The 57,671-nt window shown below is 32.0% G+C and carries 59 protein-coding genes and 1 other RNA gene (2 of these 60 only partly in view); 23 read left to right on the top strand and 37 right to left on the bottom strand.

The features are described from left to right. The 3 genes in view from ACQYZ7_RS14335 to ACQYZ7_RS14325 are tightly spaced (at most 15 nt apart) and all read right to left on the bottom strand, a layout consistent with a single transcriptional unit that may run on beyond the window. Positions 1-270, bottom strand: partial view of a mannose-1-phosphate guanylyltransferase gene (locus tag ACQYZ7_RS14335; protein WP_430730405.1) — the 5' portion only. 792 nt of this gene lie to the left of the window's left edge; 270 of the gene's 1,062 nt are visible here — the first part of the coding sequence; its start codon is at positions 268-270; its stop codon lies off the left edge, out of view. Between the two features lie 8 nt (positions 271-278). Further along, a complete protein-coding gene (locus ACQYZ7_RS14330; RefSeq protein ID WP_430730404.1) occupies positions 279-878 on the bottom strand; it encodes a SprT-like domain-containing protein in 600 nt (199 codons plus the stop codon). Positions 879-893: 15 nt separating this feature from the next. Beyond that, on the bottom strand, positions 894-1,574 hold the full coding sequence (locus ACQYZ7_RS14325) for an SDR family NAD(P)-dependent oxidoreductase (RefSeq protein ID WP_430730403.1): 681 nt from the start codon (positions 1,572-1,574) through the stop codon (positions 894-896). Positions 1,575-1,648: 74 nt separating this feature from the next. Here ACQYZ7_RS14325 and ACQYZ7_RS14320 point away from each other — a divergent pair, with 74 nt between their 5' ends. Next, positions 1,649-2,932, top strand: coding sequence for an amidohydrolase family protein (locus ACQYZ7_RS14320; RefSeq protein WP_430730402.1), 1,284 nt, complete (start codon positions 1,649-1,651; stop codon positions 2,930-2,932). A gap of 342 nt (positions 2,933-3,274) precedes the next feature. Here ACQYZ7_RS14320 and ACQYZ7_RS14315 read toward each other — a convergent pair whose 3' ends face one another. Next, positions 3,275-4,771: a hypothetical protein gene (locus tag ACQYZ7_RS14315; RefSeq protein WP_430730401.1), complete on the bottom strand. Its 1,497-nt coding sequence runs from the start codon at positions 4,769-4,771 to the stop codon at positions 3,275-3,277. A gap of 16 nt (positions 4,772-4,787) precedes the next feature. Then, positions 4,788-5,828, bottom strand: a complete 1,041-nt coding sequence (locus tag ACQYZ7_RS14310; protein WP_430730400.1) for a glutaminyl-peptide cyclotransferase — start codon at positions 5,826-5,828, stop codon at positions 4,788-4,790. Positions 5,829-6,025: 197 nt separating this feature from the next. Between ACQYZ7_RS14310 and ACQYZ7_RS14305 the strand changes: the two genes are divergently transcribed. From ACQYZ7_RS14305 to ACQYZ7_RS14295, 3 genes are all read left to right on the top strand, one after another. Continuing rightward, positions 6,026-6,277: a type B 50S ribosomal protein L31 gene (locus ACQYZ7_RS14305; protein WP_115901257.1), complete on the top strand. Its 252-nt coding sequence runs from the start codon at positions 6,026-6,028 to the stop codon at positions 6,275-6,277. Between the two features lie 92 nt (positions 6,278-6,369). Then, complete coding sequence (locus tag ACQYZ7_RS14300; protein ID WP_430730399.1) at positions 6,370-7,902, top strand: FMN-binding glutamate synthase family protein; 1,533 nt, start codon at positions 6,370-6,372, stop codon at positions 7,900-7,902. An 18-nt stretch (positions 7,903-7,920) separates the two neighbouring features. Next, complete coding sequence (locus ACQYZ7_RS14295; RefSeq protein ID WP_430730398.1) at positions 7,921-9,018, top strand: methyltransferase; 1,098 nt, start codon at positions 7,921-7,923, stop codon at positions 9,016-9,018. Between the two features lie 42 nt (positions 9,019-9,060). On the opposite strand, the gene ACQYZ7_RS14290 is transcribed toward ACQYZ7_RS14295, so the two are convergent. The 6 genes from ACQYZ7_RS14290 to ACQYZ7_RS14265 all read right to left on the bottom strand — a co-directional run bounded on the left by ACQYZ7_RS14290 (position 9,061) and on the right by ACQYZ7_RS14265 (position 14,701). Continuing rightward, positions 9,061-9,684 (bottom strand): outer membrane beta-barrel protein, encoded by a 624-nt coding sequence (locus tag ACQYZ7_RS14290; protein ID WP_430730397.1) that lies wholly within the window; start codon positions 9,682-9,684, stop codon positions 9,061-9,063. A 54-nt stretch (positions 9,685-9,738) separates the two neighbouring features. Then, positions 9,739-10,908, bottom strand: coding sequence for a histidine decarboxylase (locus ACQYZ7_RS14285; protein ID WP_430730396.1), 1,170 nt, complete (start codon positions 10,906-10,908; stop codon positions 9,739-9,741). 238 nt (positions 10,909-11,146) lie between these two features. After that, the gene (locus tag ACQYZ7_RS14280; RefSeq protein WP_430730395.1) at positions 11,147-12,184 is read right to left on the bottom strand and encodes a M28 family metallopeptidase; all 1,038 of its coding nucleotides are present in this window, start codon (positions 12,182-12,184) and stop codon (positions 11,147-11,149) included. Between the two features lie 65 nt (positions 12,185-12,249). Next, positions 12,250-12,954, bottom strand: coding sequence for an ABC transporter ATP-binding protein (locus ACQYZ7_RS14275; RefSeq protein ID WP_430730475.1), 705 nt, complete (start codon positions 12,952-12,954; stop codon positions 12,250-12,252). 136 nt (positions 12,955-13,090) lie between these two features. Continuing rightward, positions 13,091-14,122: a FecCD family ABC transporter permease gene (locus tag ACQYZ7_RS14270; RefSeq protein WP_430730394.1), complete on the bottom strand. Its 1,032-nt coding sequence runs from the start codon at positions 14,120-14,122 to the stop codon at positions 13,091-13,093. Continuing rightward, on the bottom strand, positions 14,123-14,701 hold the full coding sequence (locus ACQYZ7_RS14265) for a non-canonical purine NTP diphosphatase (RefSeq protein WP_430730393.1): 579 nt from the start codon (positions 14,699-14,701) through the stop codon (positions 14,123-14,125). A gap of 177 nt (positions 14,702-14,878) precedes the next feature. Here ACQYZ7_RS14265 and ACQYZ7_RS14260 point away from each other — a divergent pair, with 177 nt between their 5' ends. After that, positions 14,879-15,664 carry a helix-turn-helix domain-containing protein gene (locus tag ACQYZ7_RS14260; protein ID WP_430730392.1) on the top strand — a complete coding sequence of 262 codons (786 nt, stop codon included), beginning with the start codon at positions 14,879-14,881 and terminating at the stop codon, positions 15,662-15,664. A gap of 87 nt (positions 15,665-15,751) precedes the next feature. On the opposite strand, the gene ACQYZ7_RS14255 is transcribed toward ACQYZ7_RS14260, so the two are convergent. The 5 genes from ACQYZ7_RS14255 to ACQYZ7_RS14235 all read right to left on the bottom strand — a co-directional run bounded on the left by ACQYZ7_RS14255 (position 15,752) and on the right by ACQYZ7_RS14235 (position 21,490). After that, complete coding sequence (locus ACQYZ7_RS14255) at positions 15,752-16,120, bottom strand: DUF2200 domain-containing protein (protein WP_430730391.1); 369 nt, start codon at positions 16,118-16,120, stop codon at positions 15,752-15,754. Positions 16,121-16,128: 8 nt separating this feature from the next. After that, entirely contained in the window at positions 16,129-16,455 is a 327-nt protein-coding gene (locus tag ACQYZ7_RS14250; RefSeq protein WP_430730390.1) for a DMT family transporter, read from the bottom strand. 125 nt (positions 16,456-16,580) lie between these two features. After that, a complete protein-coding gene (locus tag ACQYZ7_RS14245; RefSeq protein ID WP_430730389.1) occupies positions 16,581-17,165 on the bottom strand; it encodes an SMI1/KNR4 family protein in 585 nt (194 codons plus the stop codon). Positions 17,166-17,341: 176 nt separating this feature from the next. Then, positions 17,342-19,786: a carboxypeptidase-like regulatory domain-containing protein gene (locus ACQYZ7_RS14240; protein WP_430730388.1), complete on the bottom strand. Its 2,445-nt coding sequence runs from the start codon at positions 19,784-19,786 to the stop codon at positions 17,342-17,344. 6 nt (positions 19,787-19,792) lie between these two features. Then, positions 19,793-21,490, bottom strand: coding sequence for a M23 family metallopeptidase (locus ACQYZ7_RS14235; protein WP_430730387.1), 1,698 nt, complete (start codon positions 21,488-21,490; stop codon positions 19,793-19,795). A gap of 148 nt (positions 21,491-21,638) precedes the next feature. Between ACQYZ7_RS14235 and ACQYZ7_RS14230 the strand changes: the two genes are divergently transcribed. The 4 genes from ACQYZ7_RS14230 to rny all read left to right on the top strand — a co-directional run bounded on the left by ACQYZ7_RS14230 (position 21,639) and on the right by rny (position 24,013). Beyond that, positions 21,639-21,929, top strand: a complete 291-nt coding sequence (locus ACQYZ7_RS14230) for a hypothetical protein (RefSeq protein WP_303506352.1) — start codon at positions 21,639-21,641, stop codon at positions 21,927-21,929. A gap of 15 nt (positions 21,930-21,944) precedes the next feature. After that, positions 21,945-22,232, top strand: coding sequence for a cell division protein ZapA (locus tag ACQYZ7_RS14225; RefSeq protein ID WP_115901276.1), 288 nt, complete (start codon positions 21,945-21,947; stop codon positions 22,230-22,232). 58 nt (positions 22,233-22,290) lie between these two features. Then, positions 22,291-22,399: non-coding RNA, 6S RNA (ssrS, locus tag ACQYZ7_RS14220), on the top strand. 48 nt (positions 22,400-22,447) lie between these two features. Further along, the gene (gene rny / locus ACQYZ7_RS14215) at positions 22,448-24,013 is read left to right on the top strand and encodes a ribonuclease Y (protein WP_430730386.1); all 1,566 of its coding nucleotides are present in this window, start codon (positions 22,448-22,450) and stop codon (positions 24,011-24,013) included. A gap of 54 nt (positions 24,014-24,067) precedes the next feature. Here the strand turns inward: rny and ACQYZ7_RS14210 are convergent, their stop codons facing one another. Further along, positions 24,068-24,790: a hypothetical protein gene (locus ACQYZ7_RS14210; RefSeq protein WP_430730385.1), complete on the bottom strand. Its 723-nt coding sequence runs from the start codon at positions 24,788-24,790 to the stop codon at positions 24,068-24,070. 239 nt (positions 24,791-25,029) lie between these two features. Here ACQYZ7_RS14210 and ACQYZ7_RS14205 point away from each other — a divergent pair, with 239 nt between their 5' ends. Then, positions 25,030-25,524: a DinB family protein gene (locus tag ACQYZ7_RS14205; RefSeq protein ID WP_430730384.1), complete on the top strand. Its 495-nt coding sequence runs from the start codon at positions 25,030-25,032 to the stop codon at positions 25,522-25,524. Here ACQYZ7_RS14205 and ACQYZ7_RS14200 read toward each other — a convergent pair whose 3' ends face one another. The 12 genes from ACQYZ7_RS14200 to ACQYZ7_RS14145 all read right to left on the bottom strand — a co-directional run bounded on the left by ACQYZ7_RS14200 (position 25,525) and on the right by ACQYZ7_RS14145 (position 37,851). Continuing rightward, positions 25,525-26,670 carry a gliding motility-associated C-terminal domain-containing protein gene (locus ACQYZ7_RS14200; protein ID WP_430730383.1) on the bottom strand — a complete coding sequence of 382 codons (1,146 nt, stop codon included), beginning with the start codon at positions 26,668-26,670 and terminating at the stop codon, positions 25,525-25,527. It abuts the gene before it with no gap. 35 nt (positions 26,671-26,705) lie between these two features. Next, positions 26,706-27,653: a hypothetical protein gene (locus tag ACQYZ7_RS14195; RefSeq protein WP_430730382.1), complete on the bottom strand. Its 948-nt coding sequence runs from the start codon at positions 27,651-27,653 to the stop codon at positions 26,706-26,708. Positions 27,654-27,669: 16 nt separating this feature from the next. Next, positions 27,670-28,746 carry a hypothetical protein gene (locus tag ACQYZ7_RS14190; RefSeq protein WP_430730381.1) on the bottom strand — a complete coding sequence of 359 codons (1,077 nt, stop codon included), beginning with the start codon at positions 28,744-28,746 and terminating at the stop codon, positions 27,670-27,672. Positions 28,747-28,751: 5 nt separating this feature from the next. Continuing rightward, the gene (locus tag ACQYZ7_RS14185; RefSeq protein ID WP_430730380.1) at positions 28,752-29,471 is read right to left on the bottom strand and encodes a hypothetical protein; all 720 of its coding nucleotides are present in this window, start codon (positions 29,469-29,471) and stop codon (positions 28,752-28,754) included. Positions 29,472-29,519: 48 nt separating this feature from the next. Beyond that, the gene (locus tag ACQYZ7_RS14180; protein ID WP_430730379.1) at positions 29,520-30,476 is read right to left on the bottom strand and encodes a hypothetical protein; all 957 of its coding nucleotides are present in this window, start codon (positions 30,474-30,476) and stop codon (positions 29,520-29,522) included. 88 nt (positions 30,477-30,564) lie between these two features. Further along, positions 30,565-31,590, bottom strand: a complete 1,026-nt coding sequence (locus ACQYZ7_RS14175; RefSeq protein ID WP_430730378.1) for a D-alanine--D-alanine ligase — start codon at positions 31,588-31,590, stop codon at positions 30,565-30,567. Positions 31,591-31,620: 30 nt separating this feature from the next. Beyond that, entirely contained in the window at positions 31,621-31,860 is a 240-nt protein-coding gene (locus ACQYZ7_RS14170) for a DUF6095 family protein (protein WP_430730377.1), read from the bottom strand. Next, the gene (gene murQ / locus ACQYZ7_RS14165) at positions 31,853-32,668 is read right to left on the bottom strand and encodes an N-acetylmuramic acid 6-phosphate etherase (RefSeq protein WP_430730376.1); all 816 of its coding nucleotides are present in this window, start codon (positions 32,666-32,668) and stop codon (positions 31,853-31,855) included. The genes ACQYZ7_RS14170 and murQ overlap by 8 nt, the downstream gene beginning before the upstream one ends. A 205-nt stretch (positions 32,669-32,873) precedes the next feature. After that, positions 32,874-35,099, bottom strand: a complete 2,226-nt coding sequence (locus tag ACQYZ7_RS14160) for an NADP-dependent isocitrate dehydrogenase (RefSeq protein ID WP_430730375.1) — start codon at positions 35,097-35,099, stop codon at positions 32,874-32,876. Between the two features lie 717 nt (positions 35,100-35,816). Continuing rightward, positions 35,817-36,164 carry a 50S ribosomal protein L19 gene (gene rplS / locus ACQYZ7_RS14155; RefSeq protein WP_430730374.1) on the bottom strand — a complete coding sequence of 116 codons (348 nt, stop codon included), beginning with the start codon at positions 36,162-36,164 and terminating at the stop codon, positions 35,817-35,819. Between the two features lie 122 nt (positions 36,165-36,286). Next, positions 36,287-36,961 carry a tRNA (guanosine(37)-N1)-methyltransferase TrmD gene (gene trmD, locus ACQYZ7_RS14150; RefSeq protein ID WP_430730373.1) on the bottom strand — a complete coding sequence of 225 codons (675 nt, stop codon included), beginning with the start codon at positions 36,959-36,961 and terminating at the stop codon, positions 36,287-36,289. Positions 36,962-36,990: 29 nt separating this feature from the next. Then, a complete protein-coding gene (locus ACQYZ7_RS14145; protein WP_430730372.1) occupies positions 36,991-37,851 on the bottom strand; it encodes an RluA family pseudouridine synthase in 861 nt (286 codons plus the stop codon). A 275-nt stretch (positions 37,852-38,126) separates the two neighbouring features. Here ACQYZ7_RS14145 and ACQYZ7_RS14140 point away from each other — a divergent pair, with 275 nt between their 5' ends. Beyond that, positions 38,127-39,140 (top strand): glycosyl hydrolase family 17 protein, encoded by a 1,014-nt coding sequence (locus ACQYZ7_RS14140; protein WP_430730371.1) that lies wholly within the window; start codon positions 38,127-38,129, stop codon positions 39,138-39,140. Positions 39,141-39,204: 64 nt separating this feature from the next. Here the strand turns inward: ACQYZ7_RS14140 and ggt are convergent, their stop codons facing one another. The 3 genes from ggt to ACQYZ7_RS14125 all read right to left on the bottom strand — a co-directional run bounded on the left by ggt (position 39,205) and on the right by ACQYZ7_RS14125 (position 43,005). Then, positions 39,205-40,884 carry a gamma-glutamyltransferase gene (ggt, locus tag ACQYZ7_RS14135; protein ID WP_430730370.1) on the bottom strand — a complete coding sequence of 560 codons (1,680 nt, stop codon included), beginning with the start codon at positions 40,882-40,884 and terminating at the stop codon, positions 39,205-39,207. A gap of 5 nt (positions 40,885-40,889) precedes the next feature. Further along, a complete protein-coding gene (locus ACQYZ7_RS14130) occupies positions 40,890-41,477 on the bottom strand; it encodes an ACP phosphodiesterase (RefSeq protein WP_430730369.1) in 588 nt (195 codons plus the stop codon). Positions 41,478-41,541: 64 nt separating this feature from the next. After that, the gene (locus tag ACQYZ7_RS14125; protein ID WP_430730368.1) at positions 41,542-43,005 is read right to left on the bottom strand and encodes an aminoacyl-histidine dipeptidase; all 1,464 of its coding nucleotides are present in this window, start codon (positions 43,003-43,005) and stop codon (positions 41,542-41,544) included. A 70-nt stretch (positions 43,006-43,075) separates the two neighbouring features. Here ACQYZ7_RS14125 and recR point away from each other — a divergent pair, with 70 nt between their 5' ends. After that, positions 43,076-43,693, top strand: a complete 618-nt coding sequence (recR, locus tag ACQYZ7_RS14120) for a recombination mediator RecR (RefSeq protein ID WP_430730367.1) — start codon at positions 43,076-43,078, stop codon at positions 43,691-43,693. 56 nt (positions 43,694-43,749) lie between these two features. On the opposite strand, the gene ACQYZ7_RS14115 is transcribed toward recR, so the two are convergent. From ACQYZ7_RS14115 to ACQYZ7_RS14095, 5 genes are read right to left on the bottom strand one after another with little or no spacing between them, the layout of a single operon-like run. Next, on the bottom strand, positions 43,750-44,148 hold the full coding sequence (locus tag ACQYZ7_RS14115; protein ID WP_430730366.1) for a lipocalin family protein: 399 nt from the start codon (positions 44,146-44,148) through the stop codon (positions 43,750-43,752). Positions 44,149-44,207: 59 nt separating this feature from the next. Continuing rightward, positions 44,208-44,798: a CopD family protein gene (locus ACQYZ7_RS14110; RefSeq protein ID WP_430730365.1), complete on the bottom strand. Its 591-nt coding sequence runs from the start codon at positions 44,796-44,798 to the stop codon at positions 44,208-44,210. Positions 44,799-44,800: 2 nt separating this feature from the next. Further along, positions 44,801-45,829, bottom strand: a complete 1,029-nt coding sequence (gene hemH / locus ACQYZ7_RS14105; protein WP_430730364.1) for a ferrochelatase — start codon at positions 45,827-45,829, stop codon at positions 44,801-44,803. Positions 45,830-45,842: 13 nt separating this feature from the next. After that, positions 45,843-46,358: a TrmH family RNA methyltransferase gene (locus ACQYZ7_RS14100; protein WP_430730363.1), complete on the bottom strand. Its 516-nt coding sequence runs from the start codon at positions 46,356-46,358 to the stop codon at positions 45,843-45,845. Positions 46,359-46,370: 12 nt separating this feature from the next. Then, the gene (locus ACQYZ7_RS14095; RefSeq protein WP_430730362.1) at positions 46,371-47,255 is read right to left on the bottom strand and encodes a helix-turn-helix transcriptional regulator; all 885 of its coding nucleotides are present in this window, start codon (positions 47,253-47,255) and stop codon (positions 46,371-46,373) included. A 210-nt stretch (positions 47,256-47,465) separates the two neighbouring features. On the opposite strand from ACQYZ7_RS14095, the gene hemA reads away from it, so the two are divergent. The 11 genes from hemA to hemF all read left to right on the top strand — a co-directional run. Beyond that, on the top strand, positions 47,466-48,737 hold the full coding sequence (gene hemA / locus ACQYZ7_RS14090; protein WP_430730361.1) for a glutamyl-tRNA reductase: 1,272 nt from the start codon (positions 47,466-47,468) through the stop codon (positions 48,735-48,737). Continuing rightward, a complete protein-coding gene (gene hemC, locus ACQYZ7_RS14085) occupies positions 48,721-50,307 on the top strand; it encodes a hydroxymethylbilane synthase (protein ID WP_430730360.1) in 1,587 nt (528 codons plus the stop codon). The genes hemA and hemC overlap by 17 nt, the downstream gene beginning before the upstream one ends. A gap of 4 nt (positions 50,308-50,311) precedes the next feature. Further along, a complete protein-coding gene (gene eptA / locus ACQYZ7_RS14080) occupies positions 50,312-51,868 on the top strand; it encodes a phosphoethanolamine--lipid A transferase EptA (RefSeq protein ID WP_430730359.1) in 1,557 nt (518 codons plus the stop codon). 34 nt (positions 51,869-51,902) lie between these two features. Further along, a complete protein-coding gene (hemB, locus tag ACQYZ7_RS14075) occupies positions 51,903-52,865 on the top strand; it encodes a porphobilinogen synthase (protein ID WP_430730358.1) in 963 nt (320 codons plus the stop codon). Between the two features lie 3 nt (positions 52,866-52,868). Further along, the gene (locus ACQYZ7_RS14070; RefSeq protein ID WP_430730357.1) at positions 52,869-53,261 is read left to right on the top strand and encodes a VOC family protein; all 393 of its coding nucleotides are present in this window, start codon (positions 52,869-52,871) and stop codon (positions 53,259-53,261) included. A gap of 49 nt (positions 53,262-53,310) precedes the next feature. Continuing rightward, positions 53,311-54,600 (top strand): glutamate-1-semialdehyde 2,1-aminomutase, encoded by a 1,290-nt coding sequence (gene hemL, locus ACQYZ7_RS14065; RefSeq protein ID WP_430730356.1) that lies wholly within the window; start codon positions 53,311-53,313, stop codon positions 54,598-54,600. A 31-nt stretch (positions 54,601-54,631) separates the two neighbouring features. Then, positions 54,632-55,018: a four helix bundle protein gene (locus ACQYZ7_RS14060; protein WP_430730355.1), complete on the top strand. Its 387-nt coding sequence runs from the start codon at positions 54,632-54,634 to the stop codon at positions 55,016-55,018. A gap of 10 nt (positions 55,019-55,028) precedes the next feature. After that, positions 55,029-56,060, top strand: a complete 1,032-nt coding sequence (gene hemE / locus ACQYZ7_RS14055) for a uroporphyrinogen decarboxylase (protein WP_430730354.1) — start codon at positions 55,029-55,031, stop codon at positions 56,058-56,060. A gap of 20 nt (positions 56,061-56,080) precedes the next feature. Beyond that, the gene (locus ACQYZ7_RS14050) at positions 56,081-56,683 is read left to right on the top strand and encodes a TlpA family protein disulfide reductase (protein WP_430730353.1); all 603 of its coding nucleotides are present in this window, start codon (positions 56,081-56,083) and stop codon (positions 56,681-56,683) included. A 70-nt stretch (positions 56,684-56,753) separates the two neighbouring features. Next, a complete protein-coding gene (locus ACQYZ7_RS14045) occupies positions 56,754-57,500 on the top strand; it encodes an EI24 domain-containing protein (RefSeq protein WP_430730352.1) in 747 nt (248 codons plus the stop codon). Positions 57,501-57,528: 28 nt separating this feature from the next. Next, positions 57,529-57,671: the beginning of an oxygen-dependent coproporphyrinogen oxidase gene (gene hemF / locus ACQYZ7_RS14040; protein WP_430730351.1), read on the top strand. The gene runs 760 nt beyond the window's last position; 143 of the gene's 903 nt are visible here — the first part of the coding sequence; its start codon is at positions 57,529-57,531; its stop codon lies beyond the right edge, outside the window.

Raw genomic sequence — 57,671 nt, 5'->3', positions numbered from 1 at the left:
AGTGTTACGCATTGCAGGTTCTAGCAGTAACTGTTTATTACCAATTTTAGGAAGTTGTTCTAAAACTAATTCCTCATAATGTTTATTTGTAGCGATTAAAATATTTTCAGAAGGAATTAATTGGCTAATTCTGTTGAAAGTTCTTTGCAGCAATGATTCACCAGACCCTAATAAATCATGAAATTGTTTAGGGTATTTTTCGGTACTTATTGGCCAAAGACGAGAACCTACGCCACCTGCCATGATTACTGCATAATAATTAGTGTTCATACAAGCTGTTATTTATTTAAAACTACGAGTTTCACCTCTGCATTTTGATTGAACAGATACACGCGCTTATTTTCTAAATTTAAGCATTCGTAGCGTGTTCTGCGTTTATTTCCTCTCTTATATAGTTTTTCTTTAAACTGAAAAACACTTCCGTTTGGAACTTCAAAGATAAAATTCTTTCCGTCTTCTGATTTTCCTTCTCGTAAAGCCAATGATAAATTTACATCGGTATCGGTACTTGCTTTCGGATTTTTTAAGTAGTTGGCTAAATAGGGTAAAATATGTTTAGGGTAAATCTCAGGTTGTAAAAAAGGTAGCATTAAATGTTGAAATACTGTTTTCCATTCTTTGCCATGAGGTTGTACTCTTCCAAATTTTTGATAGGTAACATGATGTGCAATTTCATGAATTAAGGTTAATAAAAACTGATACGGATTCAGATTGTTATTGACCGTAATTTGCATGTGTCCGTTTGGCAAGCGACGAAAATCACCATGTTTGGTTTGACGTTCACTCACTATTTTTAAGTTGATTTTATGCTCAATAATTAAATATTCAACTAACGGAATAGCTTTTTCTGGGATGTATTTAATCAATGCTTTTTTCAAATGCTGTACTTGAATTTAAGGGGTAGAACTAGAAACTTGTAAAACTTTTCCGTTATAATATTTGTTACCAGTTAAAGCAAAATCAAAAATGTAATTAGCCATTTCTTTAGCTGATAATGGGGCAATATAACCAGGGAAAGCTTCTTCTAACATTTCCGTTTGTACGGCACCTAACGCTAACACGTTAAAAGCTATTTGTTGCTCTTTGTATTCTTCAGCTAGTAATTCAGACAAGGTAATTACAGCACCTTTGGCAGAGCTATAGGCAGCTAATCCAGGGAACTTCATACTTCCTTGAATTCCACCCATGCTACTTACAGTTATTACATGACTTCCTTTTTGCATAAACGGTAAAAGGTTTCTAGTTAATTCAGCAACAGCAAAAACATTTACTTTATAAACCTCTTCAAAATCTTGGGTGGTTAATTGTTCAAAGGGCTTATTAATCAGTTTTCCTGCATTATTGATAAGAATGTCTACCTTTTTCCATTCAGTAGAAACAAACTCAACCGCTTTTTTTACATCATTTTCGTCAGATAAATCAACAGAAATAGTTGTGATGTTTGAATGATTTATTTGCTCTAAAGGTTTTGTATTTCTAGATAATGCTAATACCTGATGTCCTTGATTAGCAAATTGCTGCGCTAATTCAAAACCAATACCTCTACTGGTTCCTGTAATAACAATGTTCTTCATGTAACTGTTAAAATTTAAAAAGGCAAGCTACATAAAAATCACTACATTTATTGCTTAATCATTCTTAAATTATCATGAAAAAAAGACTTTTTTTAGTACTGTTTTTAACGATGTCGATTGTTTCATTTGCTCAGAGTACCTATATATTCTGCGGAAAGTTAATTGATACGGAAAAAGGTAAAATAAATAAAGAGCAAACCATTGTAGTAAATGGAAATAAAATTATTGACGTGTTAAAAGGATATGTGAGTCCTGAAAATTCAGAAGATGTTGTTATAGACTTAAAAGATAAGGTAGTAATGCCAGGGTTAATTGATATGCACGTGCATATTGAAAGTGAGCATAGTCCAAAATCAAGGTTGGAAAAATATATTTTAAATGAAGCTGATAGAGCGTATAATTCTGTAAAGTTTGCAGAAACAACCTTATTAAATGGTTTTACGACAGTAAGAGACTTGGGAGGAACAGGAGTCAATATTTCTTTGGCAAAAGCAATTAAAGCAGGGAAAATTACAGGGCCTAGAGTATTTACGGCTGGTAAATCATTAGCAACTACAGGTGGTCATGCAGATCCAACTAATGGAAGTAGTAGAAAATTACTAGGAAACCCTGGTCCGAAAGAAGGTGTAGTAAATTCGGTTGAAGATGCTAAAAAAGCAGTACGTCAGCGTTATAAAAATGGAGCAGATTGTATTAAAATTACAGCGACAGGCGGTGTGTTGAGTGTAGCTAAAAGTGGTGATAACCCTCAATTTACTATTGAAGAAGTAAAAGCAATTTGCGAAACTGCAAAAGATTATGGAATGCATGTAGCTGCTCATGCTCACGGAGATGAAGGAATGCAGCGAGCGATTATTGGAGGAGTAAAAACTATTGAACATGGAACTTATATGAGTGATGAAACGATGGAGTTGATGAAAAAACACGATGCATATTTAGTACCTACTATTACAGCAGGTAAAGAGGTTGAAGAAAAAGCAAAAGTAAAAGGATTTTACCCAGAAATTGTAGTGCCTAAAGCATTGGCTGTTGGTCCACAAATACAAGGAACTTTTGGTAGAGCTTATAAAAAAGGAGTAAAAATTGCTTTTGGTACAGATGCAGGAGTTTTTAAACATGGAAATAACGGAAAAGAATTTGGATATATGGTAGAGGGAGGTATGCCTGCTATAGAGACCATTCAATCTGCTACATTAACTAATGCAGCGTTGTTAGGGATGAAAAATAAGTTGGGGCAGATTAAAAAAGGGTTTTTAGCAGATATCATTGCAGTAGATGAAGACCCAATTCAAAATATTCATACAATGGAAAAAGTAGTTTTTGTGATGAAAAATGGAAAAGTATTTAAAAAAGATTAATAATAAATAACAGGTGAAATTTTTTAATGACTAATAAAAAAAAGGAATACTTAAGTATTCCTTTTTTTACCCCGCATAGATTCCTCAATCTATTAGTATTGCCCCCCGACAAATATTTTAATATATATTGTTGTTTTTTTCCTTTTTTAAAAAAGAGCTATTCATTACAGTTATGAAAGAATAGCTCTCAACTAACCAAACTAATTAATTTATTTTATTCTGATGAATGAAACAAATACACTACAAATATATATATACTTAGTAGTGTGTTTTAGTATAATTCGATGAATGGATTGTTTTAATCGTTAAGTGGAAGTGTTTTTGTAGATAAAACTTATTTGTCTAAAAAGTAATATGTTGATATGCGCCAATATCAGGAGAAGTACTTCTATCAATACCTAGAATATCTTCAGAAACAGCGGTAGGTTTTGCTTTATTAATGGCGTCGCTATTTTCACCAATGATAAACTCGTTTTTAGTAACATCTTTAAAGTCAGGCTCACTGTTTAAAATGTTGTTTTGATAATGTGAAGTGTCATCAAAATTCAATTCATTATTATCAGTAAATGAATTATTAAAATCATCAAATTTGATTAAACAGTTTTCAACCATGTAGTTAAAAGTTGTTCCATCAATTCTATCAAGGATGAATTCTATATTATTATTTCCTTCAATAATGCAATTAATAAAGTTAGCATTAACTAAATCATTAATTTCTGTAACTTCTTGGTTGCTGTCGTTAGTATAAGTGATGTGATTGTTTACTAGAACTGCGGGTAGCTGACGAATGCCATTATTCCAAAAATTAGTAAAAGTAGAATGGGTAAAGCTATATTTTCCTCCAAAAGTACAAGCTAATGAAGATTGTCCTGTATTACCTATTACCAAGTTTTCTCCCACAATATGTGTGTTTCTACCTAAAATGCCATAGTTAGAATTGTTATAAACTTCAGTGTTTTTTATAGTAAGAGTAGGAGAGGATGTGTCTTGCCCATCAACTAAAAGACCAACAGTTCCATTTTTAATTTGTGTGTGATTTAACTCGTTATTGTAACTACCTTCACGTATCCAAATAGTTCCCCATTGTCCAGGGATTTCACTAAATAGATGTTCTAATCGGTCTCCTTCAAAAACAATTTTTTCATTTAAAGTTCCGTTGGCTTTAAGGTTAGCGTCTTTGTCTACGATTAAGCCTGAGTTATTATGAAAATAGATTTTAGCCCCAGCTTCAATCGTTAGTGTTTTGTTAGAAGGAACAGCAGCATAGCCATAAACAACATATGGCTTTTCATTGGTAAAAGTAAGTTCGCTATCGGTTAAAAAACGACCTTGAATTTCAGTTTCTTTACCATCAATAACAAGTGTTTCAATACCCGAGTTGTTTTTTGAAGGGAAAATAAAATGAGCATCTTGTACTAGAGTCACTAAATCCACATCCTGTTGATTTTCGCCATTATCAAACAGTATTTTATCTGTATATAATGGATCTGGAATTGTATTGAAGTCAATAGTAGTTTCTATAAAAATATAGATGCTGTCATTTGCTAAAATATCAATATTATTGAAGTTATCACCAGCTAATCCATCTACATTCAATCGATAATTTGAAGTATTTCCATTCTCTAATTTGATTTCTGGAATAGTAATAGTTTTACTACTCTTATTGTATACTTTTAAGTTATAAGTAGCAGAACCTATATTGCTAAAAATTGTATCTAGAAATACTGTGTCTTTTGAAAACTGTAACTTCCCATAACTAGGTACTGTAGTGAAATCTTTTCTACAAGACATTACAATAATAGATAAAATAAGTGCTAGTATGGGAAGGGTGTTCTTCATGATTTTAGGTAGTAGATTATTGTTTTATTAATTCTATTTCGAATAATTTTCCCCAATGTTTTCCAGTTACGAACAAACGATTGTTTTCAGTATCATATGCAATACCGTTTAATACATCGTCTTGAGGCTCTATAGTTTGATCTTTAGCAACAATATCTCTTAATCCATTTAAGTTAGCTACACCTTCAACAACACCAGTTTCTGGATTGATAATAACTATTGAATTTTGTTGCCATTTATTAGCATAAACTTTACCATCAATAAGTTCAATTTCATTTAAATTATCAACAGGATATTTGTTTGTGTATACTTGAACACTTCTTTTTTCTTGCTGATTATTTGCGTCTAAAAACCAAATTTTGTTGCTTCCATCCGTTTTAATAAGTTCAGAACCGTTGTGTGTTAATCCCCAACCTTGATTGCTATTGGTGTAATTAAAGCTTCCAAGTTGCTTAAATGTTTCAAGATCGTATATAAAACCTTTACGAGCATGCCATGTCAACCAATAAATTTTATTATTAAAAATGGTCATTCCTTCTCCAAAGTACTTCTTATCTAAATCTACCTTTTGTAAAACTTTTCCAGTTTCTAATTCTACTTTTCGTAAAGTAGACTCTCCATTACGTCCTGTGCTTTCGTATAAGTAACCATTCTTGTATTCTAACCCTTGAGTGTATGCTCCTTTATCGTGCGGATAAATATTTACAATTTTATAAGAGTACACAGCAGGGGCTTCTTTTGCTAATACCTCAATAGAATTGTTTAGCTTTTTTGATTTGTTTGGGTAAAAAGCCAACGCAGTAACAGCATGTTTTCCTACACCAAAATCAGCAGTATTTATAGTAATACTTGTTTCGTTAGTATTTACACGTTTGTTGTTTACATAAAGTTGTACAGAATCTATCTGTTCACCTTTAAGTTGTTCAAACTTAATAGCAGCTTTTTTACCTAAAGTAGTTTTTTTGGTAGTATTTAATTTAAATTTGTAATTAGTTTCGCTACAAGATGTTACAAGGAAAGTAGTTAATCCTAAAGTTAAAAGTTTATAAAAACGCATATATAAAATGTTATTTTCTGTAGTTTATAAAGTTGTTGTACAAATTAAAGCAAATTATTTGTTTGCAAATTAAAAAAAAGGGTTAAATTTGCACCCTCAAATAGCCATTGCAGGTTTTTGATATATGAAACAACTATAAAGCATTACCAACTTTATAATTTTTTCAACAAAAATAAAAGATTTTAAATTTACAAGAGATGAAAAAAGGTATACATCCAGAAAATTATAGAATGGTAGCGTTTAAAGACATGTCTAACGGAGATGTTTTTTTAACACGTTCAACTGCTAATACAAAAGAAACTTTAGAAGTAGAAGGAGTTGAGTATCCATTAATCAAATTAGAAATTTCAAGAACTTCACATCCTTTCTACACTGGTAAGTCTAAGTTAGTAGATACTGCAGGGCGTATTGATAAGTTCAAAAACAAATACTCGAAATTTAAGAAGTAATTTTAAGTATTTTAAATATAAGAGAAAGCTCTGGCTATATGTCAGGGCTTTTTTTATGCTAAAATTGTATTTTTGTCAGAAAAATAAAAGAAATGAGAGATACTATCTTATCTGTTATTATTGCAATTAATATTTTATGTGGTGTGTTGGTTTATTTCATGCCAGATATGGGGAATTATATTTTGTTAACTGTTGCTTCAGTAGTAACTTTATTAGCAATATATGATGCTTTTATTCAAAAAGAGCACTCATTAATGCGTGCATTCCCTGTAATTGCACGCTTACGTTGGGTATTTGAAGAAGAGCGAGAAAAAATTCAACAATATTTTATTGAAGATGATTTAAGCGGAAAGCCTATTAACCGTGAGAAAAGGAGTATAGTTTACCAGCGATCAAAAAAAGAAATTGAAACAGTTCCTTTTGGTACACAACACAATGTGTATGCAAAAGGATATGAATTTGTAAAACATTCATTATTTCCTAAAGACCATCATCATATTAATGGTGAACGAGTACTCATAGGCTCAGATAAGTGTAAGCAGAAGTATAACTCTTCTATAATTAACATTTCAGCAATGTCGTTTGGTTCGTTGAGTAAAAATGCGATTATGGCATTGAATCAAGGAGCAAAAATGGGAGGTTTTGCCCACAATACAGGTGAAGGAGGTGTTTCCCCTTACCATTTACAAGGTGGGGATTTAATTTTTCAGGTAGGAACAGGCTATTTTGGAGCAGGAAAAAGTGTAAACGGGAAGCGAGTTTTTGATGCTGAGGTTTTTAAGAATAATGCAGTAAGACCAGAGGTAAAAATGGTTGAAATAAAGCTTTCTCAAGGAGCCAAACCTGGTCATGGAGGAATTCTTCCAGCAAAAAAGAATACAAAAGAAATTGCTGAAATTCGTTCTGTAGAACCTTTTACACGAGTAGATTCGCCACCAGGACATGATGCTTTTTCTAATTTTGATGAAATGGTAACATTTATTCAACAAGTAAGGGAGTTGTCAGGAGGGAAGCCAATAGGAATTAAGTTTTGTGTTGGAGATAATGATGAAATTGAAGCGATGATTAAAGCATTTGCAGATGCGAATAACTACCCTGATTACATAGCTGTTGATGGAGGTGAAGGAGGAACAGGTTCAGCTCCTTTAGAGTTTTCAAACTACATTGGTACACCGTTGCTAGAAGGATTATCTTTTGTAAATAAGATGTTGAAAAAATACGGACTAAAAGATCAAATAAAAATTATTGCAAGCGGAAAAGCTATTGACGCTTTTGACGTGATTAAATACTTAGCTTTAGGGGCTGATGCAATTGGAATGGCTCGTAGTTTTATGTTAAGTTTAGGGTGTATTCAGGCACGTGAATGTAACTTAGATACATGTCCAGTAGGTGTAGCAACGCAAGAAAAAGACTTGGTTAAGGCTTTGGTGGTTAAGTATAAGAATATACGTGTAAAAAACTACCACAATAAAACCATTAGTGCAATTAAAGAAATGGTTGCAGCTATGGGGAAAGAATCAATTGAAGATATTGAACCAAAACACATTTTCAGAAGAAATACGGGAGGAGAAATAACTTCATTAGATGAAATTTACTACGTTAAAGAAAAGGTTTTTATAAGTTAAGAATAGAATATTAGTTAATTGGATACTACAGTAAAAATTAATTCAAAAACATATCAATTACAGCGTTACCCTGAGACTTCTGACAAAAGTTTACGAGCTTGGAGTAACGCTGAACTCTTAGCGTTAGATTATATAAATGAAAAAAATATAGAGCACTTACATCTTTTTAATGATCGTTTTGGAGTGTGGAATTGTGCTTTACAGAATAAAAAAGTTACAACTGTTTGGACGTATGCTAGTCAGCAAAAAGCAATTCGTCAAAATTTGAAATTGAATAATTTTTCAACGGAAGTTGATTTTAAAACTCCACTTAATGCTTTGCAGCATATAGAAGTGGCTTTAATTAAAATCCCAAAGTCATTAGAGTTATTTGAGTTGTTCTTACAACATATCCATAAAGCTTCACATGAAAAAACTGAGGTTATTTGTGGATTTATGACTAAGTATTTTTCTCCTTCTTATATAAAAATTGCTGAAGAATATTTTGAAGAAGTTACTCAGTCAAAAGCATGGAAAAAGGCACGTTTATTAATTTTAAAAGCACCTAAAAAAGAATTTCAAAAGAAAAATCTAATTAATACTATTCAGAGGGAAGACAAAACTTTACAGCAATATTATGGTGTGTTTTCCTCTGGAAGTGTAGATATAGGGACGCAATTTTTTTTAAAAAATTTAGAAGTTAAAACAGAGGAGTTAAAAGTATTAGATGTAGCTTCAGGTAATGGAGTTATAGCTTATGAAGTTACCGAGCAAAATTCACAAGCAGAAGTAACTTTGCTAGATGATTTTAATTTAGCTATTGAGTCATCTAAAATTAACTTAGAAGGAAAAAGAGCAGAATTTTTATGCGATGATACCCTAGAGGGTTTAAAAGAAAATTCTTTTGACTTAGTAGTGTCGAACCCTCCTTTTCATTTCGAGTATGAGAATAATATTGAGATAGCACTAAATCTTTTTAAAGGAGTAGAAAAATGTTTGAAAATAAGCGGAAGGTTTTTGTTAGTGGCTAATTCCCATTTGAATTATAGTACGCACCTAACAAAGCTTTTTTCTTCGGTAAGTGTGTTACAACAAAATAAAAAGTTTCAAATAATGGAATGTATAAAAAAACGCTAAGAATTTTCTTAGCGTTTTTTGTTTGATTTGTAAACTTTAATACTACCAATAATATGATAAACCGAACATTAAATCAGTTGAGTTTATATTAAACTGAAATGAATCAGATTCTCTGTCAGGAAAACCACTTTCATCTCGGTCTATTTTAGAATAACCTAAGCTACCTATATTAGCTTCTAAGGCGATGTTTTTGTTTAAAAAATAAGTAAGTCCAGGTCTTATCCCTACAAAATATTGGTTGGTGCTTCTTTCGTATGGAGTAGAATTAATATTGCTTGAATAATCAGAATAACTATAGCTAAACTCTCCTTGTAACGAAATAGTTAATTTCTTTCCAAGCGGAAAGTGTTTTTTGATGTAAGGAAAGATTTTATAGGAGTTGCCTTTTCCAATTTCACTCCCTGATTCACTTTTTGAATATCCATATCCTACACCTAAACCTATAATTAAGTTGTCGTTAATAGTGTATCCTAGCTTAGGAGAGAAGTTAAAGTTAAAATATTTAGAAGTTTCAGGAGAACCTTCAAATTCATTACTATTATGTCCTATGGAAAAATTTGCACCAGTATACCATGTACCTTTTTCAATAGTTAATTTTTCTTTTTTTTCTTGCCCATAAGCAAATGACAATGCAAGTAGCATTGTACTTAATAATAATTTCTTCATAATTAAATTTTCTTTTAAAGCAATCAAAAGTACTTGTCTTAGATTAATAAAAGGTTAGCTTAATGAAAAATCATAGGAAAATTCCTCTTCAATAATCTGTTCTGTACAATTTTTTAAATCGTTTACAAACTCATCAATTTGAGTTTTTGTTACGTTAGGCATACAAATAACATGAGAAATGTTCCCTTCAGTAGCTAACTGCCATTTATCTTTAATACTTTGTGGAGTTTTTGGTAATATTACAGTAATCGCATTAGGGTTTCTCCATGCATTTACTTCAATTTTTTGTAATTCAGCTTCGCAATATTCAGCGATAGCTAAACTATGTTGGTAACGTTGTTGTAAACCTTCAACACCAAGTTGTTTTAGGGCGTACCACAAGAATAAAGGAGAATGTCCGTTACGAGAACCTGTAATAGTGGTATCAAAAGAACCGATGTATGAAATTCCTTTAGCAATTCTATCTCTATTAGATCTTTTAGCCATTAATACTCCGGTAGGTATTGGTGAACCAATAAATTTATGTCCACTGATAGAAATACTGTCAGCACCATCCATAAAATCAAAAGGAAGGCGAGGTTGCATAAATGGTCCAAAAGAACCAGCTAAAGCTGCATCACAATGAATATAATGATCTTGAATTGCCAAGTTGTGTAAAATCCCCTTGATTTTACCTATATCGTCTTTAGCTTCTTTCATAGTAGTACCAAAAGTAGCCAATACAATTACAGGTTTATGACGATTCATACGAACAGTATTTTCAAAATCTTCATAATCCATTTCACCATTTTCTTGTGATTTGATTACAATGCTAGGGATGTTTAACAAATGAATGTTTTTACGAACACTGTAATGAGTAGATTCAGAATAATACACCATAGCCTTTGGGAATAATTCTCGAGCGATGTATAAGCCATATAAATTACTTTCTGAACCACCATTGGTAACGTATCCCCAAAAATCTTTAGGATTAGCTCTAAATAGCTTTGCGAAAAAAGCGATGACCTCACGTTCCATTTCATGGGTACGTACACGATAAGTACCTTGTTCAAAAGGATCACCAAGGTTGTTAATTGGATATTGAAAAAACTTATTTAATTCAGAATAATCAAAATCTTTTGATACAGGATACCCTAAAAAAGTATCACGAGCAGAAGCTAATTCTTCTTGTAACTTATCTAGTTTTTGTTGATTTTCTAACGATAATTTCCCTTCGTTAACCATAGTATTAAAATTTAAGCAGGCAAATGTAAACGAAGCAATGTTATTTATCAGGTATAAGTTGAGTATTTAGATTATTTTTCTAATTTAATTGTTATAGTAGATAAATAATCTGTTAACGGTTTTTTACAGGAAGAAAAGAAGATATATTTTAGGAACGATATTTAACTTTAAAGTAAATAAAAAAGCCCATCTAATTTAGATGAGCTTTTAAACTTTATAATTTAAACTTGGTTAGACCTTATTCTGCGGCTTTATCAACCACAACACGATTCTCACGATTCGCAACTTCCCAAGCTGTATGGAAAACCAAACGAGCTCTATTCTCTAACATTTCATAATTGATTTTGTCAGGAGTATCAGTTGGTCTGTGATAGTCGGCATGTGTTCCATTAAAATAAAAAATAATTGGAATGTTGTGCTTAGCAAAATTATAATGGTCAGAACGATAATAAAAACGATTTGGGTCGTTATCATCGTTGTATTTATAATCTAAATCGATGTTTGTATACTTTTTGTTCACCGCTTCAGAGATATTGTGTAATTCAGTACTTAATTTATCAGAACCAATTAAGTACACGTAATTTGGGTTTCCTTTATGAAGGTCGTCAACTCTACCAATCATATCAATATTTAAATCAGCAACAGTATTGGCTAATGGAAAAATAGGGTTTTCGGTATAATATTTAGACCCTAATAAACCTTTTTCTTCACCAGTAACGTGTAAAAATAAAATAGAGCGTTTAGGTCCTTTACCTGCATCAGCTGCTTGTTTAAAAGCTTCAGCGATTTCTAAAATAGCTACAGTTCCTGATCCGTCATCGTCTGCACCATTGTATATTTCTCCATTTTTAACTCCTTCGTGGTCTAAATGCGCAGAAATAACTAAAATTTCATCTGGTTTTTCCGTTCCTTTGATAAAAGCAACAACATTTTCAGAATCTTTTAATGTCATTCCTCTACGGTTGTTACTTAAGTATTCAGAAGGTACTTCTTGAAAGTAATCATTACTACCTATAGGGGATGCGATTCCTTGACTAACATAAAAATCTTTTAAATACTTTACCGCTTTTTTTTGTCCAGGTTCACCAGTATTTCTTCCTTCAAATTCATCTGAAGCATAGATGAATAGGTGTTTACCTAAATCTTTTGCAGTAATGGTTTTTGCATATTTTGCAGCTTGGTCTGTGGTTACGTCATTATCTGTATTTGCAGTTTCCTTGCTTGAACCACATGCTACCAGTGCAACTGCACTAGCTATATAAAGTAATTTTCTCATCAATAATTAAGGTTTGTTTAGTTTGATTAGCTTCAAAAGTAACAAAATGTTACTATCGTTCAAATTTAATTTTTCTTGATAACGAATTGTTCTAATGTTTTGTTAAAACTTATTAATTCTTTTGGAAAAAGCTCTTCAAAAGCATTCTGAGCGATTAATTCTTGTGAAGTACCAGTGTATAATTGCTTTTCAGAAAGGAGTATGAATTCATCAGCAAGTTGAATCGCTAAATTTACTTCGTGAGTAGAGATAATAATAGTTTTTCCTGTGTTTTTTACAAGTTTCTTTAATAAAGAAAAAACTTTAAATGTGTGGTGAATGTCTAAGTGAGCAGTAGGTTCATCTAAAATAATAATTTCAGTATCCTGAGCTAAAGAACGAGCAATAAGTACACGTTGTAATTGACCATCACTTAATTCATAAAAACGTTTGTCTTTTAAATGTGTGATTTCAGTTTGTTCAATTGCCCAGAGAATTTTTTTTAAATGATCTTGAGTTAGTTTGTCAATCCAATTTGTGTAGGGTTGACGCCCTAAAGCTACGAGCTCAAAAACGGTTAATTGACTTAGAGGTAAGCGTTCTGTCAATACCAAACTCAGCGTAGTTGACAATTCTTGATTCGTATAGGCTGAAAGTTCTTTTTGATTGATTTTTACAGAACCTTTTAAAGGTTTTTGAACTTTAGAAATAGTACGTAGCAGAGTTGATTTTCCTATTCCGTTTTTACCTAATAAAGCAACAAATTTTCCTTTTTCAATAGCTAAATCAATGTTTGAAGCAATAACTGTTTGCTGCTTTTTTGATTGATACCCTATAGAAAGGTTTTCTGTTTGTAAGACGATATTTTTTTCTTGTTGCTTGATGTTTATCCGTTTAATTGTTTATAAAGTTTTTAGTAACTCTATTCTATACATATATTTTTTTCTTCCTTATCAATAACCAAATAACAACAGGTGCTCCAAATAATGAGGTTATTGCGTTAATAGGTAAAGTAAATTCACTTGTTGGTAATTGTGCTATACTGTCACAAATTAATAAAATAATTGCTCCTATTAAAGCAACGGCAGGCAACAAAATTTTATGATTTGATGTAGAGAAAATCATTTTAGCAATATGCGGAACAGCTAGTCCAACAAAAGCTATAGGTCCCGAGAAAGCAGTAATTACACCTGTGAGAATACTTGTAATTAATAAAACAATGTTTCTGCTTTTTTTGATGTTAATTCCTAAGCTTTTTGCATAATTTTCACCTAATAAGAAACTATTTAAGGGTTTTATTACAGAGAATGTTCCAAGAATTCCGATAAGATAAATAACTCCAAAAACTGAAAGTTCAGTCCAAGTTAAATTTCCAAGACTTCCAAAGCTCCAAAACAAATATTGTTGTATTTGTTCAGCTTCACTAAAAAAAGCTAATACACTAATAACCGCCGATGTTAATGAGCCAAACATTAATCCAATAATTAAAATAGACATTGTATTACGAACTCTATTTGCGGCTATAATAACAGCTGATAATACTAAGAAAGACCCAGCACTTGCAGCGATGGCTAATGCCCAGTTTGAGTAAATTGCCACTAGAAAAAAACCTCCAAAAACACTAGAGCCTAAAATAAGTAATGCTACACCTAGGCTCGCGCCAGAAGATATACCTAATACAAAAGGACCAGCAAGTGGGTTTCTAAATAATGTTTGCATTAACAAACCACTTATTGATAACCCTGAACCTACCAACATAGCAGTAATAGATTTAGGTAAACGGTAGTTAATGATGATAGTTTCCCAGCTGTCTTTTGCAACAGGGTTACCAAATAAAGAATTAAAAATTTCTTGTAAAGGAATTGATACTGAACCTAAACTAATATTTAGGAGTAAAAAAACTATCAGTAAAACCGATAAAAGTAAAAAATGAGCTGTGTATGTTTTTGATAAATTCAACTAGTTAATTGATTTTAAAAATGCTACTAACTGCTGAATTGCTAGTCCTCTGTGACTAATTTTATTTTTTTCTTCTGAAGTCATTTCTGCAAATGATTTATTGTATCCTTCAGGTTGAAATATAGGATCGTATCCAAAACCTTGCTCACCTTGTTTAGAGGTTAAAATATTTCCTTTGCAAATTCCATCAAATAAAAATTGTTTTCCATCCAAGTTTAAACAAATAGAAGTCCTAAACTGAGCATTTCTATTAGTTTTATTATTCAACTCTGTTAATAGTTTTTGCATGTTGTTTTCTGCATTAGTAGGTTCACCTGCATAACGAGCAGAATATACACCAGGCTCTCCGTTTAAAGTATCAACTTCTAAACCTGTATCATCAGCAAAGCAATTGTATCCAAATTTTTCGGTAATATGATTTGCTTTAACTTGGGCATTGCCTTCTAAAGTAGTAGCAGTTTCTTCAATATCGTCAAAACAGTTAATATCTTTTAAAGATAGAAGTTCAATAGAGCTAGGGAGCATTTTTTGTACTTCAGCAAGTTTATTTAGATTATTGGTAGCAAAAACTAGTTTCATGTATTGAAAATTAACAAAAGCAAATGTATTCAATTTTTATCATCTTTGTTGGTGTTTTTATTTTTTATAGAAAAGGTATTCATCTTGAAACTACTATAAACAAAGAGATGTCGTGTAAAAGTCGGGTTTAAAACAATTAAATAGTTTTATCAAATTTAGAATGAAAAGTAATATTGTATGAGAAATAAAAATTTACTTACCATGAAACAACCAGGTTTAGGAAAAAAGATTCTTGAATTAAGAAAACAAAAGGGATTAACTCAAGAAGAGCTTGTTGAAAAATGTAATATTAATGTTCGTACAATACAACGTATAGAGGCAGGAGAAACTATGCCAAGAAGTTTTACCATAAAGACTATATTACAAGCATTAGATGCAACTATTAATTTAGAAGAGTTTACAAATGAGGTAGTATATACAAATCAAGATAAGAAGAGATTAAACTTAGCTTGGATTTTTGGAATTATCTATTTTGTTTTTGGATTTATTGAAACTATCGCAGATATATACCAGTTTACAAAAGATGAGTCAATTTTTAATGTAGCTACATATACTAGTATTAAAGTAATTTCCTCTGTAGCTTTTGTGTTGTTTTTTATGGGGTTTTTAAGAGTAGCTAAAATTTATGCTCATAAATTACTAGAGATGGTGGTTTATGTTTTTATGATAATTTATGTGTTATCTGAATTCTATGATATTTTTTTAATAAACTTTAGTAGTGAAATTATAGCTATATCTCTTATAACTGAGTTACTTATTTTTGGAGCAATTCAAATGATTTTTGGAATGAGTTTATTACAGTTAAAGAATAAATTAGGGACTATAGTGCAAATAGGAGGTGTTTTAGAAATTGTTACAGGAGCTTTCTTGGCTACAGTAGTTTTGGCTAGTTTAGGATTGTTCTTATTAATACCTACTGTGATAATTGAAATAATTGTAATTTATAAGATAGCAAGAAAATAGGTGTATTTAAATCGTTTGAGAGGTTTTAAAAGCCTCTTTTTATTAAAATAAATGACGTAGCTCTTAAGGATTTAAAAAGAGAAGTTGTTAACTAGGTTTACGTAAAATCTTTTCCATTTTACGACCTTTAGCTAATTCATCTACAAGTTTATCTAAATAACGAACTTGTTTAGTTAAAGGAGTTTCTATTTCTTCTATCCGATAGCCACAAATAACACCTGTAATTAAATAAGCATTTGGATTTAAGTTAGCTTTATTAAAGAAGGTTTGAAAGGTTGCTTTTTGATCAATCAATTTGTCTAACTTTTCGTTGTCGAAACCAGTCAACCATTCAATTACTTGATGCAATTCCTCTTTAGTTCTGTTTTTTTTCTCAACTTTAGTAACATAGTGTGGATAAACAGAAGCAAAAGTCATGCTAGCTATTCTTTCGTCGTGTTTAGGTGTTGTTTTCATGGTTTAGGTTAATGTGAAACGATTTTGAGTCCTACAATCGAAGTAATTAATGTTGTGATAAAAAATAATCGCCAAAATGTAGCGGGTTCTTTAAAAACTAAAATTCCGATTAGTACTGTTCCTATAGCACCAATTCCTGTCCAAACCGCATAGGCAGTTCCAATAGGTAGCTCTTGGGTTGCTTTTACAAGAAGTAACATACTGATAGATAAACAGATTAAAAAGCCAATATACCAATATGTAGCTTCTATTCCAGTAGCTTCTTTAGCTTTTCCAAGACAAGCGGCAAAAGCAACTTCAAAAAGTCCAGCTATAATTAACAAAATCCAATTCATTTGTAATTACTTTTTAGACACTAAAATACAATAACTTTTCTCAATTATAAGCTAAGCTATTTTACCTTTTTACTTGTTTTATTTTGAAATAAGAATGGTTACTACTGTAATTAAGTTAAAGGTTTTTATAAATCTTCTTTATTAATTATTCCTCCCCACTCGTCAGAGTACACATATTTATCATTTTCAAGATTGGTACAGTAATCTTCAAAGAAAGTTTTAAAAGAAGGTGCTATAAACTCTCTTACACTATCGTCGTGCCACATTCTAATTATTTGCCCTTTAGTTCCATTTTCTGTAGGATCCATATCTATGCATAGGTGGTTTCCTGATCCATCATAAGTAATGGGTATCCATTTAGGATTCCACCAAAAATTTTTAATTTCTTCATCTGGTTCAGCTTCATTATCTTCAAAGTCACCTCCTTGGTATAGATCATACCAAATTCTCCATTCGTCTATTATTCGGTCAGAAGAAAGTAATTCTTCAGCATCTATAAAACCATCGGCATTTCTATCTTGACCATTGTGTATGCTTAAAAATAGTATAAAATCTTCGGGTAGTTCTGTTTGTATGGTTTGTTGGAGTTGTTTTATTTTTTCTGCTTGAATCGCAGGTTGAAGCTCTTCTGATAAATGTGGAGCATTTGAAGTAATCCAATTTTTAAATCTGTTCCATAAATTTTCAATTTCAACTTTTTGGTTTTTCATTTTAATTATTTTTTGGTAGTGTAATATGGGTGTTTTTTAAACTCTTCATGCAAAAGAAAATGTATAGAGTTTTCATACCGCTTTAAATTTCACAAGCTAAAGTACTATGTGTTCAAAGCGTTTCAGGAAGTTTTTTTGCTAATTTTTAGTTAAAAAGAGGTCTTTTATAAAAAAAATTAAAACTGCATTCCTAATTTAAAATTAAGGACTCTACCAGTCATGTAATTAGGGATTCCATATTGATTTTTACTATAGGCATCACGTACCCATGTATTGGTGTTGGAATTACGGATATCAAAAATATTGAAGAGTTCTAAACCAGCTGTAAGTTCTTTAAAACAGCGTAAAAAACCAGTTTTATGTTGCTTGTTAGCATCTGCAAAAACATAAGAAATACCAACATCAGCACGTTTATAATCGTTTAATCTATTTTGAAACTGATATACATCAGCATAAGCAGGAGCACCACCAGGTAAGCCTGTGTTGTAAACTAAGTTTAAGTAAGCTTTTAAGTCAGGTAAATTGGGTACGTAATCTTGAAATAGTACTCCAAATTTTAAACGTTGATCAGTAGGTCTGGCAATGTAGCCTCTATTGTTAATGTTTTCTTCGGTTTTTAAATATCCAAAGCTTACCCAACTATCGTTACCAGGAACAAATTCTCCATTTAAACGAACATCTAACCCGAAGGCGTAGGCATCAGTAACATTATCAGCACGATAACGAATACGGACATTATCTACTGAATACGCATTTATATTTGATAAATCTTTGTAGTAAAGTTCAGTGACTAATTTAAAAGGGCGTTCCCATAGGTTGAAACTAAATTCATTCCCAGCAACTATATGAATAGACTTTTGTGCTTTCACTTCAGGGTGTACTTGACCGTCATAGTCACGTAATTCTTTATAAAAGGAAGGTTGTGAATACCAACCACCTGAAACCCTAAATAACACATCACTTTCCCAATCAGGTTTTATGGCAAATTGTGCTCTAGGGCTAAAAATTGTTTGAGAATAGTTATTAGTAGAAGCTGTTTTTATAGACCAATAATGAGAACGAACTCCAATATTCATCCAAATTTGATGCTCGTTCCAAGTAGTTTTCCTGCTAAATTGTAAAAAGCTAGTAACACGATTGATGTCTGTTTCATTTTCTGCTCTCACATTTCTGTAAGGCTCGATAGGACCTGCAAAAGGTTCGTATGGTTGGTTGTTAGGTATGTGATGTGGCGGACGAACAGAAAAACCTAAAGAATCTATAACTTCCCATTCACGAATACGATCTTTTATGTTTTCTGCTTGATATTTTATGCCTGCTTTCCATTCATTATTACCCTCTTTAAAAGTAGCTTTTAGTTGAATATTATTAATTAAAGCATCTAAGTCGTTACGAGCATGGTTAATTTGTGAACCGATGCCTTGAGAAAATTCAACTTCACCGAAATCTTCAGAACCAATATTGCTATTTACTTCTCCTATGGCATAAGCAGCAGCAATATCAAAGTACTCTTCTTCTTGTGTGTTAAAAGAAGAAATGGTTCCTGTAAGTTTTAGATTGTCGTTAACTTGATAATCAGCAGAAAAAGCTCCAAATAAGGTTTGAAAACGATCTTTTTCTTGCCCTTGATAAAAAACGATTAATTCTAGCGGATTCGTTAAAGTTCCAAATCGGGTTTTACGAGTTAGTGGTTTATAATTATAGTTGTTAAGAGAGAAATTTCCTAAGAAATTTAAAGTGAGTTTATTGGTAACTTGATAGCTTAAAAATGATTGTACATCAGTAAAACGGGGTCTGAAGTTAACTTCTGTCTGTTTACTATTAACAAATAAACTATTATCACGATAACGAACACCTACTATAGCACTAAGCTTATTGTTAGCAAAAGTATCTTCAATAGTAAAACTACCTCCTAATAAACTTAAATCTAGTTGAACGCCAAAATTGGTTGGTTTTCGATATGTAATATCCAAAACAGAAGATAATTTATCACCATATTTAGCTTGAAATCCACCCGCAGAAAAATTAATATTTTGAATCATATGAGGATTGGTGAAACTCAATCCTTCTTGTTGACCAGAACGAATTAAGAATGGACGGTAGACTTCAATCCCGTTAACATATACTAGGTTTTCATCAAAGTTACCACCACGAACATTGTATTGGGTGCTTAATTCGTTATTGTTACTAACTCCAGGAAGCGTCATTAATATATTTTCAACACCGGCATTAGCACCAAGTATGCTTTTAACTTTTTTGGTTCTTATTTTGGTAATTCCCTGTGCTTCTTTTTGTTGATTTTTAATCATTACTTCTTTTAGTTCCTCACTTTTAATTCGTAAAGTAGGAGAGAAGTTAAAGTTTTTTTTCCCTCGAGAGGTGAACTTTTTTACTAAAGTTTTATATGAAACATGCGTAAATGTAACGGTTACTGTTTTTCGTATAGGAATAGTAAATTGATACATTCCGTTAGCATCGGTAGTAGTTCCTTTTGATAAATAAGAAATCGCAACTCCTTCAATAGGTGTATTGAATTTATTGGTAATGATTCCTTTTACTGTAGCTGTTTTTTGTGCAAAAACTAGTGAAGGGAACAGTAATAAAAGAATGAGTTTTTTCAAGCTTGTTTAATTTGTTTTTCTGAAGAATGTTGCTGAAACTGTTTCAGTATTACCCACATTATCAGAGACTACAAGTTTAAAAATATGTTTGCTACCTACCAACTTTTTATCATTAAAATCGTAAGTAAGTATTCTTTTTTTATGATTGTACTCCATTAAAACCCACTCACCATCAATAGTAGCACGATAATTTTTAATACCAGTTTCTTGATCTCCAATTTTAACTTTTAGAGTTTTATTTTTAGAAATCCATTGGTTATTACTGAAATTATATAGTTGAATGGTTGGCTTTTCAGTATCAAAACGCAAAGCATAATTACCTAAACTCTTGGTTGTAGTATACACTTTGTCAATTTTTTTCCTTGTGGATGTATATCTCGGATATCTAGGGTTTGTAACATTGGCAATGTATACATGTTGTTTTTGATCTTCTGTTAAAAAAGAAGTTTCAAAAGTTAGTGTATAACGCTTGTCTAAAGGAATTGTAGGGTTGTGAACTTTAGCGGTACCATTTTCAACCTTAAAATCAATAAAGCAATCTTCATAAAAGGTGTTTTTAGGAAAAGCAATTGTTACATTTTTTTGATGAAACTTGTTAAAGTTAGCTGCTATAATTTTATAGTTTGTGGTATCTTTTTGCTTATAAACTAAATTACTTGCAGTCCCTCTAACTGGGATTCTTACTTTAGAAGTGTTGTGTTTGAAATCTTTTGCAATGATTTCAATATTGTAATTAGCTCCGTTTTCAATATGAATCTTTCCATTGTTTACTAAACCTTCATATAGGCTAAGTCTGTTTGCTTTTACTTTATGTGTTCTTTGTACTCTATTTCTATATTTTTTATAATGCTTGTAATCGATTAATAGATTAATATATTTACTCTCAGCAAAAGAAAAGGTTTCAACATCATGATAATACACACGCTTACCATTTACCTTCATTTCTAAACTATAAATTCCATTTTTATTCAATGCACCATTTAATCGGTCAAATACACTAATACCAAAACCAACAGTACCGCTAGCTGTAATTTTTTCTGCTACATAATTAGCATCTCCCTTGTTTTTAAAAGAAATAACAGACTCTAAAGCAGAGTTGTTAATTCGAGCGTCGTCACTTAATGGATAGGCGACTAATTTTTGAACTGTAGGAGTTTTATCATCTTTTGCTGTTAAACCGAAGTGCATTGGGTTGATAATATGTTCTGTTTTAGTATTTCTAACTTCATAATGTAGGTGTGGACCACCAGAACTACCAGTATCTCCAGTATAACCAATAAGTTGCCCTTTTTTTACAGGGAATTTATCCGACTTAAGAAAAAGGTTTCCTGTGCTATACTTTTCTTTTTTATACTGGATACTTTTTACATACTGTTGAATACTTGGTTCAAATCGTTTTAAATGCGCATATACAGTAGTATAACCATTAGGGTGTGTTATATACAAAGCTTTTCCAAAACCATACTGCTGTACTTTTATACGAGAAATATATCCATTTGCAGGAGCATAAATAGGAATACCTTGTTTTCCTTGGGTTTTAATATCTATTCCAGAATGAAAATGATTACTTCGTAATTCTCCAAAGGTACCAGACAATACTACAGGAATTTTTAAAGGATTTGAAAAGTAATTTCGTGGATACTGACTTTGAGCATGTCCACAAACAAAAATGACTAATAAAATGAGAGAAAAGTAAAATTTCAAAATGCAATAGTTTTAAAGCAAAACTAGTAAAAATCTATCAAAAACCTTAAAGGTTCAAAATCAACGGTTTGGTAAAAAACACTAAAAGAGTTGCTAATTATAAGTTATATTAATAACTTTGTGAATATAGTTTTATTCTCTAAAATAAATGAGTAACCCTTTAAAAGCAATTCATTTACTGGAAGATAAGTTGAAGAACTTACTTTCGAACTATGAGTTTTTGAAAGAAGAAAATAAAGTTTTACTTCAAAATAACGCAGAGTTACAAGTTTTATTACAAGAAAAAGAGAAGCAGCTAAAAGAACAGCAAAAACAATTTAATTTGCTGAAAGTTGCTAAAACTATTGAGGGCAGTAACGAAAATACAAGAGAAACAAAACTCAAAATAAATGCTTTGGTTCGAGAGATTGATAAATGTATTACTCTTTTGAACACATAATATAAAGTTCTTTACATGGCAAAAATAAAAGTTAATGTGGTAATTGCTGGTAGAACGTATCCGTTGAGTGTGAATAATACTGATGAAGAGGAAGGATTACGTAAAGCAGCGAAAAGCATTAATGAATTAATTGCTAAGTTTGAAGAAAGTTATGCGGTAGCAGATAAGCAAGATGTTTTAGCAATGAGCGCTTTACAATTTGCCTCAAAAGCAGAAATAGTATCGTTAAAAAATACTAAAGAAAACACCGAAGTATTGCAAAAGATAAATGAATTGACTAACTTGCTAGAAGATCATTTATAAAACGTTCTTTAAAATATATTATTTAATATACTGCCTACATTAGTACATTGTTTGTTAAACTCAACGTTATTCAATTATAAAGGATGAGTCGTGGTTAGTAAAGCAAGCCGATTTTACCTCGGATCCTTGATCAATCAGTTAATCCTAAACTTGTTATTTTGGAGTTTTTAAAACCCTATTAATGTAGGCTTTTTTTATACAATCAAATCAAAATTATGGAGGGAATATTATTTCCTGTTTTAGCAGGAATTATAGGTGTAGCAGTAGGTTTTTTTATTGCTAAAATATTAGAGAAATCTAATGCAAATAAATTAATACAGGAAACAAAAAAAGAGGCTGGTAGCATTATAAAAGAAGCTAAAGTAGAAGCCGAAGCAATAAAGAAAGATAAGATTTTACAAGCTAAAGAGAAGTTTATAGAATTGAAGTCTGAACACGAAAAAGTAATCTTATCTAGAGAAAAGAAAGTTTCTGATGTAGAAAAAAGAGTAAGAGATAAAGAGAGCCAAGTATCATCAGAGCTAGACAAAAACAAAAAACTTAATAAGCAGTTAGAAAAGAAAGAAGCTGATTTTGATTATAAATTAGATTTCTTAGAAAAGAAAGAATCTGAATTAGAAAAAATGCACAAGCGCCATGTGGATATGCTTGAACAAATTTCTGGACTATCTGCAGATGAAGCAAAAACAGAGTTGGTAGCATCTTTAAAAGATGAAGCAAAATCTGATGCTATGTCTTTTATTCAAGACACCATAGAAGAAGCGAAAATGACTGCTCAACAAGAAGCTCGTAAGGTAGTGTTAAACACTATTCAAAGAGTAGGAGTAGAGCAAGCAGTTGAAAACTGTGTATCTGTATTTAATCTTGAATCAGATGATGTTAAAGGTAGAATAATTGGTCGAGAAGGACGTAATATTCGTGCTTTAGAATCTGCAACTGGTGTTGAAATTATTGTAGATGACACTCCTGAAGCAATTATCTTATCTTGTTTTGACCCTGTTCGTCGTGAAATAGCTCGTTTATCAATGCATAAACTGGTAACAGACGGAAGAATTCACCCAGCAAGGATTGAAGAGGTTGTGAAGAAAACAGAAAAGCAAATTTCTCAAGAAATTATAGAGGTTGGTAAGCGTACTGTTATCGATTTAGGAATTCATGGTTTACACCCTGAATTAATCAAAACAGTTGGACGTATGAAGTATCGTTCTTCTTATGGTCAAAACTTGTTACAACACTCACGTGAAGTTGCAAATCTTTGTGGTATTATGGCTGCTGAAATGGGCTTAAATGCAAAAGCTGCTAAGCGTGCAGGTTTATTGCATGATATAGGTAAAGTACCAGAAACAGAAAGTGAATTACCACACGCATTATTAGGAATGCAATGGGCTGAAAAATATGGTGAAAAACCAGATGTATGTAATGCAATTGGAGCTCACCATGATGAAATTGAAATGAAGAGTTTAATGGCTCCTATAGTTCAAGTATGTGATGCTATTTCTGGAGCAAGACCAGGTGCACGTCGCCAAGTTTTAGATTCTTATATCCAACGTTTGAAAGATTTAGAAGATATTGCTTTTGGATTTAATGGAGTGCAAAAAGCATATGCTATTCAAGCAGGGCGTGAATTAAGAGTTATGGTAGAAAGTGCAAAGGTAAACGATACTAAAGCAGCTGAATTATCATTTAATATTTCTCAAAAAATTCAGAATGATATGACTTACCCAGGTCAAGTTAAGGTTACTGTAATTAGAGAGACTAGAGCTGTTAACGTAGCAAAATAATATTTAGATTATATAATAAAAAATCCCTCATCAATTATGATGAGGGATTTTTGTTTAATCATGGTTTCTTCTTGATTTACCTCTTTGCTCAGGCTTTCCTTTTCTATGTTTGTTTTTATACTTTTTATTCTTGTAAACTTTGTGTTTACGTCTTTTTATAACTTTATTACGCTTTCCAATTTTAGCATTTGGTAAGGCTCTATAGTAATAATAGTCATTGTCTTCTCTATACTTACGATAGTTTCTTCCAAAATCTTTTCTGTAAAAATAAACATCATCATAATCAAAAATATCTCCTATGTTTATATCTATATTTACATCAATTCCATCATTATAATAATAACGATCATCATTATAGTGATGGCGGTATCCAGGTTTTACAAATCCTCTAAATCTTGGATTTCCCCATCTATCATATTGAATATGTAAGTTTCCTACTTTAAATAAGTTACCAAACTTATATTTCATAAATACGTTACCAATTCGTTTTACATTTCCTCTGGCATCGTAGTTTATGTAAACATTACCTACACTTCTAATACGACCGCCTCTGTCACGTTTAATACGTACACTGAAGTCAGAATATCTATTGTAGTTGGTGTTAAAGTCGAAATCTCCGTTTAAAAATACATGGAATTGAATTCCTCTTTCTACAAAGGTAACAGCATCATTATAACGGTTTGTAACCCCAATTTTGCTAGTTGATTTTTCAATGTTGTCGGCATTTACTGTTGTTAATGACATCATTGCTAATAATAAAAGTATCCCTGTTCTCATAATTGCTAATTTTAGGGTTATGCTTACTCTATATGCTTTTCAGCTTCCGCAGTTGTTGTATAATTTTCAAAGAGCGTGCCAAAAAATATTTTAACACTAACTTTAAGCAGTTGTGAGAAGCTTTATTTTGTTTTATCTTATTGGTTTATAGTGTTTTATTTTGGGTGTGAAAAATAATTTATTTGTCCACGTAAAAAGTTCTATATTTATACGACTTACTCGAAAACTTATACTTACGAATGATAGTAGCTATTGATAAAAATTTACAAAGAGGAATTAAACTATTAGAAGCAATTAATGACGAACAGTACAGTAATACATCAATTCCACCATATTATTCGAGTATAGGTGCTAATATGAGACATATTTTAGATGTTTTCGTCTGTATTTTTAATGGATTGGATAAAAGATGTGTTGATTTTTCTGATAGAGAACGCAATCAGTTGGCTGAAGAAAAAACAGAGTCTGGAATAGCATATTTTAATCAAGTAATTGAGCAATTATACTGTTTAGAAACAGAAGATTTTGACACAATTATTTCTGTTACAGATGATTTAGGTACTGGAAAAGTAACGGCAAATTATACGTTAGGTAGTGCTTTGATACAAGCACATAGCCATGCAATACATCATTTTGCAAGCATAGGTTTTATTATAAATCAATTGGGAATAGAATTACCTGATACAGATTTTGGGTACAATCCTACAACACCAAAGAAAGAACTGGTAAGGTAGTTATCGATTAATGTATACCCAGCCTTTTTTTAATTTTTGATAGGCATTGGGTTCGTCACCTAACTCTAGATAATAAAAGTATGTTGCTGCAGGAAGTTTATCTTCTCTATTAATGGTTGATCTACCATTAGAAGTACCATCCCAATCATTTTTATAATCTTCAGTTTGATAAACAATATTTCCCCAGCGATTATAAATTACCAGTTTGTTGTGAGCATATTCATTTACTTCGTCAAAAACTAAGTAGTCGTTAAGGTTATCACCATTCGGAGAAATTAAAATATTATTATTATCAGTTTTAATTTCATCATCTAGTAAAGAACCAATAGTAATTACCTCGTAATTATCTGGAACAAAAGCAGCTGATGTAATTGTTCCTTCTAATAAATCTCCAGTAACTTCTAATACGTCTAAATTTACCCATTGATTTTCTGTTTTACTCCAGCCTACAACGATTAACTGAGAAACTTGATTAGCCAAAGAGCTTATATCACTACGGCTATTCCAAGTTAATGTAATACGAGTTTCATTTTTCCCTTCTAAATCCCAAAATTCAATGTTACTAATATTTTCAATTACTGCTTGTTTCTGATCTGTTAAAAAATTAGCAGTAAAAGTGGTAGGAAAGTTTGGGTCTTCGTAAAAGTATGCTCCTTTAAAAATATAATACTTGTCTGTATGAGGTAAGCTCATTGGGCGTAACATTGTTCCATCTCCCACAGGGAAGGTAAAGCTAGAAGTATTTTTATTTCCTTGTTTTAAAGAGGTGTATCCATTAACATGTCGCTCATTATCTTCACCTGCATAAAAGTCATAATCAATAAAGTTAAGTGTTATACTAGTATTGTTTCTAGGAGTAATCACTTGTCCGTTAATAAAGCTTAATTGATTGCGTATTCCTAGAGAGTTGTATAACTCTAGGTTTTGTAGAGCATCAATTTCTACATTAAAAAAAGTAACACTGTTAGTACCTGAAATAGTTCTAACTTCACTATCTGCATAAAAACCAGCAAACCCCGTATAATTATCTAGTGTGCCATCATTAATAACATTGGTATGGAAACCTACTTGAGCTCCATCATGTAATTGCACATTTCCTGAATTATGAAAGGCTGTTTGGGCTGTAGTGATAGCTATACAACTCATAAAAAAAATAAACGATATGTGTTTTTTGTAGAACATTATTTGTTTACTCTGTAAGTTATACGGCGGTTGGTAATAATTTTCTTCGGGCTAGGGGCTGGACAATTTTCTATCAATAAACTTAAAGTCTTAGATGTTGTGTATCCTGAATTACTAACAGTTACTTCATACACAATAATTCCACTTGTGGTTGGAGAAGCTGTTGTATTATTTGAATTAAGGTTTGTTATATTACCTGTTGATGGAGAACTACTCCAAGTGTATGTTGTTGTATTACTTGAATTGTAAGCAGTACCTCCAGGTGTTGCAGTTAAATTAAGTGTATTTGAAACACATAAACTTCCGGAGTAAGTAATTTGAACAGTTAATGTAGGGGTTGTTGTACCTCCATTATTATTTACTTCTTCAAAAGAAGGGCGAGGTCCAGATCCTTTACAATCAGAATAAATTACACTACCAATAACAACTTTATCAGCAGCATCATTACAATCTTGACCTTTTTTATTTTGATTGTATAGTCCATGTTCAATACCAAGTGTTGATTGGGGAGATGGCTCGATATTTATACTAGTGTTCTCAGGTAAGTTGATTTGATCACTACCATTCGTAGCAAAACGAAGTAATCCATCACTTAATATATTAAGTTCTGTCGTATTGACTCCTTGACTACCTTGAAGAATTAATTCTTCAATTGTACCACTTCCGTTACCAATAGTTACGGAGTTAATAGGTTGTGTAGAAGCGATTGTGGTGTCAAGTGTGATTCTAGCTCCATTAACTATTGTAACATTATTTGTGCCGACTGCTTGACCAGGATAGTAAGTAGCAGCTACCCAATTTGTACCATCATAAACTTCCCAATTTGTAATAGTAGTCCAATTTCCTGTTGCATTTGTAATAGTTCTGTAATCGTTTATAGATTGTGCAGAAACAGAAGTGAATAACACTACAAAAAAGAAAAATAATAATGTTTGTAACCACTTCATACGGTTTCTTTTTGAATTATTTAACCACAAAAACAACATTGATAATTGTGTTGTCATTTGTAGGGGTATTGTCTACGCTATAAGTCATTAATCCGTTATTATCTATGCTATTAACAGTTAAGATAGACGTGTCGTAATCGGTGACGTAATAGTATAATTCATCAGCATTATAAGTAGGTATTGTCGCAGGAGCACCAGCACTACCGATAGCTGGACTATTAAATTGAGCTGTATATTGTGTATATAAATTGATGGTTCTACCTGAACCAGTTGTACTAGCATCTATTGCAATTGATGGTGGGTAGAATATTCTTGAAGCTTTGGTAGGAGCTATTTGTTCCCAAGCTCCATCATTGTATATGTATATTGTACTATGCTCTCCTGAAGCTAAATCATAAATAAAAAAATCATTTTCTATAGGTGTATAGCCTACAGGAAAAGAATATGTAGCGGGTGTACTAGTTGAAAAATTTGATGTTTTTGTTACAGTGTTTTGTCGGCTGTTTGCCCATTGGACACCATTACCTGTAGAAGTTAATACTTGACCAGAAGTTCCAGCAGAATTATTAACATCTAATAATGTGTTGTTAAACTCCGTAGGGCTTTGTAAAATAATATTATTAGGAGCAGAAAGTTGCATTGTTGTACCTGCTGAAATTTGAGAAGAAGTTCCAGAGGATATTTGCATTGTGCCTCCTGTAGAACTTATTTGTGTACCAAAAGTGCTAAATAGTTGTAAGAAGTTAATATTATTGAAAGTTAGGTTGTTTGTATTACCGTTTAGTATACGACTACTCGTTAAAGCACCATCAACAGTATAAATGTTTTGAGAAGCTAATGTAGAGGTGATTAATTTCCAGCCGTCTACAGTATCATATATTTTTATTTGATTGTTGGTAGTATCGAACCAAACATCATTTTCAACTGGAAGTGTAGGTGTAGTTGTAGAGGTAGTAACAGTATTGTTGTTAACTGTTTGTATAGTTCCTTTATTATCAACAACCCTAACTTCTTGTGCATTGATACTAAAAGTGAATAGTACCAATGCAAAAGTTAGTATAAATGTTTTTATATGTTTAATGTTTTTAGACATTAATATTAATTAATGTAGTGTACTTCAATAACATCTCCAGCATATAGAGGTAGATCAGCAGATATATTTATATCAATAGACCCAGCCGTAGCTCCAGTGAAGTCAGTATTCCAACGTAATTTTACTCCGTTTCTGAATACAAATAATTTAGCTTCATTTGTAGCATCAATAACAGGTAAACCAGCTACAAGAATATTTTCTGTAGGTCCAGCAGTGTTAGTTGGAGGAGTAGCTTCTCTTCTTATTGCTGAAACTTGAAATAAATCAGCTAATTGTATTTTTTGGATAGCACCAGAATCTTCATCTCTAATTAAAACTGTAAAACCTGTACCACCAGCAGCAGCATCTCCATCATGAGATTCACGATCAACTGCATTTGTAGAAGCGGTACCTGCAGTAACTAGCTCTAATCCATCTAAAGCAAATTCTGTTCCAGTTCCAGCTGCAATATATGTGTTTTCAGTTAGCGTACCACCTAACTGCCAAGTAGTAACTACACCACCATTAGGCGTTGTGTTGGTAAAAGAAGTTAAACCATTCTCCGCTTGTAAGTACTTAATGGTTCCTTTATTATCTACTAATTTTACTACACCTCCATTATTACCAAGAGTAGTAGCTCCTTGTACAGTAATATCACCAGTCGTAGTTTGCGCACTAACAGTACCAACGGCTAAGAAACCAACGGCAACTAATGCTACTTTTAATTTGTTTGTAATTGTTTTCATAATTTTGAGTAATTGATTGCGTTATTAAACTTGTTTATTGGTTATTTATTAATATAATTGAACTATTCGTATTTCATCACCTGCATAACATGTAGCATCAGGTTCTATGGTAATTGTTGTGGAATTATTAACAGTAAAGTCTATTCTAACTCCGTTTCTGTACACATTAATTTTATCAGTTGTGTATAAAGTAAGTCCCGTAAAAGTTACTTGTCCATTGGTAGCTATAATATCTGTAATTTCTTCTCTTAGTAGGTTAGAGGCAGCAGCTCTTTTTAAAACACCAGTAGTTCTATCTACTGTAACTATATCGTCGGCTGTAGTGTTTCCATTTTGCAAACCTGTAATAGCTAATGTGTTTGTAGCGTTGGTTTCAATGGTAGTGGGTTGAATTAATATACCACCTAATTGAATAGTGTTACTTGCGTTTATAAAAAGTCCGTTATTAGCAGAAGGTGTTGCGTTAGATGTTACCCATGTTGTACCGTCATAAGCATAAATTATACCAGTAGTTGTATCTACATATACATCTCCAGGTGTTGGGTTAGGAGCTGTGCTCGCATTAGGACTTCCGTTACCTTTTCTTGGGTTGTTATCTATAGAAATCCAATTGGTTCCATCCCAAATACTAGTAGTATTGTTTAGAGTATTGTTAATCCAGAAATCACCTATATTATTATCAGATGGTGGAGTAGAAGAGGTTGTAACTTTAATAGATTCTCTTGTGTTTCCAGAATTACCATCACATAAGCTTATCCACGAAGTTCCATCATACATAAAAACACAATCTTGATCAGTATTAAAGACTAAGGCACCACGTAAAGGTTGTATAGCATTCATTTGAGTATCTGTCATTCTGCTAATAACTAATACTTTGTCTGAGCTTTCTAATTCTAAAATTGAACTTGAATGTATAGAAGAGGGATTATCTCCAACTTTAACTTGAGAAAAAGTTGGCATTATCATACAAATAAGAATCAAAGAAAAAAGTAATCTTCTTTCCATTCAGTCAAATAATTAATTGTTCTTAAGACTCGGGGGGATTCTTATAATACATGAACATGTATTCGTTTGCAAAGATAGAAAAGATTTTCTATTTAGACAGACGTTTGATTTTTTTTGTATACTTTTTTAATAAAATAATTTCATTAAGAAAGCTTATAGAACCTTTGTATGGAGTGTTGAAGCTTCTATGATTTGTAATAGCAATAGTAAAGAGTGATTTCCAGTGGGTTCTTATAGCCTTTAAAGCTTTTAAGTAGGTATAGTTTTCCGCATCATAAATATGTGTAGGCTCTGCTATAATACCATTGATTTCTAGTATTTTAAAGTCTATCCCTTTCTCTAATTCTTCAAAGGTATTGTACTTTAAGTCAATTCGTCCATAGTACCAACCTGGTATTGATTTACTAAGCTCATCAAAAGTGGTGGTTAGTTTATCACTTATTAAATGATTACCATTAATAAATTGTGTTCCTTTTGAATGATTACCTATAGCTGTAAGTTTAAGAATCTTATTTTTAATAGGGATTTCTGTCAGTTTATCTTGGTGAATTTTAGTAAATAAGTCGATGTATAATTTAGCTCTTTTATCAGCAAGAATAAGCTCTTTTAATGTAGAAACACCATCTCCTGTAACAGATAGAAAACGTTTTAGAGTTAATGAAGAGATTTTACCAGAATCATCTTTTGGATTTCTGTGGTAAAAAATTCCACATTCATTTTTATAGTCTAAAAACTCTTGAATGATAATATTAATAGAGTACTTTTCAAGATAGTTTTTTAAGGCTGTTTTTGAAGCTATTTTCTCAACCAATAACCCTCGAAAACCTACATCTGGTTTTGCTATTAATGGGAAGTTGATTTTTTGCTTTTGTATTTTTTTACAGACTGTTTCAAAATCAGTGTTTGGTTTTATTAAAACTGATTTAGGTCGGTGTTTTTCAGGAACCAATAATATGGTTTCATATTTACTTTCAGTACCGTTTCCAGAGCTTTTTATGCAAGGGTTAGTAGCACTAAAAAATGCTAAGTGTTTAGCTTTAAAAGCTAAATAAAAAGCGTAAGGAAGATTAGGGAGGTAAAACATGGCTGATGGCCAATGCTCCCAATTTATCATTTTTTTTATGGAACTATTTTTTATCAAAAGTTATTTGCTAAAAAGATGGTCTAATATGGTTTTAAATGTTTTAAAACCATAATATACGGTAAATAGTATTAGTAAAATACCAACGACTAGTAAACCATAAGCAATAAAAACTTTAGGAGCTTCTTTAAAGGCACGTAAGGCTTTAAAGGCAACACTTAGTATTAAAGGAGAAATAATAAGTAAGCCTAAAAAAACTAAAAGCTTTTTTATACCAGTTTCAAAAGTAGTAGGTTTATTCATTTGTAAAGTTTTTTATAGCTTCACGAACACTTCCGTATTTTTTTAACATCTCGCTAGCTGTCTTTTGGTCGATATTTAATTCAGAAGCTAACATTTTTTCTCCTCTATCTACTAATTTGTTGTTGGATAGTTGCATGTCAACCATCTTATTCCCTTTAACTCTTCCTAATTGAATCATACTGGCTGTAGATAGCATATTCAACACTAACTTTTGAGCAGTTCCCGCTTTCATACGAGAGCTTCCTGTTACAAATTCTGGACCTACAACTACCTCTATAGGATATTGGGCAGTTAATGCTAATGGGCTTTCTTTATTACAAGTTATACAACCAGTAATTATTTCTTTTTTGTTGCAGTTCTCTAGAGCAGAAATTACGTAAGGGGTTGTGCCCGATGCAGCAATACCTACTACAACATCTTTATTAGAAATGTTGTGCTCTTCTAAATCTTTCCAACCTTGGTTAGTAGAATCTTCTGCAAACTCAACAGCTTTTCTAATGGCGTAATCACCGCCAGCAATTAACCCAATAACCAATTCATGGGGAACACCAAAAGTAGGAGGGCATTCACTTGCGTCTACAATGCCTAATCGACCACTAGTACCAGCACCGATGTAAAATAATCGACCACCTTCTTTTAATTTCAGAACAATTTGTTCTGTGAGTTTTTCTATTTGTGGAAGTGCTTTTTCTACAGCTAAAGGAACTGTTTTATCTTCTTTATTAATATTTGATAATAATTCAGAAATGCTCATTTTTTCTAAATCATTGTAGTTAGATTCTTGTTCAGTTGTTTTGGTAAACTTCATGCTTCAAATTTACTAATTAAAAATTTTAAGAAATTAGAATGTGACGATTATAATTTTTTTGTGTCTTAACTATGAGCCAAGCAATGTTATGGGGGATTAAATAGTAATTCAGGGGACATTATTGTTTAATAATTTGTTTGGTTTATTTTAATAAAAAAGCAGGTGATTTTTGTCACCTGCTTTTGAATTTTATATAATTGATTAATTATATGTTTTGTAAGATGCCATTAAGGGTTTTACTTGGTTGCATTATTTCATTAGCTAATGCATCATTTGGTTCATAATATCCTCCTATGTTTACTGCTTTACCTTGAACTGTATTTAATTCCTCTACAATTGTAGCTTCATTTGTAGCTAATTTTTCTGCAATAGGAGCAAATTGAGCCTTTAATTCAGCGTCTTTGTCTTGAGAAGACAAAGTTTGTGCCCAATACATAGCTAAATAAAAATGAGAGCCTCTGTTGTCTAATTCTCCCGTTTTTCTTGATGGTCCTTTTTTGTTATCTAATAACTTGTCAGTAGCATCATCTAAAGCTTCAGCTAATACTTTAGCTTTGTTGTTATTGTTTGTTTCTCCTAAATGTTCTAAAGAAACAGCTAAAGCTAAGAATTCACCTAAAGAATCCCAGCGTAAGTGATTTTCTTCTACTAATTGTTGAACATGTTTTGGAGCAGATCCTCCAGCACCCGTTTCAAACAATCCACCACCATTCATTAACGGAACGATAGATAACATTTTAGCTGAAGTTCCTAACTCTAAAATAGGGAATAAGTCAGTTAAATAATCACGTAATACATTTCCTGTTACAGAAATAGTTTCTTTACCTGCTTTAACTCTCTCTAAAGTATATTTAGTAGCTTCTACTTGAGATAAGATTTTAATTTCTAATCCAGTAGTATCGTGATCTTGTAAGTACTTTTCTACTTTTTTAATAATCTCTCTATCATGAGCTCTTTCTTCACCTAGCCAAAAAACTGCAGGTGCTCCTGTAGCTCTTGCACGAGTAACAGCTAATTTTACCCAATCTTGAATAGGGGCGTCTTTTGTTTGGCACATTCTCCAAATATCACCAGCTTCAACAGTATGCTCTAATAAAGTAGTTCCGTTGGCATCAATCACTTCAACTTTTCCGTTAGAAGTAATTTCAAATGTTTTATCGTGAGAACCGTATTCTTCAGCTTTTTGAGCCATTAAGCCTACATTAGGAACTGTACCCATTGTAGTAGGATCAAAAGCACCATTCTTTTTACAGAAATCAATAGTTTCTTGGTATAAACCAGCATAAGAACTATCAGGAATTACAGCTTTAGCATCTTGAGGCTTTCCTTCTTTATTCCACATTTGACCTGAAGTACGAATCATTGCCGGCATAGAAGCATCAATGATTACATCAGAAGGAACGTGTAAATTGGTAATTCCTTTGTCAGAATTTACCATTGCAACATCAGGGTTACTAGTGTAAATAGCTTCAATATCTGCTAGTATTTCTGCTTTTTTATCAGCAGATAACTCTTCAAGGTTACTTACTAAGTTTCCAAAACCGTTGTTTACATCTACGCCAATTTCTTTAAAAGTTTCACTGTGTTTAGTAAACAAATCTTTAAAGAAAACGCGAACAGCATGACCAAAAATGATAGGATCTGAAACCTTCATCATGGTTGCTTTCATGTGTAAAGAGAATAACACTCCTTTGTCGTTAGCATCTTTAACTTGTTCTTCTAAGAAAGTTAATAATGCTTTTTTACTCATTACAGAAGCATCAATAACTTCTTTCGCTAATAATGATAAGTTGTCTTTTAATATAGTTTTGTTTCCATTATCATCTGTATGTACAATTTGTACATTAGTTGTATTTGGTACAGTAACTGATTTTTCACTGTGTGCAAAATCACCTTCTGTCATTGTTGAAACGTGAGTTTTAGAGTCGGCACTCCAAGATCCCATTGAATGAGGATTCTTTTTTGCGTAGTTTTTTACAGCTTTTGGAGCTCTACGGTCAGAGTTACCTTCACGTAAAACAGGGTTTACTGCAGATCCTTTTACTTTATTATAACGTGCTAAAATTGCTTTTTCTTCATCAGTAGTAGTTTCTTCTGGGTAATCAGGTAGAGCATAACCTAAAGCTTGTAGTTCTTTTACCGCAGCTTTTAATTGAGGAACAGAAGCTGAAATGTTAGGAAGTTTGATAATGTTAGCTTCTGGCTTTTTTGCTAAATCTCCTAAAAAAGCTAAAGCATCTTCAACTTGTTGATCTTTAGGTAAAAGATCTGAGAAATTAGCAAGAATACGACCAGCAAGAGAAATATCTTTGGTTTCTATTTCTATGTTAGATGATTTTGTAAAAGCTTTTACGATTGGTAAAAACGAACGAGTAGCTAATGCTGGAGCTTCATCCGTTTTTGTGTACATAATTTTAGCAGTCTTATTCATATTTATAAGTAATAAATTAAATTATATTTTGAAGTGACGCAAATTTAAGAATTACGGTTGAGTTTTTTGATAGTAAATTATTATTAATTAGGGTATTTTGTTGTGAAAATGATAATTTAAGCAGGTGAAATAGAGAATTTGTTATTAAAAACAAAAGCCATATCAAACAATTTCTTGTAATTGATATGGCTTTCTTGAAATAGTAAGGGTACTGACCTGCATTGCTACATAATCAAATAAAACTGTATTTATGCCTTTTCCTTAGAAAAAACTACGTTACTACCTCAAAGAAACTTATACTTTATAAATTATGTCACCTATAAAATAAAAGCTTCGGTGTTTTTAAACAGGTTAGTTAGGCTAAATAAAAACCAATAATACTTATAAACTTATAACTAGAAAACTATAAATTATTAATAACTTACAATTAATCAAAAATTATGATGATTGTACTTAGCTTTAATTATGTTTAAAAACAAAATATATAAAGAACGTTACTTTAAAGGTTTACTTTTTGTGATTAATATAGTTAACTATAATTCTGACGTCACTTACTTTGTAAACTCTATCCCCAAATATAAGAAATAATACTGTGTTTTTAATAGGTTTAAGTGTTTTGTTATCAACATTTTAAGAAGGGATGTTATTAACAAAAAGTGAATAAAAAAAAGCACCATGATCTTCATGGTGCTTTTTAATTTTTTTGAAAAGAAGCTTTTAACGTCTTCTTTCTTTAATTTTTGCTTTTTTACCAGTAAGACCTCTAAAGTAGTAAATACGAGCTCTACGTACTTTACCTGTTTTATTAATCTCAATCTTTTGGATAGATGGTAAGTTGATAGGGAAGATACGCTCAACACCTACAGTACCAGACATTTTTCTGATAGTAAATGTTTCAGAAGCACCACTTCCACTTTTTTGAAGAACAACTCCTCTAAAGAACTGAGTACGAACTTTGTCTCCTTCTCTAATTTCGTAGTATACCGTAATAGTATCTCCAGCTGCGAATTTTGGTAATTCGTTTCTTGTTACAAATTCGTCTTGAACAAATTTTACTAAATCCATTTTATTATTATTTATGGTTGTATAAAAGCAACATTCACGATTTTCGTCAGAGGTTGATTTTGTGGCTGCAAATTTAGAACTTTTCTTTTGATAAAAAAAATAAATAAAACATTGATTACTAGTTAATCTAGCAAATCTGGACGTATTTCTTTAGTTCTTTTATATGCTTGTTCAGAGCGCCATTCTTCTATTTTAGGAAAATTTCCCGATAATAAGACTTCAGGTACGTTCATTCCTTCATATTCTGAAGGTCTTGTATAAACTGGTGGTGATAGTAAGTTGTCTTGAAAACTATCTGTTAAAGCAGAAGTTTCGTCACCTAAAACACCAGGAATTAATCGAATTACAGCGTCACATAAAACAGCAGCAGCTAATTCACCTCCAGTTAACACATAATCACCAATAGAAATTTCTTTGGTTACAAATTTATCACGTACGCGTTGGTCTACACCTTTATAATGGCCTGTTAAAATGATAATATTTTCCTTTAATGAAAGTGTATTTGCCGTAGCTTGATTTAGAGTTTTAGCATCAGGAGTCATGTATATAACTTCATCATAAGTCCTTTCAGATTGAAGTTTTTCAATACACTTTGCTATGGGTTCAATCATTAAAACCATTCCAGCACCTCCGCCAAATTGGTAATCGTCTATTTGTCGATAGTTACCAAAACCATATTCTCGTAAATTGTGGAAGTGAACTTCAGCTAGTTCTTTATCAATAGCCCTCTTCATCATTGAGTTTTCAAATGGGCTCTTTATTAAGTCGGGTTCTACCGTAATAATATCTATTCGCATGCGGCAAAGATAGATGATTTAAAGGAGATTTATTGTGGGAATATTTTTTTGAATTTCTTAGGAAGTTCTTTTGTAATGTTGATTGTTTCTTTAGTAAATGGATGTGTAAAGGATAGGGTAGATGCATGTAAGAACAATCCTTTTCCATTTAAAACCAAATCTTTTATAAAGTATTCTTTATCACCTAAAATTGGATTACCAATAGTAAACAAATGTTTGCGTAATTGATGTTTTCTTCCAGTTTTAGGAGTTAATTTAACTAAGTTTAAAAAATCAAATCTAGGTGATTCAACAGTTTCAATAACTTCAAACGAAGTAAAAGCATTTTTGTCTTCAATAGGAAGGTTAATTTTTCCGTTTTTCTGCATTTCTCCAATACTAATTGCAAAATATGTTTTTTGAATTTGTTTCTTTTCAAATAGTTGGTTTAACGCAATAATACTGGCGGTTGTTTTTCCAATGAGTAATAACCCGCTTGTTGGGTAATCTAAACGATGAACTGGTCTTGGACGAGTAGCATCAGCTACTATACTTTTTTGCAGGTTTTGTGTAAGAGCATTGTCAATTGTAGCAAAGGAATTTCCGCTTACTAAAATTCCTGCGGGTTTATAAATTATAGCTAGATAATCATCTTCAAAAAGAACTTCTAAACGAAAGTCAAAATATTTTTTTTGTGAGTTTTCTTTTGTTTGAAGTAACTCGATGATTTCCCCTCCTTTAATATACAAAGCAGTTGTGGCTATTTTACCATTAACTAAAATAAGCTCTTTTTTAATCGCTTTTTTTAATCCTGATTTGGTAGGCAGTGAGGTGAAAATACCAACACTATATTCTTGTAATCGAATGGGTTTTTCTAATAGAGGAACTTTATGAGTTTCTATAGTTTTCAATAAAAAATGAATGATTCTTTTGCCAAAACTAGTCAATAAAATTAAAAAATGAGGTTATTTATATCTATAAATATAGAAAATCATTGAGCGACAGATATATATATTGGAAATATAGAGGATAGGTTTGAAAGATTGGTTAGGGATTAGATACTTCTGTTTTTTGTTTCTATAAAAAGACTCTCTTACCTCATTTTTATACGTTTAAAGATGTTTTTAAAAAAAAGATATTAAAGATGTAGTAATTTTAATAATCAAACTATAAAAACTAATTAATAATGAATCATTCAATATTTAAATCAATTATAGGAGTTAATTTTAGTAATACTTTTCAAAGTACAGGAAAACAAGTAAGTGCAGCAAAGGCAGCAGGACAAATAAAAGCAACTGGCGTTAAAACGGTTAAAATGTTTACGTACAATCAAACAGATTGTATTAGTGCTTTTGCTAAGGAAGAACTAAAAGTTTTAGTTGATGTGCCTAATGGTGATTTGAAAGCTTGTGCCAATAATGATACAACTACCATAAACGCGATTGTAAAAGTATTATCAGATTATTCAACTACCATTCCGATGATATGTGTAGGAAATGAACCACTAGGGAGCTGGTGGAATAATGCTTATGCACCAGATCTTGTAAATGCTTTAAAAAATATTAAAAGCGCTATTGCGGCGAAAGGGCTAACTACCAAAGTAACCGTTCCTTTTAATTATGCTATTATGGGAAATTCATACCCACCTTCAGCAGGGTCTTTTAATAACAGTCTTAAAAACATTATTATAGATGTTTGTAGTATATTGAAAGCAGATAATTCAGTATTTATGGTTAATATGTATCCATTCCTTACTCATAATAGTCAGCCCAAGAATGTTCCTTTAGATTATTGTTTGTTTACTGCAGGTGAAAAGCATTGGGTTCATGATGGAAGTTATACATATAAAAATATTTTTGATGCAATGTATGATGCGTTATATGTAGCATTAGGAAACAATGGATACGGAAGCTTACCTATCGTTATTGGAGAAGCAGGTTGGCCTACAGGACCTAGTGCTACTTACTCTACAGCAACAAAAGCAAATGCACGAACATTTAATCAAAATTTAATTAATCATTGTATAAGTGGAAATGGAACACCACGTAACCGAAGTGTTAGAATTCCTTGTTTTATTTTTGAAATGTTTGATGAAGATAAAAAGCCAACTGAAGCAGGTACTTTTGAGCAACATTGGGGAGTTTATGGATATGATTCTCAAAGTAAAAACTATCAATCCAAGTATATTTTAACATGGTAGTTAGAAATATAAAAAAGGATAGTTAATTAACTATCCTTTTTTATATTTCAGCATCAATAAATTATTAAAAACCTACAGCGTTATCGTCTCCTCTGGGATCTGCACCCCCTTCTAATTTTCCGTTAGGAAGCACTAAAATAGCATCTACTTTACCAATAACAGGTGAGTTCGTTTCGTCTAACTTGTACCCAAGACTTTGTAGGTCTTTTTTTACTTGTTTGTCAAATCCTTTAGGTTCCATTTTAATAACGTCTGGCAACCATTGATGATGAAAACGAGGTTGATTCACGGCTTCTTGCATTCCCATATTAAATTCATGTACATTTAAAATGGTTTGTAAAACAGAGGTAATAATAGTTGAACCTCCAGGAGTTCCTACAACCATATATAATTGATCGTTTTTTTCTACAATAGTAGGAGTCATAGAACTCAACATGCGCTTTTCAGGTTCAATTTTATTTGCTTCAGCTCCAACTAAACCGAACATGTTTGGTACACCTGGTTTGCTTGAAAAATCATCCATTTCGTTGTTTAAGAAGAAGCCTAAGTCAGAGCAATATAGCTTAGAACCATAAGCACCGTTAATTGTTGTGGTAGCAGAAACAGCATTTCCAAATTGATCAACAATAGAGTAGTGGGTGGTTTCATCACTTTCAATCATAGTAATACTTCCATGAGAGACATCGGTAGAAGAAGTAGCTTTTTGAAAAGAAAAATCATTCATTCGATTTTTTGTGTATTCTTTACTTTTGAGAGTTTCAATTGGAATTTTCACAAAGTCTGGATCACCTAAATAAAAACTTCTATCTGCATAGGCTCTACGTTCTGCTTCCGTAATTGCCTGCATAGATTTTGTTGAGTTATGTCCGAATTTGTCTAAATCAAAAGGTTCAATTCCATTCATAATTTGTGCTAAACAAATTCCGCCACTGGCAGGTGGGGACATAGAAATAATACGTAAATTGTCGTAGGTAAAGGTAATTGGGGTTCTCCATTTAGCTTCGTATTTAGCCAAATCTTCTTCAGTCATAATTCCGCCATTTGCCTGCATAAAAGCAACGAGACGTTTTGCTGTTTCACCTTTATAAAATTCGTCTCTACCATTTTGTAAAATACGCTCTAAAGTTTTGGCTAAAGCAGGATATTTAATAGTGTCACCCTTTTTCCAAGGTTTATCAAAAAGAATAGGGTTTTTATTTACTTCTAAAAAATAATGTTGGTATTTTTTTATACGGTCTTCTTGTTTTTGAGTAACAATAACTCCTTTTTTAGCTAAGGCAATGACTGGTTTTAAGATTTCTTGAATAGGTAATGAACCGAATTTTTTATGTGTAGCAAAAACACCAGCAACTGTCCCTGGCACTCCAACTGCCATAGCCCCTAATGTACTTTTGTTTTTAATTACATTTCCTAAGCTATCTAAATACATATCTTTATGAGCGGCAAGTGGAGCTTTTTCACGATAATCTAATGCGCCAATTTCTCCTGTGTTTTTTCGGTATACCATAAATCCACCACCACCAAGGTTTCCTGCGTAAGGATAAGCGACCGCTAATGCTAGTTCGGTAGCAACCATAGCATCAAAAGCATTTCCTCCTTTTTGTAGAATATCGGACCCAATTTTTGAAGCTTCTTTACGAGCAGAAACTACCATAGCTTTTTCAGTAATTAGACCTACAGCTTTTTCTTTTTTACAGTTGCATAGTAATATTAATGCTGAAAGAAATAAGAATGTTTTTTTCATATGTTTTAGCTTAATTCTTTTAGTTTTTGATGAGAAAATTCGCGTAAATCTTCAAAAAAAGCAGTAAAATCATTTTCAAAAATTTGATAATGCTCTAATAAATCTCCAGTAGCCAAATTCATTTTTGATTTACCATTAGTGCGCTTATTCATTCCATTTAAGACTTCTTGAATTCCCTTAGCAAATTGGTAGTTATATAGCCAATTGTATTGTACCATATAAGGAAGTATTTTCTGAGTTTTCTCAGGAAGAATATCAATGTTTTCTTGAAGTAATTTATAAACTGAGTTTACATAAATGTTTAAAGGGATTTCTGAGTAATTTCTCCAGTTTTTTGCTAAATAATGATCGTAAAAAATATCAATAATTACACCATCATAGTGCCTGTAACGTTCGTGTAATCTTCGTTTGCTAATTCTAACAATTTTGTGCGCATCTGTATAGGTGTCAATTTCTCGATGTAGTAATATACCTTTTTGAATGTCTTCCTGAAAGTGAGAAAACTTATTACCTTTTATATGGTCAGCTATGAAGTTACCAATCATAATATTGGTGTTGTTTTCTGAAAGGTATAAATGCGCTAAAAAATTCATTTTATAAATGTAAACAAAAAACCACAACTGTAGAGTTGTGGTTTTAAAGTTTATGTATAAGTTTTTAATTCTTTACAGGAGTGTTCTTTAAGATTTCTAATAAAAACTTCCAAAATTTTTGTGTTGATGATATTTGTGCACGCTCATCAGGTGAGTGAGCCCCTTTAATATTTGGTCCAAAAGAAACCATATCCATTTCTGGGTAATTTTGGCCTAAAATACCACATTCTAACCCAGCGTGACATGCAGCTACGATAGGTTTTTCCTTGTGTAAATCTTCGTATAAGTCAGTTACAGTTTTTAATATCTCAGATTTTACATTTGGTAACCAACCAGGGTAAGAACCTGAAAATTCTACATCAAAACCAGCTAATTCAAAAGATGAACGTAACGAGTTGGCTAAATCCCATTTATTAGTTTCAGAAGAAGAACGCGTTAAACATCCAATTTTAATAGTTCCGTCTTTTACAATAATACGAGCAATATTATTTGAGGTTTCTACTAATCCTTCAATATCAGGACTCATACGGTATACACCGTTTAAAGAAGCATAAACAGCTTTAATTAATCCTTCTTGAACACCTAAGTCCATTACGTTTTCTGGAGTTTCTACTTCTTTTAATTCAATAGAAAGGTTAGGTTCTAATGTTGAAAACTCAGCTTTAATATTGTTGATAAGCTCATGTATTTCAAACAAGAAAGGTTCTTTTGAAACGGCGTCAATCACTACAGTTGAAAAGCTTTCGCGAGGAATAGCGTTACGTAAACTACCTCCGTTTATTTCAGTAACACGTAATCCGAAGTTAGTGAAACCGTCAAATAATAAACGGTTCATAATTTTATTAGCGTTTCCTAATCCTTTAATGATGTCCATTCCAGAGTGACCTCCGTTTAAACCAGTAACAGAAATTTCATAGGCAATTGTATTTTCAGGAGTAGTCTCTTCATTATAACTTCTAGTAGCAGTAACATCTACACCACCAGCGCATCCCATTCCTATTTCATCATCTTCCTCAGTGTCAAGGTTCAATAAAATTTCACCTTCTAATAATCCACCTTCAAGTCCCATAGCACCAGTCATACCTGTTTCTTCATCAATTGTGAATAAAGCTTCGATAGTTGGGTGAGCAATATCAGTAGATTCTAAAACACCCATAATAGCAGCAACACCTAAACCGTTGTCAGCTCCTAACGTAGTTCCGTCAGCTTTTACCCAATCACCATCTACAAACATTTTGATTCCTTCAGTGTCAAAATCAAAAACAGTATCAGTATTTTTTTGATGAACCATATCTAAATGGCTTTGCATAACCACTGTTTTTCTGTCTTCCATTCCAGCTGAAGCAGGTTTACGAATAATTACGTTCCCTACGTTGTCAACCATGGTTTCAAGATTTAGGTTCTTACCGAAATCGACCATAAACTGAATTACTCTTTCCTCTTTTTTAGAAGGACGTGGTACAGCATTTAAGTCGGCAAAGTTTTTCCAAACAGCTTTTGGTTCTAGGTTTCTTATCTCTGAATTCATGTGAATTGAAGTTTTAATTTTAAAGCCACGAAGATACTTAATCCTTATTGAAAAATTGTAAATTCGCAGCATGGATTTTTCGTCGAAATTATTAGAAAACGCAGTGAATGAAGTAAGTCGATTACCAGGAATTGGTAAGCGTACCGCACTTCGTTTGGTGCTGCATTTATTGAAACAACCGAAAGAGAACACGAAATATTTAGCTGAGGCTTTAACGCATTTACGTAACGATGTAAAATCGTGTAAGAAGTGTCATAATATTTCAGATACAGTGCTGTGCGATATTTGTAGTAATCCGAAGCGGAATGGTGAGATTGTATGTGTAGTAGAAGATATTCGCGATGTAATGGCGATTGAAAATACAGCGCAATACAGAGGTTTGTACCATGTGTTAGGAGGAAAGATTTCTCCTATTGAAGGAATTGGTCCTCAAAACTTACAAATAGAATCATTAGTAGAAAAGGTAAAAGAAGGAGAGATAAAAGAACTGATTTTTGCGCTAAGTTCTACCATGGAGGGGGATACAACGAACTTTTATATTTATAAGCAAATAGAACAATACGGAGTAATTACATCAACAATTGCTAGAGGAATTTCGGTAGGGGATGAGTTAGAGTATGCGGATGAGGTTACACTAGGTAGAAGTATTGTAAATAGGATACCTTTTGAACAGTCGATAAAAGGATAAAAAAACAGCTTTGAATTTATTTCAAAGCTGTTTTTTGTTTGTTAAATGTAAAGAGATTATTTTCTCTTAAAAACAGTTATGTCTGTAAGAGTTTCACCATTATATTCCTGTTTATATACAGATGTCATAGTGTTACCATTATCAGAAAAAGTAATGCTTGTGTTAGATGATTCACCATTATAGGTTCTTGAATAAACTCCATTTCCTTTGTTAGTCCATGTTGCAGAAAGCTCATCCTCTATAACACATTTGTCCTCAATAGACTCATATGATATCGAGTTAAAGGTTCCGTTTTCGTTAAAAGTAACAGAAGATTTTTTTTCACAGTCACTTGCTTCTATGCCTTCTTCAGAAAACTTATACCAAGTACCCACTATAGGATCTAAGTTTTCATCGTCAGAAGAGCAAGCGAATAAGCTAAACATAGCAATTGTTAAAACTAAAATTTTTTTCATAGTTTAAGGTTTAAAATTTGTCGCGAAAATAGTAAAGTTACTCGTTAGAAAAAAAGAAATTAATTGTTAGTTTTTTTATCCTCCTCAATCAACTCTTGTTCGTATTTATCCCACGATTTTTTAGTTCTTACTTTTTTATAATAACGGATACCAATCATTAATAATACTCCAAATAAGATAATTCCTACCACGCCCCAAATCCAGTTAATAGCACTTTTTAAAACGACTAAAAATACAACAGCGAATAAAATTACAGTTGGAATTTCATTAAACATGCGAAGTTTATTAGGTGTGTATTTAATCTCATCACGTTGTAGTTCTTTGTAGATTTTATGGCAAAATCCGTGGTAAAAATACAGTGCTAATACAAAGGCTAATTTTACATGCATCCACGGCATTTTTAAATAATAAGGGTTTTTATATAGCATCCAAAAAGCAAAAAAACTCGCTAAAAATAAAGAAGGCCAAGTAATAATGTACCATAAACGTTTAGACATTAACTTGTATTGGGTCTGTAATATAGATTTAGCAGGTTCGTCTTTTTTTTCTGCCTCTACATGGTAAATAAACAGACGACCTATGTAAAATAATCCTGCAAACCAAGTTACTACAAATATGATGTGTAATGCTTTTACGTATAAAAAGTCCATAATTAGTTATTATTGAAATCGTTAATCCATCCTGCTAAAACATTTACCCATTCATCATCATCATTAATACAAGGAACCGTGTGAAATTCTTCACCACCTGCTTCTAAAAATTCATGTTTACCTTCCATAGCTATTTCTTCTAAAGTCTCTAAACAATCAGAAACAAAAGCGGGAGTTACAATAGCTAATTTTTTAATGCCGTCTTTTTCAGCTTTATTAACAATTGTTCTATCGGTATATGGTTGTAGCCAAGGATCAACACCTAAACGAGATTGGAATGAGGTAGAAACTTTGTTCTCATCTAAACCTAACTCGGAAATCACATTTTTGGTTGTTTGATAACATTGGTGACGGTAACAAAACTTGTGTGCTTCAGAAGGAGTGTTACAACAACTTAAATTTCCTGCTTCAGGGTTACAGTGTGATTTTGTAATGTCAGATTTTCTAATGTGTCGCTCAGGTACTCCATGATAAGAGAATAAAATATGGTCGTAATCTTTATCAGCTAAATAATCTTTAATACTATTTGATAAAGCTTTGATGTATTCTGGTTTGTTGTAAAATGCTGGAACATCAGTAATCTTCATTGTAGGAAAGAATTCCTTTCTTAACTCTTCGGCTAAAGCCAAAATAGTTTCAGTAGTTGCCATAGCAAACTGAGGGTATAATGGAACTAACAAAACTTCAGTAACACCTTTATCGTGCAATTCCTGTAATCCACTTTTGATTGATGGATTTCCGTAGCGCATTGCCAAAGCAACAGGAAGTTCTGTTTTTGCTTGTACCTTGTTTTGTAAACGTTCTGATAGTACAATTAAAGGAGAACCTTCTTCCCACCAAATTTTTTGATATGCTTCAGCAGATTTCTTAGGGCGTGTATTTAAAATAATACCTTTCACAATAAAAGTACGTAACCAATAGGGAACATCAATTACACGTTCGTCCATTAAAAATTCACCTAAGTACTTTTTAACATCTTTAGGGTTTGTACTTTCTGGTGATCCAAGGTTTACTAATAAAACTCCTTTCATATTTTGGCTGAATTTATTTCAGAATCTTTTTATTTAATTGGTTTGTTGTTTCATATAGAGCAATAGCTAAACTATGAATTACATTCATGCTAGAATTACGACCGTACATCTGTATATCTACTGTTGCGTCTACTGAGTTGACATTTTCTATACCATTTCTTTCGCTACCCAAAAGTAATACAATTTTAGAATGTGAAGTGAAATCATAATCGCTAATGTTTATACTTTCATCGGTAATTTCAATACCAATAATAGTATTTCCTTCTTCTTTTAATTGTTGAATAAGTTGTTCAAAATTCCCATAAGTATCATATGGTATTTGTTGAATAGTATTTCGAGCAGTTTTCTTAACAATTCTGTTATCTATAGCAGGAGAACTTTCATGTAAATAGATTTTAGACACTCCAAAACTTTCAGAAATACGAAAGCACATTCCTATATTCTCAGGAGTACGGATAGCATCACATACAATAGTTACTGGAAAATCTTGCTGATTGTTTTTTGTATCGTAATGAGTTAGTTGCTTCATTTTTAAGTCTTTTTATTGTAGTAAACTCATTACATATTGTTTAGGAGTCGTGCCAAACTTCTTTTTAAAAGCGGAAATAAAGTGACTAGAGGTACTGTATCCTACTTGTAAGCCAACCTCATTTACATTGTATTGATTACTTTCTAATAGTTTACGGGCATGATCCATTTTGTAATCAAATAAAAAGCTATAAACAGTATCGCCATAAATTTGTTTGAATCCTTCTTTTAACTTTTTTAAGTTTAAACCTACTTCATTCGCTAAATCTTGCAGACTAGGCGGTTCACTCATTCTGGAAATGATAATATCTTTTGCTTTTCTAATCTTTAAAACTTCTCGGTCATCAACTAAAAATGGGCAATACTCTTCATTGGTGTTTTCGCCACTATCAAAATGTAAACTTAGGAGTTCATATGTTTTTCCTTTTATATAAAGGTCTCGCATAGAACTTTGGTTCTTAGCCGTTAAAATTTGTTGAAGGACTAATAAAACATTAGCATTTATTTCTGCATTGTCGTAATACTTTTTGTTTTTATTGTTCTCACTTAAAAAAGGAATGTAACTAGCCTCTTTAGAAAAAAAAGTATGGAATTTTTCGATTGATATCAATACAGATACCAAAGAGGTTTTTGGTAAAATTTCTAAATTGATAGGTAAATCTTGTTGTGGATTGTATAGGAATATTGAATGCTTGTCTAAAACATTAAAAGTATAACTGTTGTTGTTAAAATGAAATTTGCAATTGCCTTTAACACAGTAATGTAGTTGTATGTAAGAGTTGTCAATATCTCTTTTAAAAAACTCTGTTTCGTCAGAGTTATTTTGGAATTTTAGCACAAAAAAACCTTGTTCAATGGGAACTTCTCTAAATGTACTTTCTGCGATGTTTTTTGACATGGATTCAGTGGTTTGTATAAATCTTGCTATTTAGAATGATTCTAAAATAAAATGTTTCTCCTAGTCTATTTTACTGCAAAAATACACTTTTGTGTAAGTTTTTAAGGTGTTTTTAAGCGAAAAAACGAATAGCGACATTAAAAGTTCTTTTAGCGATACTTTTTTTTGTTCAATATTTATATTTTTGACCGACTTTTTGAAGAAGACTCAATGACAGTAGAAAATAAACATCATAGTAATTTATACAACATAGGCGTTAGTTATAAAAAAGCTGATGCTGCGATTAGGGGGAAATTTAGTATTTCTAAAGAAAATCAAATACAACTTTTAGAAGAAGCAAAACAAAAAGGAATAGACGGTATTTTTGTGTTGTCTACTTGTAATAGAACTGAAGTGTGTGGTTTTGCAGAACACCCTTTTCAGTTAATAAGTATGTTGTGTAAATACTCAAACGGTTCGGTAGAAGAATTTGCAAACGTATCAAACGTATATAAAAATAAAGAAGCTATTAACCATTTGTTTAGAATGGGAACAGGGTTGGATAGCCAGATTTTAGGAGATTACGAAATAGTAGGGCAGTTACGCCAAGCATTTAAACAAGCTAAAGAAGTAGGAACTACAAATGCATATTTCGAACGTTTACTAAATCATGTAATGCAAGCAAGCAAGCGAGTTAAGAATGAAACGAAATTAAGTTCTGGAACCACTTCAGTATCGTACGCTGCTATTCAGTACTTAATTAATAACTTACCAGGTTACAACTCGAAAAATGTTTTAGTATTTGGTTTAGGTAAAATGGGAAAACACACCTGTAAAAACCTAGCGGAGTACACACAAAATAAATCGGTAAGCTTAATTAATAGAACCGAAGAAAAAACAGAGGAATTTGTAAAAGATCACAGTTCAATTAGAAAAGCGTCGTATTCAAACTTAGCAGAAGAGGTTCAAAACAGTGATGTGTTAATTGTTTCTACGGGAGCTAGTTTTCCTACTATAACAAAAGAACATGTTCCGACAGATAAAGATTTGTTGATTTTAGATTTATCTATGCCTGCGAATGTGTCAAAAGAAGTTACAGACTTAGGTAATGTAACAGTGGTAAATGTTGATGACCTTTCAAAAATAACTGATGAAACATTAGCGATACGTCAGCAAGAGGTACCTCTAGCAGAAGCGATTATTGATACACATAATCAAGAATTTCAAGAATGGTTAAATCATAGAAGGTTTACTCCAGCAATTACAGCTTTAAAAGAATCATTACAAACCATTCAACAAGGAGAAATAGCTTTTCACAAGAAAAAAATTAAAAATTTTGATGAAGAACAAGCAGAGATATTAACATCAAGATTTATTCAAAAAATAACCACACAGTTTGTTAAACACTTAAAAGACGAAGAGACTTCAGTAAATACAAGTATTGAAGTAATGGCTAAAGTGTTCGGAGCAAATTTACAATCCATCCATGCAGAAGATAATTAGAATAGGTACACGTGATAGCCAATTGGCTATGTGGCAAGCAAAAAAAGTTCAAAAACTTTTAGAAGAATTAGGTCATCAAACTCAATTAATCCCCGTTAAAGCAACGGGTGATTTAGTTTTAGATAAACCCCTTTACGAACTAGGAATCACAGGGATTTTTACTAAAAATTTAGATATAGCCATGTTAAATGGTGATATTGATATTGCGGTACATTCTATGAAAGATGTTCCTACGGTATTGCCAGAAGACATTATCCAAGCAGCAGTTTTAAAGCGTGCCAATTACAACGATATTTTGTTGTTAAAAGATAACGAAGAGTTTATGTCACAACCTAACGGAGTGATTGCTACAGGTAGTTTACGAAGAAAAGCGCAGTGGTTAAACCGTTACCCAACTCATACAGTAGAAGGTTTACGCGGAAATGTAAATACACGTTTACAAAAGTTAGAAGATAACGATTGGAACGGAGCTATTTTTGCAGCGGCTGGACTAGAAAGAGTTGGTTTACGACCACAAGGAGCGGTAAACCTAACATGGATGATTCCTGCACCAGCACAAGGAGCAATAATGATTACAGCGTTAGATAAGGACGAAGAAATCAAAGAAATTTGTGCTGAGTTAAACGATAAAGACACAGAAACTTGTACAGGGATTGAACGTGAGTTCTTAAACCGTTTAGAAGGTGGTTGTACAGCGCCAATTGGGGCTTTAGCTTTTATAAATGAAAAGGAAGAAGAAATTAATTTCAAAGGAGTTTTGCTAAGTAGAGATGGTAAGAAAAAGATTGAAGTTAGTAAGAAAGTAAAAGTTGGTAAACATAAGTACGTAGCAAAAGATTGTGCTAATTATGTGATTGATAAAGGAGGAAAGCTAATGATGATGGAAGATGAGGGAATTGAAAAAGAGTTTTCAATCTATTCGACTAAAAAATTATCAGAAGCACAGAAAAAATTATTACCAACACACATGGCTGTGAATGACAGTGATTTTATAAAAATCCGTTTTAACAGAATTGCACCTAAAGTAATTAAGCAAGAAATTGAAAATGTAATTATCACTAGTAAAAATGGGGTAGAAGCAATTTTAAATTCATTTACTTCAGATGAATTACAATTCAAAAATATTTATTGTGTTGGTAGAAGAACAAAAAAGTTAATCGAGCAACGTATAGGGAAAGTAGCACATTCAGAAAGAAATGCTAAGAGACTATCTGACTACTTATCAAAAGAATTAAAAGGTCAAGAAGTAACGTATTTCTGTAGTGATTTACGTTTAGACACACTTCCAATACTTTTAAAGGCAAAAGGGATTGCTGTTAATGAAGTAGAAGCTTACAAAACAATGTATAGTCCATCAAAAGTTGATGAAAAAGTAAACGGAGTATTATTTTACAGTCCATCAACAGTTGAAAGTTATATGGAAAAAAATACAGCGAATAAAATAGCTTTTTGTATTGGTGATACTACCGCTAATGAAGCCAAGAAACATTTTAAAGAAGTACAAATAGCAAAGATGCCAACAGTAGAAAGTGTACTAGAGTTGGTAAATTTACATTTTGTAAAAAAGTAAAAGAATGTTAGTAGATTTAAAAAATATTTCTAATTTATTTAGAATACCTAATGATGTAAAGAAAGTTTTATTAGTCAGTATTTTAAATTTAATTTTATTTCATTACCCATTATATAGGTTTACGATTAGCAAGTTAGATACTTCTAACCCGAAAAATATTTTCTTTGTAGCAAGTCTTACTGTTTTTACATTAGTATTTAACTTTATCGTTTTTTATTTATTACTTTTTTTATTTAGAACAGTAGGAAAGTGGTTGTTAATACTTGTGTTTAATATTAGTGCAATAGCTGTTTACTTTATAAATAATTATGGTGTAGTGTTAAATAGAGGAATGATTAGTAATGTATTTAACTCAAAACTAGAAGAAGTGAATGGTTTTTGGTCGGTTAGTTTATTTGTGTATATATTATTTTTAGGAATCATCCCAAGCGTTTTTATTTATAAAATAAAGTTTGCCGACTTTAAGCTGAAAAACTTTTTAACCTATTTATTAGTATCCACTATTATTCTTACCTCATTTACTTATGCAAATAAGTCTAACTGGTTGTGGATTAATAGGAATTTAAGAAGTGTAAGAGCAATAGCTATGCCATGGTCGTATATTTTAAATACAGCAAGATATTACTCTCATAAGAATAAGGAAAGTAAAAAAGAAATCTTATTACCTCTAGGTAGAAGCATTAAAGAGGGAAACAAAAGTGTTATAGTATTGGTAATAGGAGAGTCGGCAAGAAGTAAAAACTTTTCTTTATACGGTTATGAAAAAAATACGAATCCACTACTTTCAAAAATAGATGAGGTATATAAATTTAAGGCAAATTCTAGTTATACTTATACTAGTGAAGGTGTTAAGTCTATTTTGTCGTATAAGAAAAGTAGAGAGTTATATGAGTTTTTACCAAGTTATTTATACAGAAATGATGTTGATGTTTTCTGGAGAACTACTAATTGGGGAGAACCTAAAATTAAAACTAACATTTATCAAAAAAGAGAAGATTTAGTTAAATTATCAAGTTCACAAAATCCTAATTATGACGAAGTATTATTAAGCGGGTTGAAAGAGCAAATAGAATCTAGTAAAAAAGATAAAATTTTTATTGTTTTACATACGTACACAAGTCATGGACCTGAATATTATAAAAAATACCCAAAAAAATTTAATAAGTTTACACCTGTATGTACTGAACCAGCTCTTAAAAAATGTGATAAAGTAGAATTGGTTAATGCTTATGATAATACTGTACTTTATACTGATTATATATTATCATCTTTAATTAAAGAGTTAAAAGAACTCAAAGAGTATAAATCATCTATGATTTATATTTCAGATCATGGTGAATCTTTAGGTGAGGAAGGATTATATATGCATGGACTTCCAAATTCAATGGCACCAAAAGAACAATTTGAAATTCCGTTTATAGTATGGACGTCATCAGCCAAAATAAAAGAAAATAAAGAAAACGAAGTTTTATCACAGTATTATATATTTCATAGTGTGTTAGATTTTTTTAATATCTCCAGTCCAATTTATGATCGAGATAAGAGTATCTTTCAAAAATAAAAAATGAAATTACATAAAGTAAATAACTTGAGTAATGTTTAGAACACGAAGACTTAGAAAAACAGAAGGAATCCGAAGGTTGGTAAGAGAAAACAAACTATCGGTAGATGATTTTATATATCCTTTATTTATTGAAGAAGGAACAGGTATTGAAACTGAAATTCCTTCAATGCCAGGAATTAATCGTTATTCATTAGATACTATTTCTAAAGAATTAGATGAAGTCGTAGCGTTAAAAATCCCAGCAGTTTTGTTATTTGGAATCCCATCTAAAAAAGATGATGAGGGAACTGAAACTTGGAATGATAACGGAATTATGCAACAAGCTATCCGATTCATAAAAAAGAACTATCCAAGTTTATATGTAATTACAGATGTATGCTTTTGCGAGTACACATCACACGGTCACTGTGGTGTGATACACGATAATGATGTAGATAACGATGCGACGTTAGTAAATTTAGCAAAACAAACAGTTTCACATGCGAAAGCAGGAGCAGATATGGTAGCACCGTCAGGAATGATGGACGGAGCAATCGCTATGATGCGTGAATCATTAGATAATACAGGTTATGCAAACTTGCCTATCATGGGATATTCTGTAAAATACGCATCAGGATTTTATGGGCCTTTTAGAGAAGCAGTAGATTCGGCGCCATCGTTTGGAGATAGAAGAACCTATCAAATGGATCCTTCTAATAGAGATGAAGGGTTGCGTGAAGCTACTTTTGACGATGAAGAAGGAGCAGATATTTTAATGGTAAAACCAGCCTTATCATACTTAGACATCATTAGAGATTTAAAAAATAATTTCGATCGACCTATCGCTTGCTATAATGTAAGTGGGGAATATTCGATGGTAAAAGCAGCTGCTGAAAAAGGATGGATTGATGGTGAAAAAGTAATGATGGAAAGTTTACTATCTATGAAAAGAGCAGGAGCTGATATTATCATTACCTATTTTGCCAAAGAAGCAGCGAGAGTTTTAAGTAGATAAAATATGAAACAATCAATAGTACATATAGCTTTAGTAGTAAGAGATTATGATGAAGCAATTGAGTTTTATACTAAAAAACTAAGTTTTACTTTGATTGAGGATACATATCAGCCAGAACAAGATAAAAGGTGGGTTGTTGTTGCTCCACCAAACTCAAAAGGAACTTCTATATTATTAGCTAAAGCTTCTAAAGAGGAACAAAATAATTTCATAGGAAATCAAACAGGAGGAAGAGTTTTTCTTTTTTTAAATACAGATGATTTTTGGAGGGATTATAACGAAATGAAAGCTAAAGGTATTGAGTTTGTTAGAGTTCCTAAAGAAGCTGAATATGGAACTGTAGCAGTGTTTAAAGATTTATATGGGAATTTGTGGGATTTATTACAATCAAAATAAACAATATACTCATAAATAAAATAATTATAATAGATAACTAAAGTAAGTTATGGAATTCAAAAAATCACAAGAGTTATATAATAAAGGACTAGTAAACTTAGTTGGAGCGGTAAACTCTCCAGTACGTGCGTTTGCATCTGTAGGAGGGAATCCTTTATTTATAAAAAAAGCGAAAGGAAGTAAAATTACGGATGTAGATAATAATTCATACATCGATTTAGTATTGTCTTATGGTCCAATGATTTTAGGTCATCGTCATAAGAAAGTAGAAAAAGCTATTAGAAAAGCCTTGAAAAAGGGATACTCGTTTGGAGCATCAACGAAGGAAGAGATCAAGTTAGCAAAAATAGTTTGCGATGCTTTCCCAGGAATGGACAAAGTACGTTTTGTAAACTCTGGTACTGAGGCGGTATTAAGCGGGATTCGTTTAGCGAGGGCGTATACAGGAAAAGACAAAATAATCAAGTTTGCTGGTTGCTACCACGGACATCAAGATGCTTTATTAGTGGCAGCAGGTTCAGGTTTAGCTACGTTGAGTTTACCAGGAAGTAAAGGAGTGCCGGAAGGAGCTGTAAAAAATACGTTAATTGCTAATTACAATGATTTAGAAAGTGTAAAAGCACATTTTGAAGCTCATGATGATATTGCAGGAGTTATTTTAGAACCTGTTGCAGGAAATATGGGAGTAGTAACTCCACAAAATGATTTCTTAAAAGAATTAAAAGAGTATGTAAACTCAAAAGGAGCCTTGTTGATTATTGATGAGGTAATGACAGGTTTTCGTTCTAAGTTTGGAGGAGCACAAGAAGTATTAGGTGTTAAAGCTGACATTACTTGTCTAGGAAAAGTAATTGGAGGTGGATTTCCAGTAGGTGCGTATGGAGCACGTAATGAAATTATGGAAACGGTAGCTCCTTTAGGAGGAATGTATCAAGCAGGAACTTTGTCAGGGAATCCAATTGCCATGGCGGCGGGAATTTCAACTTTAACAGAATTAAAGAAACAAAATCCATATGAAAAGTTTAATGAGATTGCTCAAATCATTGAAGTTTTCTTGTTAGAATCAGCAAAAAAGCACGGAGTTGAAATTACAGTTAACCGATTTGGTTCAATGATTAATCCATTCTTCACCAACAAAAAAGTAATTAATTTTGAAGATGCACAAACTTCTGATACGAAGAAATATGCAACTTTCTTTTGGGAAATGACTAAAAATGGAGTGTTTTTACCACCAAGTCAATTTGAAGCTTGGTTCTTATCATCAGCTTTAACGGAAAATGATATTCAAAAGATCGCTAACGCCATTGATAAGTCGATGGAAGCGGTTGCTGGCTTATAGAGGTTAGCTTTTAGCTATTAGAAAAAAGAAAATGAGGAATTTTAGAAACTTAGATATTTGGAAACAAGGGATTGAGATTGTAAAGTTGATTTATAATCTTTCAGAAAGATTGCCCTCTGAAGAAAAGTTTGGCTTAAGAAGTCAAATAACTAGAGCCGCAGTTTCTATCCCTTCGAATATTGCTGAAGGAGCTAGTAGAAATAGTGAAGTTGAGTTTAAAAGGTTTTTAGAAATTTCAATAGGTTCGCTTTTCGAGATAGAAACACAATTAGTAATAATTGAAGAACTAGGTTTTATTTCTTCTAAAGAATTAAAACCAATTTTTGAATTGTTAGAAAAAGAAACAAAGATGATAAACTCATTAATTAATAAAATAAAAACTAAAAGCAAGAGCCAAGAGCTAACAGCTAATAGTTAATAGCTATAACATGATAAAAAACGATTTATTTTTAAGAGCTTTAAAAGGAGAAACAGTTGATCGTCCACCAGTATGGATGATGCGTCAAGCAGGGAGATACTTACCAGAATTTATGGAAATTCGTGAAAAGTACGATTTCTTTACACGTTGTAGAACTCCAGAATTAGCCTCAGAAATTACAGTGCAACCAATTCGTAGGTACGGAATGGATGCTGCTATATTGTTCTCAGATATTTTAGTAATTCCACAAGCAATGAATATTGAAGTGGAGATGAAGCCTAATTTCGGCCCCTATTTACCAAACCCAGTAAGAGATAAAAAAGGGTTGGATAGCGTAATTATTCCTGATGTAAACGAAGAATTAGGCTACGTAATGGACGCTATTAAAGCAACCAAAGAAAAGCTGAATGATGAGGTCCCATTAATAGGTTTTGCGGGGTCACCATGGACAATTTTATGTTACGTTGTACAAGGTCAAGGATCTAAGAACTTTGATAAAGCAAAAGAATTTTGTTTCACGCAACCAGTTTTGGCACACGAATTGCTTCAGAAGATAACAGATACCACAATTGCTTATTTAAAAGAAAAGGTAAAAGCAGGTGTAAATGCTGTACAAGTTTTTGATTCTTGGGGAGGTATGTTATCTCCAACCGACTATCAAGAGTTTTCATGGCAATACATGAATCAAATAATAGAGGCATTAAAAGATGATGCTCCAGTTATTGCTTTTGGTAAAGGGTGTTGGTTTGCCTTACATGAAATGGCACAATCAAATGCCTCAGCTTTAGGAGTAGACTGGACGTGTTCAGCAAGAAATGCACGCTATTTAACAGGAGGGAATATTACCTTACAAGGTAACTTTGATCCTTCTCGATTGTTGTCTCCACCTGCAGAAATAAAAAAGATGGTACACCAAATGATAAATGAGTTTGGTAAAGACAAATATATTGTTAACTTGGGGCACGGAATTTTACCGAATATTCCGCTAGAGAATGCAAAAGCATTTATAGATGCGGTTAAAGAGTATAAAGCCGATAGATAACCCCCTTTAAATAATTAAAAATGAAGAAATTATCTTTTGTTTTGATGTGTTTTTTAACAACTGTTATTTTCGCACAAAATAAAACGTATTACAATTTTGCAGTAAACAATTGTGTAGAAGAAAATACCGAAGGTTTGATTGATAAGTGCATTAAAGGCTCTTATTTGTTAAATTATAACTTTACTACGATGGATAGTAAAGCGGTAAGTACAGACAAAATTAACAAGCCCATTGTGCTTATAGCCAACGCTACTTGGTCAGCTCCTTGTTGGGGAGATGTACCAGCTTTGAACAAAATGGTTGAAAAGTATAATGACCAATTAGAGTTTGTTATGATTTTTTGGGACAAAGAGGCTAAAGTTAAAAGAATGGCTGAAAAACTAGACAAGAGAATTAAGCTAGTACCTGCAAGAGAAATAGATAAAGTTAAAAAAGGTTATTTAGATATCAGTGGTTTTGTTCACAAGCTAGATTACCCAACAGCCTATTTAATTAATAAAGACAAGCAATTTGTTAATATTAAAAGGGGGGCTGCAACACCTACGAAAGAAGTAGGTTGGGATAAAGTTAACGAAATCAACACAAAGAATTTTGAAGACTTTTTAGCACCAATTTTAAAATAAATTGATTCAACAATATTTCATAGACCTCTTTCTTTATTGAAAGAGGTTTTTTATTTTCACAAAAAAAAATATGATACAAAATATTCTAAAAGGAGTTAAAGCTTATTTTGGAGCTTTTGGAATGATTTCAAAATTAAAACTATGGAAGTATTTTATTATTCCGATGCTTATAAGCCTGTTGACAGCAACATTTGTTGGTTTTATGGCGTATACATTATCCGATAATATTGGACACTACGTTGCTAATTTTTGGAAATGGGAGTTTGGTAAACAAACCTTTGAGATAATCAGTACTTTTATAAGTGGTTTGTTAATTGTGGTTGTAGGATTGGTGTTATATAAGCATATAGTAATGGCGTTATCGGCACCTTTTATGAGTCCTGTTTCAGAGAAAATAGAGGATCATCTTAGAGGAGAAGATCATAAACACAGAATTACTTCTTTTCAAGAACAATTAATTAGAGGTATACGAATAAACCTTAGAAACTTAACTAGAGAGCTCTTATTGACAATTCCTATCTTATTATTAGGATTAATTCCTGTGATTGGTATTGTTTCAACTGTGTTACTATTTTTAATGCAAGCATATTATGCTGGATTTGGAAATATGGACTATACACTTGAACGTCATTTTAAATACAGAGAAAGTATCAATTTTGTAAAAGAAAACAAAGGATTAGCTATAGGAAATGGAGTTGTATTTATGCTATTTTTATTAATTCCTGTTGTTGGAGTAATTCTGGTATTACCATTATCAGTAACCGCAGCAACTACAGAAACTATTAAGAAAATACAGCTTGAAAAATTACCAGAATAAGTACTTTTGCACTTCAATATTTAATAGCATGAAAGATAAATTTTACGCCTATATTCAACAGTTACAAGACACCATAACTTCTAAATTAGAAGTTATTGATGGTAAAGCCAAGTTTCAAGAAGATTTATGGGAGCGAACAGAAGGTGGAGGAGGTAGGACTCGTGTTATTGA

It is taken from the genome of Tenacibaculum sp. SDUM215027 (assembly GCF_050566205.1).
Classification (GTDB): domain Bacteria; phylum Bacteroidota; class Bacteroidia; order Flavobacteriales; family Flavobacteriaceae; genus Polaribacter.
Note: the sequence above shows the minus strand (reverse complement) of the source record. Positions and strands in the feature narration are given on the sequence as shown.

What these genes read in the sequence shown, in the direction of transcription:
- ACQYZ7_RS14250 (WP_430730390.1), bottom strand. Translation starts at nt 16,455, where the DNA reads ATGAATTGGATTTTGTTAATTATAGCTGGACTTTTTGAAGTTGCTTTT.
- ACQYZ7_RS14310 (WP_430730400.1), bottom strand. Translation starts at nt 5,828, where the DNA reads ATGCGTTTTTATAAACTTTTAACTTTAGGATTAACTACTTTCCTTGTA.
- hemH (WP_430730364.1), bottom strand. Translation starts at nt 45,829, where the DNA reads ATGAAAGGAGTTTTATTAGTAAACCTTGGATCACCAGAAAGTACAAAC.
- ACQYZ7_RS14095 (WP_430730362.1), bottom strand. Translation starts at nt 47,255, where the DNA reads ATGTCAAAAAACATCGCAGAAAGTACATTTAGAGAAGTTCCCATTGAA.
- ACQYZ7_RS14230 (WP_303506352.1), top strand. Translation starts at nt 21,639, where the DNA reads ATGAGTAACCCTTTAAAAGCAATTCATTTACTGGAAGATAAGTTGAAG.
- ACQYZ7_RS14195 (WP_430730382.1), bottom strand. Translation starts at nt 27,653, where the DNA reads ATGAAGTGGTTACAAACATTATTATTTTTCTTTTTTGTAGTGTTATTC.
- ACQYZ7_RS14160 (WP_430730375.1), bottom strand. Translation starts at nt 35,099, where the DNA reads ATGAATAAGACTGCTAAAATTATGTACACAAAAACGGATGAAGCTCCA.
- ggt (WP_430730370.1), bottom strand. Translation starts at nt 40,884, where the DNA reads ATGAAAAAAACATTCTTATTTCTTTCAGCATTAATATTACTATGCAAC.
- ACQYZ7_RS14045 (WP_430730352.1), top strand. Translation starts at nt 56,754, where the DNA reads ATGATACAAAATATTCTAAAAGGAGTTAAAGCTTATTTTGGAGCTTTT.
- ACQYZ7_RS14285 (WP_430730396.1), bottom strand. Translation starts at nt 10,908, where the DNA reads ATGGTTAACGAAGGGAAATTATCGTTAGAAAATCAACAAAAACTAGAT.
- hemB (WP_430730358.1), top strand. Translation starts at nt 51,903, where the DNA reads ATGTTTAGAACACGAAGACTTAGAAAAACAGAAGGAATCCGAAGGTTG.
- ACQYZ7_RS14280 (WP_430730395.1), bottom strand. Translation starts at nt 12,184, where the DNA reads ATGAGAAAATTACTTTATATAGCTAGTGCAGTTGCACTGGTAGCATGT.
- hemL (WP_430730356.1), top strand. Translation starts at nt 53,311, where the DNA reads ATGGAATTCAAAAAATCACAAGAGTTATATAATAAAGGACTAGTAAAC.
- ACQYZ7_RS14115 (WP_430730366.1), bottom strand. Translation starts at nt 44,148, where the DNA reads ATGAAAAAAATTTTAGTTTTAACAATTGCTATGTTTAGCTTATTCGCT.
- ACQYZ7_RS14305 (WP_115901257.1), top strand. Translation starts at nt 6,026, where the DNA reads ATGAAAAAAGGTATACATCCAGAAAATTATAGAATGGTAGCGTTTAAA.
- ACQYZ7_RS14185 (WP_430730380.1), bottom strand. Translation starts at nt 29,471, where the DNA reads ATGAAAACAATTACAAACAAATTAAAAGTAGCATTAGTTGCCGTTGGT.
- ACQYZ7_RS14205 (WP_430730384.1), top strand. Translation starts at nt 25,030, where the DNA reads ATGATAGTAGCTATTGATAAAAATTTACAAAGAGGAATTAAACTATTA.
- ACQYZ7_RS14255 (WP_430730391.1), bottom strand. Translation starts at nt 16,120, where the DNA reads ATGAAAACAACACCTAAACACGACGAAAGAATAGCTAGCATGACTTTT.
- ACQYZ7_RS14130 (WP_430730369.1), bottom strand. Translation starts at nt 41,477, where the DNA reads ATGAATTTTTTAGCGCATTTATACCTTTCAGAAAACAACACCAATATT.
- hemC (WP_430730360.1), top strand. Translation starts at nt 48,721, where the DNA reads ATGCAGAAGATAATTAGAATAGGTACACGTGATAGCCAATTGGCTATG.
- ACQYZ7_RS14125 (WP_430730368.1), bottom strand. Translation starts at nt 43,005, where the DNA reads ATGAATTCAGAGATAAGAAACCTAGAACCAAAAGCTGTTTGGAAAAAC.
- ACQYZ7_RS14245 (WP_430730389.1), bottom strand. Translation starts at nt 17,165, where the DNA reads ATGAAAAACCAAAAAGTTGAAATTGAAAATTTATGGAACAGATTTAAA.
- ACQYZ7_RS14260 (WP_430730392.1), top strand. Translation starts at nt 14,879, where the DNA reads ATGAGAAATAAAAATTTACTTACCATGAAACAACCAGGTTTAGGAAAA.
- hemE (WP_430730354.1), top strand. Translation starts at nt 55,029, where the DNA reads ATGATAAAAAACGATTTATTTTTAAGAGCTTTAAAAGGAGAAACAGTT.
- murQ (WP_430730376.1), bottom strand. Translation starts at nt 32,668, where the DNA reads ATGAAGTTTACCAAAACAACTGAACAAGAATCTAACTACAATGATTTA.
- ACQYZ7_RS14300 (WP_430730399.1), top strand. Translation starts at nt 6,370, where the DNA reads ATGAGAGATACTATCTTATCTGTTATTATTGCAATTAATATTTTATGT.
- rplS (WP_430730374.1), bottom strand. Translation starts at nt 36,164, where the DNA reads ATGGATTTAGTAAAATTTGTTCAAGACGAATTTGTAACAAGAAACGAA.
- ACQYZ7_RS14170 (WP_430730377.1), bottom strand. Translation starts at nt 31,860, where the DNA reads ATGAATAAACCTACTACTTTTGAAACTGGTATAAAAAAGCTTTTAGTT.
- ACQYZ7_RS14110 (WP_430730365.1), bottom strand. Translation starts at nt 44,798, where the DNA reads ATGGACTTTTTATACGTAAAAGCATTACACATCATATTTGTAGTAACT.
- ACQYZ7_RS14265 (WP_430730393.1), bottom strand. Translation starts at nt 14,701, where the DNA reads ATGAAACTAGTTTTTGCTACCAATAATCTAAATAAACTTGCTGAAGTA.
- ACQYZ7_RS14225 (WP_115901276.1), top strand. Translation starts at nt 21,945, where the DNA reads ATGGCAAAAATAAAAGTTAATGTGGTAATTGCTGGTAGAACGTATCCG.
- ACQYZ7_RS14290 (WP_430730397.1), bottom strand. Translation starts at nt 9,684, where the DNA reads ATGAAGAAATTATTATTAAGTACAATGCTACTTGCATTGTCATTTGCT.
- ACQYZ7_RS14050 (WP_430730353.1), top strand. Translation starts at nt 56,081, where the DNA reads ATGAAGAAATTATCTTTTGTTTTGATGTGTTTTTTAACAACTGTTATT.
- eptA (WP_430730359.1), top strand. Translation starts at nt 50,312, where the DNA reads ATGTTAGTAGATTTAAAAAATATTTCTAATTTATTTAGAATACCTAAT.
- ACQYZ7_RS14175 (WP_430730378.1), bottom strand. Translation starts at nt 31,590, where the DNA reads ATGATAAATTGGGAGCATTGGCCATCAGCCATGTTTTACCTCCCTAAT.
- ACQYZ7_RS14060 (WP_430730355.1), top strand. Translation starts at nt 54,632, where the DNA reads ATGAGGAATTTTAGAAACTTAGATATTTGGAAACAAGGGATTGAGATT.
- ACQYZ7_RS14190 (WP_430730381.1), bottom strand. Translation starts at nt 28,746, where the DNA reads ATGTCTAAAAACATTAAACATATAAAAACATTTATACTAACTTTTGCA.
- rny (WP_430730386.1), top strand. Translation starts at nt 22,448, where the DNA reads ATGGAGGGAATATTATTTCCTGTTTTAGCAGGAATTATAGGTGTAGCA.
- ACQYZ7_RS14325 (WP_430730403.1), bottom strand. Translation starts at nt 1,574, where the DNA reads ATGAAGAACATTGTTATTACAGGAACCAGTAGAGGTATTGGTTTTGAA.
- ACQYZ7_RS14315 (WP_430730401.1), bottom strand. Translation starts at nt 4,771, where the DNA reads ATGAAGAACACCCTTCCCATACTAGCACTTATTTTATCTATTATTGTA.
- ACQYZ7_RS14320 (WP_430730402.1), top strand. Translation starts at nt 1,649, where the DNA reads ATGAAAAAAAGACTTTTTTTAGTACTGTTTTTAACGATGTCGATTGTT.
- ACQYZ7_RS14070 (WP_430730357.1), top strand. Translation starts at nt 52,869, where the DNA reads ATGAAACAATCAATAGTACATATAGCTTTAGTAGTAAGAGATTATGAT.
- ACQYZ7_RS14200 (WP_430730383.1), bottom strand. Translation starts at nt 26,670, where the DNA reads ATGAGTTGTATAGCTATCACTACAGCCCAAACAGCCTTTCATAATTCA.
- recR (WP_430730367.1), top strand. Translation starts at nt 43,076, where the DNA reads ATGGATTTTTCGTCGAAATTATTAGAAAACGCAGTGAATGAAGTAAGT.
- ACQYZ7_RS14100 (WP_430730363.1), bottom strand. Translation starts at nt 46,358, where the DNA reads ATGAAGCAACTAACTCATTACGATACAAAAAACAATCAGCAAGATTTT.
- trmD (WP_430730373.1), bottom strand. Translation starts at nt 36,961, where the DNA reads ATGCGAATAGATATTATTACGGTAGAACCCGACTTAATAAAGAGCCCA.
- ACQYZ7_RS14210 (WP_430730385.1), bottom strand. Translation starts at nt 24,790, where the DNA reads ATGAGAACAGGGATACTTTTATTATTAGCAATGATGTCATTAACAACA.
- ACQYZ7_RS14180 (WP_430730379.1), bottom strand. Translation starts at nt 30,476, where the DNA reads ATGGAAAGAAGATTACTTTTTTCTTTGATTCTTATTTGTATGATAATG.
- ACQYZ7_RS14140 (WP_430730371.1), top strand. Translation starts at nt 38,127, where the DNA reads ATGAATCATTCAATATTTAAATCAATTATAGGAGTTAATTTTAGTAAT.
- hemA (WP_430730361.1), top strand. Translation starts at nt 47,466, where the DNA reads ATGACAGTAGAAAATAAACATCATAGTAATTTATACAACATAGGCGTT.